This window comes from Thioalkalivibrio sp. ALE30, assembly GCF_000377465.1.
GTDB lineage: Bacteria > Pseudomonadota > Gammaproteobacteria > Ectothiorhodospirales > Ectothiorhodospiraceae > Thioalkalivibrio.
This window is the reverse complement of the sequence record NZ_KB898168.1, coordinates 513,951-569,532: the sequence shown is the minus strand read 5'-3', so window position 1 is coordinate 569,532 and position 55,582 is coordinate 513,951. Positions and strand designations below refer to the sequence as shown.

Annotated in this window: 52 protein-coding genes and 2 pseudogenes (2 of these 54 only partly in view); 34 read left to right on the top strand and 20 right to left on the bottom strand. The window is 67.1% G+C overall.

What is annotated here, in order from left to right:
- The 3 genes in view from D107_RS0102565 to rpoS are tightly spaced (at most 23 nt apart) and all read left to right on the top strand, a layout consistent with a single transcriptional unit that may run on beyond the window.
- A protein-coding gene (locus tag D107_RS0102565; RefSeq protein ID WP_018867402.1) for a YqaA family protein crosses the window boundary here: on the top strand, positions 1-239 show its 3' portion. The gene continues 346 nt to the left of window position 1, outside the view; the window shows 239 of its 585 coding nt (coding positions 347-585); its start codon lies beyond the left edge, outside the window; the stop codon is at positions 237-239.
- Positions 240-242: 3 nt separating this feature from the next.
- On the top strand, positions 243-1,028 hold the full coding sequence (locus D107_RS0102560; protein WP_026279289.1) for a peptidoglycan DD-metalloendopeptidase family protein: 786 nt from the start codon (positions 243-245) through the stop codon (positions 1,026-1,028).
- 23 nt (positions 1,029-1,051) lie between these two features.
- A complete protein-coding gene (gene rpoS / locus D107_RS0102555; RefSeq protein ID WP_018867405.1) occupies positions 1,052-2,140 on the top strand; it encodes an RNA polymerase sigma factor RpoS in 1,089 nt (362 codons plus the stop codon).
- A 27-nt stretch (positions 2,141-2,167) separates the two neighbouring features.
- On the opposite strand, the gene D107_RS0102550 is transcribed toward rpoS, so the two are convergent.
- Positions 2,168-2,542, bottom strand: coding sequence for an Mth938-like domain-containing protein (locus D107_RS0102550; RefSeq protein WP_018875375.1), 375 nt, complete (start codon positions 2,540-2,542; stop codon positions 2,168-2,170).
- Positions 2,543-2,731: 189 nt separating this feature from the next.
- On the opposite strand from D107_RS0102550, the gene alaC reads away from it, so the two are divergent.
- The 3 genes from alaC to thrC all read left to right on the top strand — a co-directional run bounded on the left by alaC (position 2,732) and on the right by thrC (position 6,526).
- Positions 2,732-3,955, top strand: coding sequence for an alanine transaminase (gene alaC / locus D107_RS0102545; protein WP_018875376.1), 1,224 nt, complete (start codon positions 2,732-2,734; stop codon positions 3,953-3,955).
- A 74-nt stretch (positions 3,956-4,029) separates the two neighbouring features.
- Positions 4,030-5,343 (top strand): homoserine dehydrogenase, encoded by a 1,314-nt coding sequence (locus D107_RS0102540; RefSeq protein WP_018867408.1) that lies wholly within the window; start codon positions 4,030-4,032, stop codon positions 5,341-5,343.
- 40 nt (positions 5,344-5,383) lie between these two features.
- Positions 5,384-6,526 carry a threonine synthase gene (gene thrC / locus D107_RS0102535; protein WP_018877754.1) on the top strand — a complete coding sequence of 381 codons (1,143 nt, stop codon included), beginning with the start codon at positions 5,384-5,386 and terminating at the stop codon, positions 6,524-6,526.
- Positions 6,527-6,548: 22 nt separating this feature from the next.
- Here the strand turns inward: thrC and D107_RS0102530 are convergent, their stop codons facing one another.
- On the bottom strand, positions 6,549-7,334 hold the full coding sequence (locus tag D107_RS0102530) for a RibD family protein (protein ID WP_018880700.1): 786 nt from the start codon (positions 7,332-7,334) through the stop codon (positions 6,549-6,551).
- 194 nt (positions 7,335-7,528) lie between these two features.
- Here D107_RS0102530 and ribA point away from each other — a divergent pair, with 194 nt between their 5' ends.
- Complete coding sequence (gene ribA / locus D107_RS0102525; RefSeq protein WP_026280724.1) at positions 7,529-8,674, top strand: GTP cyclohydrolase II RibA; 1,146 nt, start codon at positions 7,529-7,531, stop codon at positions 8,672-8,674.
- An 8-nt stretch (positions 8,675-8,682) separates the two neighbouring features.
- Here ribA and D107_RS0102520 read toward each other — a convergent pair whose 3' ends face one another.
- Together D107_RS0102520 and D107_RS0102515 are read right to left on the bottom strand one after the other, a co-directional pair.
- A complete protein-coding gene (locus D107_RS0102520) occupies positions 8,683-9,486 on the bottom strand; it encodes a creatininase family protein (RefSeq protein WP_018867412.1) in 804 nt (267 codons plus the stop codon).
- A gap of 31 nt (positions 9,487-9,517) precedes the next feature.
- Positions 9,518-10,297: an FkbM family methyltransferase gene (locus D107_RS0102515; protein WP_038032756.1), complete on the bottom strand. Its 780-nt coding sequence runs from the start codon at positions 10,295-10,297 to the stop codon at positions 9,518-9,520.
- A 126-nt stretch (positions 10,298-10,423) separates the two neighbouring features.
- Here D107_RS0102515 and D107_RS0102510 point away from each other — a divergent pair, with 126 nt between their 5' ends.
- The 3 genes from D107_RS0102510 to D107_RS0102500 are packed head-to-tail and all read left to right on the top strand — an operon-like array spanning position 10,424 to position 13,967.
- Positions 10,424-11,581 (top strand): ChaN family lipoprotein, encoded by a 1,158-nt coding sequence (locus tag D107_RS0102510; protein WP_026280723.1) that lies wholly within the window; start codon positions 10,424-10,426, stop codon positions 11,579-11,581.
- 3 nt (positions 11,582-11,584) lie between these two features.
- Positions 11,585-13,555: a M1 family metallopeptidase gene (locus D107_RS0102505; RefSeq protein WP_018880697.1), complete on the top strand. Its 1,971-nt coding sequence runs from the start codon at positions 11,585-11,587 to the stop codon at positions 13,553-13,555.
- Positions 13,545-13,967: an HIT domain-containing protein gene (locus tag D107_RS0102500; RefSeq protein ID WP_018875382.1), complete on the top strand. Its 423-nt coding sequence runs from the start codon at positions 13,545-13,547 to the stop codon at positions 13,965-13,967. The genes D107_RS0102505 and D107_RS0102500 overlap by 11 nt, the downstream gene beginning before the upstream one ends.
- A 26-nt stretch (positions 13,968-13,993) precedes the next feature.
- Here the strand turns inward: D107_RS0102500 and D107_RS0102495 are convergent, their stop codons facing one another.
- Positions 13,994-14,641: an OmpW family protein gene (locus D107_RS0102495; protein ID WP_018880696.1), complete on the bottom strand. Its 648-nt coding sequence runs from the start codon at positions 14,639-14,641 to the stop codon at positions 13,994-13,996.
- Between the two features lie 95 nt (positions 14,642-14,736).
- The gene (locus D107_RS0102490; protein WP_018880695.1) at positions 14,737-15,441 is read right to left on the bottom strand and encodes an SDR family NAD(P)-dependent oxidoreductase; all 705 of its coding nucleotides are present in this window, start codon (positions 15,439-15,441) and stop codon (positions 14,737-14,739) included.
- A gap of 60 nt (positions 15,442-15,501) precedes the next feature.
- Here D107_RS0102490 and D107_RS0102485 point away from each other — a divergent pair, with 60 nt between their 5' ends.
- The 4 genes from D107_RS0102485 (at position 15,502) to D107_RS0102470 (ending at position 19,123) form a co-directional block, all read left to right on the top strand.
- Positions 15,502-17,004 carry a DUF1538 domain-containing protein gene (locus tag D107_RS0102485; RefSeq protein WP_018880694.1) on the top strand — a complete coding sequence of 501 codons (1,503 nt, stop codon included), beginning with the start codon at positions 15,502-15,504 and terminating at the stop codon, positions 17,002-17,004.
- Between the two features lie 4 nt (positions 17,005-17,008).
- Positions 17,009-17,356, top strand: a complete 348-nt coding sequence (locus D107_RS0102480; RefSeq protein WP_018879034.1) for a hypothetical protein — start codon at positions 17,009-17,011, stop codon at positions 17,354-17,356.
- A gap of 11 nt (positions 17,357-17,367) precedes the next feature.
- Positions 17,368-17,760: a CBS domain-containing protein gene (locus D107_RS0102475; RefSeq protein ID WP_018145798.1), complete on the top strand. Its 393-nt coding sequence runs from the start codon at positions 17,368-17,370 to the stop codon at positions 17,758-17,760.
- Positions 17,761-17,848: 88 nt separating this feature from the next.
- The gene (locus tag D107_RS0102470) at positions 17,849-19,123 is read left to right on the top strand and encodes a diguanylate cyclase (protein ID WP_018880693.1); all 1,275 of its coding nucleotides are present in this window, start codon (positions 17,849-17,851) and stop codon (positions 19,121-19,123) included.
- A gap of 135 nt (positions 19,124-19,258) precedes the next feature.
- On the opposite strand, the gene D107_RS0102465 is transcribed toward D107_RS0102470, so the two are convergent.
- Positions 19,259-20,020 (bottom strand): class I SAM-dependent methyltransferase, encoded by a 762-nt coding sequence (locus tag D107_RS0102465; RefSeq protein WP_018877746.1) that lies wholly within the window; start codon positions 20,018-20,020, stop codon positions 19,259-19,261.
- 181 nt (positions 20,021-20,201) lie between these two features.
- Between D107_RS0102465 and D107_RS0102460 the strand changes: the two genes are divergently transcribed.
- The 5 genes from D107_RS0102460 (at position 20,202) to D107_RS0102440 (ending at position 26,160) form a co-directional block, all read left to right on the top strand.
- A complete protein-coding gene (locus D107_RS0102460) occupies positions 20,202-21,545 on the top strand; it encodes a phosphomannomutase/phosphoglucomutase (RefSeq protein WP_018880692.1) in 1,344 nt (447 codons plus the stop codon).
- 5 nt (positions 21,546-21,550) lie between these two features.
- Complete coding sequence (locus D107_RS0102455) at positions 21,551-22,981, top strand: mannose-1-phosphate guanylyltransferase/mannose-6-phosphate isomerase (protein ID WP_018879036.1); 1,431 nt, start codon at positions 21,551-21,553, stop codon at positions 22,979-22,981.
- A gap of 86 nt (positions 22,982-23,067) precedes the next feature.
- Positions 23,068-24,153, top strand: a complete 1,086-nt coding sequence (gene gmd / locus D107_RS0102450) for a GDP-mannose 4,6-dehydratase (RefSeq protein ID WP_018880691.1) — start codon at positions 23,068-23,070, stop codon at positions 24,151-24,153.
- The gene (locus D107_RS0102445; protein ID WP_018877742.1) at positions 24,146-25,111 is read left to right on the top strand and encodes a GDP-L-fucose synthase; all 966 of its coding nucleotides are present in this window, start codon (positions 24,146-24,148) and stop codon (positions 25,109-25,111) included. Before gmd ends, D107_RS0102445 begins: the two co-directional genes overlap by 8 nt.
- Positions 25,108-26,160, top strand: coding sequence for a glycosyltransferase family 10 domain-containing protein (locus D107_RS0102440; protein ID WP_018880690.1), 1,053 nt, complete (start codon positions 25,108-25,110; stop codon positions 26,158-26,160). The genes D107_RS0102445 and D107_RS0102440 overlap by 4 nt, the downstream gene beginning before the upstream one ends.
- Positions 26,161-26,359: 199 nt before the next feature.
- Here the strand turns inward: D107_RS0102440 and D107_RS0102435 are convergent, their stop codons facing one another.
- Positions 26,360-29,503 (bottom strand): error-prone DNA polymerase, encoded by a 3,144-nt coding sequence (locus tag D107_RS0102435; RefSeq protein ID WP_026280722.1) that lies wholly within the window; start codon positions 29,501-29,503, stop codon positions 26,360-26,362.
- 129 nt (positions 29,504-29,632) lie between these two features.
- Between D107_RS0102435 and D107_RS0102430 the strand changes: the two genes are divergently transcribed.
- Complete coding sequence (locus D107_RS0102430) at positions 29,633-30,175, top strand: cyclin-dependent kinase inhibitor 3 family protein (protein WP_026280721.1); 543 nt, start codon at positions 29,633-29,635, stop codon at positions 30,173-30,175.
- A gap of 15 nt (positions 30,176-30,190) precedes the next feature.
- Here the strand turns inward: D107_RS0102430 and D107_RS0102425 are convergent, their stop codons facing one another.
- Genes D107_RS0102425 through D107_RS0102415 form a run of 3 tightly spaced genes read right to left on the bottom strand, consistent with a single transcriptional unit; the run spans position 30,191 to position 33,183 of the window.
- The gene (locus D107_RS0102425) at positions 30,191-31,447 is read right to left on the bottom strand and encodes an FAD-binding domain-containing protein (RefSeq protein WP_018880687.1); all 1,257 of its coding nucleotides are present in this window, start codon (positions 31,445-31,447) and stop codon (positions 30,191-30,193) included.
- A complete protein-coding gene (locus tag D107_RS0102420) occupies positions 31,444-32,403 on the bottom strand; it encodes an NAD(P)/FAD-dependent oxidoreductase (protein ID WP_018867431.1) in 960 nt (319 codons plus the stop codon). Before D107_RS0102420 ends, D107_RS0102425 begins: the two co-directional genes overlap by 4 nt.
- A gap of 6 nt (positions 32,404-32,409) precedes the next feature.
- A complete protein-coding gene (locus D107_RS0102415) occupies positions 32,410-33,183 on the bottom strand; it encodes an SDR family NAD(P)-dependent oxidoreductase (protein ID WP_018880686.1) in 774 nt (257 codons plus the stop codon).
- Positions 33,184-33,399: 216 nt separating this feature from the next.
- Between D107_RS0102415 and D107_RS0102410 the strand changes: the two genes are divergently transcribed.
- Positions 33,400-34,971, top strand: a complete 1,572-nt coding sequence (locus tag D107_RS0102410; protein ID WP_018880685.1) for a deoxyribodipyrimidine photo-lyase — start codon at positions 33,400-33,402, stop codon at positions 34,969-34,971.
- Positions 34,972-35,112: 141 nt separating this feature from the next.
- Positions 35,113-35,760, top strand: a complete 648-nt coding sequence (locus D107_RS0102405; protein ID WP_018875399.1) for a bifunctional 2-polyprenyl-6-hydroxyphenol methylase/3-demethylubiquinol 3-O-methyltransferase UbiG — start codon at positions 35,113-35,115, stop codon at positions 35,758-35,760.
- A gap of 278 nt (positions 35,761-36,038) precedes the next feature.
- Here D107_RS0102405 and D107_RS0102400 read toward each other — a convergent pair whose 3' ends face one another.
- The 4 genes from D107_RS0102400 to D107_RS14265 all read right to left on the bottom strand — a co-directional run bounded on the left by D107_RS0102400 (position 36,039) and on the right by D107_RS14265 (position 40,159).
- On the bottom strand, positions 36,039-36,989 hold the full coding sequence (locus D107_RS0102400; protein WP_018880684.1) for a PDC sensor domain-containing protein: 951 nt from the start codon (positions 36,987-36,989) through the stop codon (positions 36,039-36,041).
- A gap of 691 nt (positions 36,990-37,680) precedes the next feature.
- The gene (locus D107_RS0102395; RefSeq protein ID WP_018879045.1) at positions 37,681-38,580 is read right to left on the bottom strand and encodes a histone deacetylase; all 900 of its coding nucleotides are present in this window, start codon (positions 38,578-38,580) and stop codon (positions 37,681-37,683) included.
- A 16-nt stretch (positions 38,581-38,596) separates the two neighbouring features.
- On the bottom strand, positions 38,597-39,355 hold the full coding sequence (ubiG, locus tag D107_RS0102390; protein WP_026280720.1) for a bifunctional 2-polyprenyl-6-hydroxyphenol methylase/3-demethylubiquinol 3-O-methyltransferase UbiG: 759 nt from the start codon (positions 39,353-39,355) through the stop codon (positions 38,597-38,599).
- A 429-nt stretch (positions 39,356-39,784) separates the two neighbouring features.
- Positions 39,785-40,159: a hypothetical protein gene (locus D107_RS14265; protein ID WP_018875403.1), complete on the bottom strand. Its 375-nt coding sequence runs from the start codon at positions 40,157-40,159 to the stop codon at positions 39,785-39,787.
- Between the two features lie 533 nt (positions 40,160-40,692).
- Between D107_RS14265 and D107_RS0102380 the strand changes: the two genes are divergently transcribed.
- Positions 40,693-41,457, top strand: a complete 765-nt coding sequence (locus D107_RS0102380; protein ID WP_018880682.1) for an SDR family NAD(P)-dependent oxidoreductase — start codon at positions 40,693-40,695, stop codon at positions 41,455-41,457.
- Between the two features lie 146 nt (positions 41,458-41,603).
- Here D107_RS0102380 and lexA read toward each other — a convergent pair whose 3' ends face one another.
- Entirely contained in the window at positions 41,604-42,254 is a 651-nt protein-coding gene (gene lexA, locus D107_RS0102375; RefSeq protein ID WP_018880681.1) for a transcriptional repressor LexA, read from the bottom strand.
- A 105-nt stretch (positions 42,255-42,359) separates the two neighbouring features.
- On the opposite strand from lexA, the gene D107_RS0102370 reads away from it, so the two are divergent.
- The 7 genes and pseudogenes from D107_RS0102370 to D107_RS14260 all read left to right on the top strand — a co-directional run.
- Entirely contained in the window at positions 42,360-44,795 is a 2,436-nt protein-coding gene (locus D107_RS0102370; protein ID WP_018880680.1) for a DEAD/DEAH box helicase, read from the top strand.
- Positions 44,782-46,032 (top strand): ribonuclease H-like domain-containing protein, encoded by a 1,251-nt coding sequence (locus D107_RS0102365; RefSeq protein ID WP_018880679.1) that lies wholly within the window; start codon positions 44,782-44,784, stop codon positions 46,030-46,032. The genes D107_RS0102370 and D107_RS0102365 overlap by 14 nt, the downstream gene beginning before the upstream one ends.
- 11 nt (positions 46,033-46,043) lie before the next feature.
- Positions 46,044-46,710: pseudogene (locus tag D107_RS13535) on the top strand (SOS response-associated peptidase).
- A gap of 128 nt (positions 46,711-46,838) precedes the next feature.
- Positions 46,839-47,183, top strand: a complete 345-nt coding sequence (locus D107_RS0102355; protein ID WP_026280719.1) for a PilZ domain-containing protein — start codon at positions 46,839-46,841, stop codon at positions 47,181-47,183.
- A 480-nt stretch (positions 47,184-47,663) separates the two neighbouring features.
- Positions 47,664-48,794 carry a DUF5610 domain-containing protein gene (locus tag D107_RS0102350; protein ID WP_018880677.1) on the top strand — a complete coding sequence of 377 codons (1,131 nt, stop codon included), beginning with the start codon at positions 47,664-47,666 and terminating at the stop codon, positions 48,792-48,794.
- A 387-nt stretch (positions 48,795-49,181) separates the two neighbouring features.
- Positions 49,182-50,321 (top strand): DNA polymerase IV, encoded by a 1,140-nt coding sequence (gene dinB, locus D107_RS0102345; protein ID WP_231373761.1) that lies wholly within the window; start codon positions 49,182-49,184, stop codon positions 50,319-50,321.
- Between the two features lie 52 nt (positions 50,322-50,373).
- Positions 50,374-50,574 (top strand): annotated as a pseudogene (locus tag D107_RS14260) (transposase); the annotation flags it as partial.
- A gap of 133 nt (positions 50,575-50,707) precedes the next feature.
- On the opposite strand, the gene D107_RS0102335 reads toward D107_RS14260, so the two are convergent.
- On the bottom strand, positions 50,708-51,517 hold the full coding sequence (locus D107_RS0102335; protein ID WP_018880675.1) for a Mut7-C RNAse domain-containing protein: 810 nt from the start codon (positions 51,515-51,517) through the stop codon (positions 50,708-50,710).
- Between the two features lie 143 nt (positions 51,518-51,660).
- On the opposite strand from D107_RS0102335, the gene D107_RS0102330 reads away from it, so the two are divergent.
- The gene (locus D107_RS0102330) at positions 51,661-52,023 is read left to right on the top strand and encodes a DUF1622 domain-containing protein (RefSeq protein WP_017942547.1); all 363 of its coding nucleotides are present in this window, start codon (positions 51,661-51,663) and stop codon (positions 52,021-52,023) included.
- A gap of 133 nt (positions 52,024-52,156) precedes the next feature.
- Positions 52,157-52,807, top strand: coding sequence for an SOS response-associated peptidase (locus D107_RS0102325; protein ID WP_018880674.1), 651 nt, complete (start codon positions 52,157-52,159; stop codon positions 52,805-52,807).
- Between the two features lie 459 nt (positions 52,808-53,266).
- On the opposite strand, the gene D107_RS0102320 is transcribed toward D107_RS0102325, so the two are convergent.
- Together D107_RS0102320 and D107_RS0102315 are read right to left on the bottom strand one after the other, a co-directional pair.
- On the bottom strand, positions 53,267-53,530 hold the full coding sequence (locus D107_RS0102320; RefSeq protein ID WP_018875414.1) for a Txe/YoeB family addiction module toxin: 264 nt from the start codon (positions 53,528-53,530) through the stop codon (positions 53,267-53,269).
- On the bottom strand, positions 53,527-53,769 hold the full coding sequence (locus tag D107_RS0102315; RefSeq protein ID WP_018139194.1) for a type II toxin-antitoxin system Phd/YefM family antitoxin: 243 nt from the start codon (positions 53,767-53,769) through the stop codon (positions 53,527-53,529). Before D107_RS0102315 ends, D107_RS0102320 begins: the two co-directional genes overlap by 4 nt.
- A gap of 352 nt (positions 53,770-54,121) precedes the next feature.
- On the opposite strand from D107_RS0102315, the gene D107_RS0102310 reads away from it, so the two are divergent.
- Positions 54,122-54,406: a type II toxin-antitoxin system Phd/YefM family antitoxin gene (locus D107_RS0102310; protein WP_018880673.1), complete on the top strand. Its 285-nt coding sequence runs from the start codon at positions 54,122-54,124 to the stop codon at positions 54,404-54,406.
- 4 nt (positions 54,407-54,410) lie between these two features.
- Positions 54,411-54,728: a type II toxin-antitoxin system RelE/ParE family toxin gene (locus D107_RS0102305; RefSeq protein ID WP_018880672.1), complete on the top strand. Its 318-nt coding sequence runs from the start codon at positions 54,411-54,413 to the stop codon at positions 54,726-54,728.
- 236 nt (positions 54,729-54,964) lie between these two features.
- On the opposite strand, the gene D107_RS0102300 is transcribed toward D107_RS0102305, so the two are convergent.
- On the bottom strand, positions 54,965-55,582 hold the 3' portion of the coding sequence (locus D107_RS0102300; protein ID WP_026280718.1) for a restriction endonuclease. The gene runs 372 nt beyond the window's last position; 618 of the gene's 990 nt are visible here — the last part of the coding sequence; its start codon lies off the right edge, out of view — the gene reads right to left on this strand; its stop codon occupies positions 54,965-54,967.

Sequence of the window (55,582 nt, the reverse complement as noted above, 5' to 3'; positions counted from 1 at the left end):
TCTCGCCGATCCCCTACAAGCTGTTCACCGTCACCGCCGGGGCCTTGTCGATGGCCTTGCTGCCGTTCTTCATCGCCTCGCTGGTCGGGCGCGGGCTGCGCTTCTTTCTGGTGGCGCTGTTCATGGCCTGGGCCGGTCCGCGCGCGGAGCAGCACCTGCGCCCGTACATGGAACGCCTGGGCTGGGCCGCAGTGATCCTGCTGGTCGCGGTCATGGCGGTTTACCTGGTCATGGACTGACCGATGCGCCTGCACGCGGTTCAGGGGGTGCTGACGATCGTACTGCTGGCCCTGATCGTGGGCACGCTGGCCGGTTGCGCGGCGCGGGCCCCCAGCGGGAGCGGGGCCTCGATGCCGGATACGCACGTCGTGCAGCGCAACGAGACGCTTTATCGAATTGCCCAGCGCTATGGGCTCGAATGGCGTGACCTCGCGCGGCGCAACGCGATCGATGCCCCCTATTTGATCCACCCGGGTCAGCGCCTGCGGCTGCGGGGCGCCGCCCGCTCGTCCCCGCCCAGCGCGCCTCAGGCATCGTCCGCGCCGAGTTCGCGATCGTCCTCGTCCGGCAGTTCCGGGAGTGGCAGCAGCTCCAGCAGTGGGGCGTCCAGCTCGACCTCCAGCAGTTCGAGTTCCAGTCCGAGTTCGGCGCCTGCCGATCCGGGGGGCTGGCAATGGCCCGCGGACGGCCAGGTATTGCGCGGCTTCTCCAGTAGCGGCACGCGGCGAGGCCTGGCGATCGGCGGCGAACGTGGAGATAACGTCCGCGCGACGCGGGCCGGCGAAGTGGTCTATGCAGGCGGCGGTCTCGTGGGGTATGGTCGATTGGTCATCCTCAAACACGATGCGCGGTTCCTCAGCGCCTACGGGCACAACGATGAACTGCTGGTTTCGGAGGGTGACCGGGTGCAGGCGGGTGACACGATCGCGCGTCTGGGCTCGTCGGGGGCCGAGCGCCCGATGCTGCATTTCGAGATCCGGGTGGATGGGACGCCGGTAGACCCGACGCGCTATCTCCCGGATCGCTGAAACGATCAAGAGCAGGACACTACATGGCCAAGACCCGGCAGCCGGTGGACCCGGAACTGGATGACGAACGCCTGACCGAAGGCCCGGCCGAGGACGAAGACGGGGAGGCGCTGCCCGAAGATCTGGCCCGGCCGGTCGAGTCCATGCAAGCCCCCGAAGATCCTGAAGATGCCGAGGACGACGCGGCGCAGGTGGCCCCCGAGGTCACGGTTGGCCTTGAGCCGGAAACCGAGGCCCCCGTGCGGCCGAAGACCCTGCGTGATGCCCGGCCGGCCGAGCTGGATGCCATCCAGATCTACCTGCGCGATATCGAGTACCGCCCGCTGCTGACCCCCGATGAAGAACGCAAGTACGCCCGGCTGGCACGTCAGGGCGATGACGCCGGTCGGCGCCGCATGATCGAGTGTAACCTGCGGCTGGTGGTAAAGATTGCCAGGCGTTACCTCAACCGGGGGCTGCCACTGCTGGATCTGATCGAGGAAGGCAACCTCGGTCTGATGCACGCGGTCGAGAAGTTCGACCCGGAGCGGGGGTTCCGGTTTTCCACCTATGCGACCTGGTGGATCCGCCAGACCATCGAGCGGGCCCTGATGAATCAGGGGCGGACGATCCGCATTCCCGTGCATGTCAGCAAGGAACTGCGCATGCATGCGCGGATCGCGCGCAACCTGACCCAGGAACTCGGCCGCGACCCGAGCGAGGAGGAGCTGGCGCAGCGCCTCGGCAAGCCGGTGGCCGAGATCCAGAAGCTGCGCGCGATGTCGGAACCCTCGACCTCGATGGACCTGCCGTCGGGCCCGGACGGGGACCGCTCGCTGACCGATATCCTGGCCGATGCGAATGCCCCGGAGCCCTCCACACTGCTGGAGGATCAGGACCTCCACCATCTGGTGGAGGCCTGGCTGGCGGAACTCGATCACAAGCAGCGCGAGGTGCTGGTGCGTCGGTTCGGGCTGCACGGCTTCGAACGCTCGACGCTGGAGCAGGTGGGGTCGGAGATCGGCGTGACCCGCGAACGCGTGCGGCAAATCCAGATGGATGCCCTCAAGCGGCTGCGCAAGCTGCTCGAATCGCGCGGGATGAAGGGCGACGAGGTCCTGCCGAACTCCTGACCCGGGTTCCCCGGGCGGCGGTACGACTTACCCCTCGATGATCAGGGCCGCGGCGACGTCGCGGCCCTCCGCCATGATCAGGTTGTAGGTGCGGCAGGCCGCCGCGGTATCCATGATCTCCACGCCCAGCCCCTGCGCCCGCAGGTGTCGCCAGACCGCACGGTCCGGAAACCGCTGCAGCTCGCCGGTGCCGATCAGCAGCACCTCGGGCGGGGTGTCCAGTACGGCTTGCAGGTGATCCACCCGCAGCTCGTCCGCCGCCTGCACCGGCCAGTCGGTTTGCAGCTGGTGCGGGCGGACAATCAGGCTGCGGCTGTGGGCCACCTGATTGATCCCGACGCGACCGGTCTCGTAGCCGGTCACGATGTAGGACTCTTCGCTGGTGACTTCGGAGAACAGCATGCTGCGTACGCTACTCCGGCGCCGTGAATGACTCAAGAATGCGCGCCCTCACCAGAGGGCGGCGGCGCCCCGATTCGTTGACAGGTCCGGGCCCGGGTTATACTTTGGCGCGCTTTCCGGTGCGGCATCCGGAGGGGCCTACAGGGTCCCGGAAAACAACCGCCAAGGCCCCAACCAGGACCCAGACCCGTGACCGACGTCTTCCCCCGTATTGAGCGCCTCCCGCCCTACGTCTTCAACATCGTGAACCAGTTGAAGGCCGAGGCCCGCGCCCGTGGCGAGGACATCATCGACTTCGGGATGGGCAACCCCGACCAGCCGACGCCGCAGCACATCGTGGACAAGCTGTGCGAGGCGGCCCAGCGCGGCGATACCCATCGCTACTCCGTGTCCAAGGGCATCCCGCGCCTGCGTCGTGCGATCACACGCTGGTACAAGACCCAGTTCGACGTGGATCTGGACCCGGAGACCGAGGCCATCGTGACCATCGGTTCCAAGGAGGGCCTGGCGCACCTGGCACTGGCGACCCTGGGGCCGGGGGATGCCGTCCTGGTGCCGAACCCGGCGTATCCCATTCATCCGTATGGCTGCGTGATCGCCGGCGCCGACGTGCGCCATGTGCCGCTGACGCCGGATGTCGACTTCTTCGCCGAGCTGGAGCGGGCGATCCAGGACTCCTGGCCGAAGCCGAAGATGCTGATCCTGAACTTCCCGGCGAACCCGACCACGCAATGCGTGGATCTCGAGTTCTTCGAGCGGGTGGTGGCGATCTGCAAGGAACACGGCATCTGGATCGTGCACGACCTGGCCTACGCCGAGATCAGCTTCGACGGCTACAAGGCGCCGTCGATCTTCGAGGTGCCGGGTGCCAAGGACATTGCGGTGGAGTTCTACACCCTGTCCAAGACCTACAATATGCCCGGCTGGCGCGTGGGCTTCATGTGCGGCAATCCGACGCTGGTGGCCGCCCTCGCGCGCATCAAGTCCTACCTCGATTACGGGACCTTTACCCCGATCCAGGTGGCCGCGATCGCGGCGCTGGAAGGTCCGCAGGACTGTGTCGAGGAGATCCGCGAGTTGTACCGCGTGCGCCGGGATGTACTCTGCGACGGCCTCAACAAGCTCGGCTGGCAGGTGGAAAAGCCGAAGGCGACCATGTTCGTCTGGGCCCCGATCCCGGAACCGTACCGCGAGATGGGATCGCTGGAGTTCGCGAAGAAGATGCTGCGTGACGCCAAGGTGGCCGTCTCGCCGGGTATCGGGTTCGGCAACTATGGCGATGACCACGTGCGCTTCAGCCTGATCGAGAACGAACAGCGCACCCGCCAGGCGCTGCGCGGGATCAAGGCGATGTTCCGGGCCGACTCGATCCTCGCCGACGCGGCCGAGGAAAGCTCGGGTTCGAACGCCTGAGGCGCGCGGGCCGCGATCCGAATGCAATCAACACCGGGCGCCGGAAGGCGCCTGACGTCAAGGACAGCAAGGCTATGACGCCGGTAAAGATCGGAATTCTTGGACTGGGTACGGTGGGCTGCGGCACGGTGAACGTGCTGGCGCGCAATGGCACCGAGATCGCCCGCCGCGCGGGTCGCGATATCCAGGTCGTGGCGGCCGCCGCGCGCGATGTCAACCGCGAGCGGGAATGTGACTGTTCGCAGATTCGGCTGACCACCGATCCGGCGGCGGTCGTGAATGACCCCGAGGTTGAGGTCGTCGTCGAACTGATGGGCGGCACGGACCCGGCCCTGAACCTGGTGCTGGCCGCGATCGACGCCGGCAAGCACGTGGTCACCGCGAACAAGGCGCTGATCGCGCTGCACGGCAACACGATCTTCGAGCGCGCCCAGCAAAAGGGCGTGATGGTCGCCTTCGAGGCCGCGGTGGCCGGTGGCATCCCGATTATCAAGGCGATTCGCGAGGGCCTGGCCGGCAACCAGATCGAATGGCTGGCCGGCATCATCAACGGCACCGGCAACTTCATCCTGACCGAGATGCGCGACAAGGGTCGCGATTTCGAGGACGTGTTGGCTGAGGCCCAGGCACTGGGCTATGCCGAGGCCGACCCGACCTTTGACGTGGAAGGCATCGACGCGGCCCACAAGCTCGCGATCCTGGCCTCCATTGCCTTTGGCATTCCGCTGCAGTTCGACCGCGTGGCGGTGGAAGGCATCAGCAACATCACCCGCGAGGATGTCGGTTTCGCCGCCGAGCTGGGCTACCGCATCAAACACCTGGGTATCGCCCGGCGCACGCCCAAGGGCTACGAGCTGCGGGTGCACCCCACGCTGATCCCGGAACGCCGGTTGATCGCCAACGTGGACGGCGTGATGAACGCGGTGCTGGTCAACGCCGACGCCGTGGGCCCGACGTTGTACTACGGTGCGGGCGCGGGCGCGGAGGCCACCGCCTCGGCCGTGGTGGCCGATCTGGTCGACGTGGTGCGTGCCCTGACCACCGATCCCGAGAATCGCGTGCCGCATCTGGCCTTCCAGCCGGATGCCCTGTCGGACAAGCCGGTGCTGGATCTGGCGGACGTCGAGACGTCGTTCTACCTGCGTCTGCGCACGCAGGACCGTCCGGGCGTGCTGGCCGACATCACCCGCATCCTCGGCGAGCACGGCATCAGCATCGAGGCGATCCTGCAGCGTGAACCGGATCCGGAGCGCGGCGAGGCCACGATCATCATGCTCACGCACAAGGTGCGCGAGGGTGCGATGAACGAGGCGATCGCGGCGCTGGAAGCGCTGGATCACCTGCTGACCCCGATTACCCGTATCCGCATGGAAGGGCTGGCGCGCTGATCCCGGCGCCCGGACTGCAACCGCAACGACAGAGAACATCATGGCCTTTGGACACCGCTATACCGGACTGATCGAACGCTACCGCGACCGCCTGCCGGTGCATGACGACACCCGCATCATCTCGCTGGGCGAGGGCAACACGCCGCTGATCCGGCTGAACAACATCCCGCGTGATCTGGCGCGGGAGGTCGAGATCTACGTGAAGTTCGAGGGGCTCAACCCCACCGGTTCGTTCAAGGACCGCGGCATGACCATGGCCGTGACCAAGGCGGTCGAAGAGGGCTCGCGGGCGATCGTCTGCGCCTCCACCGGCAACACCTCCGCGGCGGCGGCTGCCTATGCCGCCCGCGCCGGGATTACCGCGTTCGTGGTGATCCCGGATGGCAAGATCGCGATGGGCAAGCTGGCCCAGGCGATGATGCATGGCGCGACGGTGATTCAGATCGAGGGCAACTTCGACGACGGCATGCGCCTGGTGAAGGAAGTGGCCTCCAACACCCCGGTCACCCTGGTGAACTCGGTCAATCCGTATCGCCTGCAGGGCCAGAAGACCGCCGCTTTCGAGATCGTCGAGGAGCTGGGTCGGGCCCCGGACTATCACTGCCTGCCGGTGGGCAACGCGGGTAACATCACCGCGCACTGGATCGGCTACAGCGAGATGGCGGCCAAGAGCAGCGACGACGTGACCGATGCCTGCGCCTATTGCAAGGGCCACTGCAAGTATGCCGGAGGCGGCATGGTGGGCAACCGCCCGCATATGGTGGGCTACCAGGCCTCCGGCTCCGCGCCGTTCATGCGGGGAGCGATGGTGGACAACCCCGATACCGTGGCGACCGCGATTCGCATTGGCCATCCGCAGTCCTGGGACATGGCGTGGAAGGTGCGCGAAGAGTCGGGTGGCTGGTTCGACGAGTGTCAGGACGACGAGATCCTGGCCGCGCAGAAGCTGCTGGCCGAGAAGGAGGGCGTGTTCTGCGAGCCGGCCTCGGCCGCATCCCTGGCCGGCGCCCTGCGCGACATCCGCGACGGCAAGATCCCGGAAGGCTCGACGGTCGTGTGCACGCTCACGGGCAACGGACTGAAGGACCCGGACACCGCGATCGCGCAGAGCGTGGTGCAGCCGACCAAGGTGCCGGCCGAGCTGGACGCGGTCTCCCGCGCGATTCGCGACAACCTGAGCTGAGGCCACGCCGTGCCGGCCGGCCTCAGGGCTTGCTGCGCAGGTCCAGGTCGAACAGGGTGTCACCCCCCAGTCGGAAGATCCGGCAGGGCGGGCGCAGGGCCTGATCCAGCGAGTCGATCTCCGGCAGGGTGACGCCGGGGCGCCCGGACCCGATCAGCATCGGTGCGATGGTGAGGTGCAGACGGTCCAGGGTGTCGGCCTGCAGGAAGCGCGAAACCGTTTGCCCGCCACCCTCGACCAGCAGGCGGTGCAGGCCCATCTCCGCCAGCCGCCCGCGGATCTGTGCCGGGTCGAAGCGCCCGTCGTCCCCGGTGGGCATCTCCAGGCATTCCACGTGTTCGGGAAGCCCGCAGGGCCCGTAGCCGGCCGCGTGGAGGACGAGCGTGCGGACCTCGGCATGGCGGAAGACATGGGCATCGGCGGGGATGCGGCCGTCGGGGTCCAGGATCACGCGCACCGGATTCGGGCCCTCGGTCTTGCGCACGGTCAGACGGGGGTCGTCCGCGACCACGGTTCCGGCGCCGACGATGACGGCATCCACCAGGGCCCGCAGGCGGTGCAGGCGCTCGATATCCTCGGGGCCGGTGACGTAGTGCGAATGGCCGCTGGCAGTGGCGATGCGTCCGTCCAGGCTTTGCCCGAGCTGGGCCACGGTGATGCTGGGCGCCTCGACGACGGGGCCGTAGAGATCCAGCAATTCGTGGGCGCCCGGCGCCAGGGGCCCGGGCAGGGGGCAGCAGCCGGGCTCGGCCCGCTGGGCCAGCAGCCAGCGCCAGGCTTGCTCCTCGGTGACCGGATATGCCGTCATGCCGCAAATTCCGGGGTTACGGGACCGCGACCGGCCAGTTGGGGTAGGCTAGGGGCCGATCTCCCGCACGCGTATCCGATCAGTCCCGAATCCGGCAGGTTCCTGATGACACGTCTGGAGTATCCGGGGCTCGCCTTCGGGGAATTCGCGGGTTGCGGGCGGGTCATAAACAAAACTCCCTATGGACGTACCCGATGCACAACGCCGATCGCGGGATCTTTGATCTGCGCCGGGGCCATCCGGTCCTGGTAAGTGGTTCGCAGTCGAGTGTACTCGTTGCGGCCGTCGAGGGTCTGACCCCCGTTCTGCTGGATCGTTTGACCCACATGACCGGGGCGTCGCCTCGACTGATTCTAACTGCGCACCGGGCCTCTGCAATGGGCTGGGCCCAGCCGCTGCAGGAAGGCTGGGAGGGCGTGGCCCTCGAGTTCGCCCCGGACACCGATCCCGAGGCGCTGTTTACTCTGGCCAGTGCCCCCGAGGCCTCGAACGAGGCCGGACACCCCGATGCCGCCCTCGGCCAGCCGACGGTGACGCGGGCATTGCCGGCGGAAGTCGCCGCCCTGGAACTGGTGCGGGCGGGTCGCCTGTTGCCGGCAGTGGTGGCCGCCCCGGTGCCCGAACCGGTGCCCGAGGCGATTCACTCGGCGCTTGCCGATGGCATGTTCCTCGATGTAGACGAGCAGGAGGCCCGGGCCGTGGCCCAGCATCCGCGGCTGGAGCTGGCCTATGTCAGCGAGGCCCCCGTGCCGCTCGCGGATGCTCCGGTCACGCGCTTCATGCTGTTCCGCGAGGGGAACGGGATTCTGGAGCATGTGGCCGTTTTGATCGGCGAGCCCCGGGACTGGCCCGAGGCGGTCCCGGTGCGACTGCATTCGGCCTGCCTGACCGGCGATCTGTTCGGTAGCCTGCGCTGCGACTGCGGCGACCAGTTGCGGCTGGGCGTGAAGACCATCAACGAGTCGGGTGGGGGCGTACTGCTGTACCTGGCGCAGGAAGGCCGCGGCATCGGGCTGGCCAACAAGCTGCGCGCCTACACCATGCAGACGGCCGGTCTGGACACCATCGACTCCGACTGCCAGCTGGGCTTCGAGGCGGACGGGCGGCGCTACGATGCGGCCGTGGAGATGCTGGAATTCCTGGGTATCGATACCGTCCGTCTGCTGACCAACAACCCCGGCAAGATCGAGGCGCTGCGGGCCGGCGGCATCGACGTGGTGGCGCGCGAGCCGGTGCACGGCAAGCTGAATCCGCACAACCTGCGCTACCTCAGCACCAAGGCCGACCGCGGCGGTCACTGGCTGCAGGAACTGCTGGCCTCGGAGGCCGAGCGCGGCTGAGGGACCGGTCAGGCGCGCAGTTGCGCCAGATCGAAGCGGGCCGTGTCCCGGATGGCGGCGGCCAGGATTCCGGCATAGTGCGCCACCAGGCGTTCGCCGAGGTCCGCGGTCGCCGCGCGGGCATCGCCCACCACCCCCGAAGGGTTGAGGTCCTGCGCCATCCAGGCGAAGGACGCGCGGCCCTCGGGTTCCAGCACCTCCATTGTCTCGGCCAGCGTGGCCCCCAGCGACGGCGCGTCCGCGGCCGCGTCCATGTGGACGGTCTCCGGCGCGAGGAAGCGCATCATCGCAGTCTCGATCAGCCCTCCGTGCAGGCCGTGGCGGAGTTCCTCGGCCGGGATGCCGAATTCGGACGGCGGGGGCTGGGTGAAGTAGTGATGCTTGACCACCAGCATACTGTGGTCCCGGCGCAGCTCCAGCGCGGCCAGGTCGCAGATCGCGGTGTTGCCGCCGTGGCTGTTCACGATCAGCAGTCGGCGAAGACCGCTGCGTGCCACGCTCTCGCCAAGATCACGCAGCAGGGCCAGCGCGGTCTCGGGGCGCAGGGTCAGCGTGCCAGAGAAGTCAGTGTGTTCATGACTGGTAGCGACGGCCACGGGCGGAAGGACGACCCGCGGCAGATCTGCCGGAAGGGTCTTGCAGGCCGCCTGCAGGAGACCGAGGCCGATGCGGTAGTCGGTGTCCAGCGGGAGGTGCGGGCCGTGTTGCTCGATCGCCGACAGGGGCAGGAGCGCAACGGCGTCGCGCGCGGCGAGTTCGGCGATCCCGGCGCTTGTACGGTCCTGCCACCAGAGGAGGTCTCGGGCACTCATGCGTCCAGCCTTGCCGCCTGGGGGCGTGGCGTCAAGCGACAGGGCGGCGGGCATAGAGATCGCCCGAACCCAGGCGGTCGCCGTGTGCCTCCAGCCAGGTCAGGATTTCCGCGCCGGACTGCCATTGGGCAAAGCGGTACCGGCGTTGTTCGCCGGGGATCAGGTTGTACTCGTAGGTATCGAGCGCGTCCAGTTGCCGGAGGCAGTCGCGGGTGACGTCCAGCGCACCGGCGACGAATTCGAACGAGAGGGCCGGGACCGCGTGGGTGAGTCCGCGCAGGACCTCGGCCTCCAGGCCTTCGACATCGATCTTGCAGAAGGCGGGGGTGCCGTATTCCTCGATCAACTGGTCGAGGGTGACCATGGGGACCGTGATCTCGTCGTCCCAGTGCACGTGCTGGAAGCTCCGGTTGTGGTTGCGCAGCGATCGGACCCAGGGGCGCGAAGCCGAGGAGACCGTGGGGTGGCGCCGGCTGATCTGCAACTGCGCGGAGCCGGGGCGCGGCCCGGCGACCTCGCGGCGGATCGCGATACCCGGCCGGCCGCGCACGGCGCGCCGCAACCAGGGCAGGAGCTGGGGCTGGGGTTCCAGTGCCACGACCCGGGCGCCCAGGGCGGCAAAGGCCAGGGTGCGGTCGCCGACGTGGGCCCCGATGTCGAACACCAGGTCCCCGGGCTGGACCAACGGGGCATACATGCGCTGCAGGCCTCGCTGCCGGCCAGGGCGGCGGTAGATGATCAGCGAGCGCAGGACACCTATCGCCTGGTCCAGCCAGGCCATGCGGGAAGGGCTTTGCGGGGATGTATTCATCCCGGCAGGCTAACCGAGCCGGGGCCACGGGGGAACGCCGGCGGTCTAGCAGAGTCTTCAGGAGGGTTGGCCGTTACGTGCCTGGCACGAGCGGCCGGGTAGAACGGGCGGGACGAGGAGCGATGCATGAATGCAGGTTTTCGGATGCTGAAACGGCTGGTTTCTTCGGGTCTGCTGGCCGTTTCGCTGGTGAGCGTTGCCCAGGCCGGTGATGACTGTGCCGCCGCTGGCGTCTGGTCGGCGCCGGGCGGCGAGCGGCTGGATACGGCCGAGTTGTATGCCGACCTGGCAAGGCGTGATGCGGTCCTGCTGGGCGAGCGCCATGACCGAATGGATCATCATCGCTGGCAATTGGCGACCCTGGCGGCACTGCATGGGTATCGCCCGGACCTGGTGATCGGCCTCGAGATGCTGCCGCGTTCCAAACAGCCGGTCCTGGATGCCTGGGTCGCGGGCGAACTGGACCCGGAGGCCTTCCTGGAAGCGAGTGGCTGGTATACCCACTGGGGCTTCGATCCCGACCTGTACTGGCCCATCCTGCACTTCGCCCGTTTGCATGACGTGCCCCTGCTGGCGCTGAACCTGGAGCGGGAGTCGATCCGGCGGCTGGGCCATGAAGGCTGGGACGCGTTGGACGAGGAGGCACGCGACGGCGTGTCCGCCCCGGCCGCGCCCAGCGCCGGGTACCGCGCGTATCTGGAATCCGTACTGGAACGCCACCCGGCCGGGATGGGGCCGGATGCGGAGCGCTTTGTCGCGACCCAGGTGGCCTGGGACCGCATGATGGCGGGTGCCATCTCCGCGCATCTCGAGGCGGGCGGCGAGCGTCCTCCGCTGGTGGCGGCGATCATCGGTTCGGGGCATCTGGAATACGGCTATGGGGTACCCCACCAGCTCGCCGATCTGGGCGTGACCGACACGGCGGTGCTTTTGCCGCGCGAGCCCGGGGAATGCGCGGAAACCGACCCGGACCTGGCGGATGCCGTATTCGGGGTCCCGCGCGACGATCGATTCGAACTTTCGGGGGCCCTGCTTGGGGTACACCTGGAGGCCGATGACCAGCCGGGTATTCGCATCCTGCGGGTCCAGCCGGACTCGGTGGGCGAGGCCGCCGGCTTGCAAGCGGGGGACCGCGTCCTGCGGGCCGGGGACCGATCCATCCGCGCGGCGAGCGACCTGCAGCGCGTGGTGCGGGCCGTCGCGCCCGGTACCTGGCTGCCCCTGGAGATCGAGCGCGAGGGCGAGCAGCTGGAGCGGGTAGCGCGTTTCCCGCGCGGGGACTGAACCATGCGAACCGGCTTGCTTGCGGGCGTCATCATCGCCGTAGGATTGCTTCTGGCACCGCTCCCCGGCGGGGCCTCGGTTGCCGGGGTGGTGGTGGTGCAGGTGGAACTGGATGCCGGCCAGTCGCGGCTGGAGGGCCGCTACGAGGCGGACCCGGCGCAGGTGGATCCGGCCACTCTGCGGCGCTTCCGGCTCGATCCGGGGATTGCCGTGGACGCCGTGTCGCTGGGCGGGCACCCCGTCGAGTTCGAGCGTAGCGGAGATGGCTGGCTGGAGCTGGCGCGCGCGCCGGAGGCCGATGCCGGCGCCCTGGTGATTCGCTACGGCGCACGTCTGCCCGCACTGGACGATGCGCGACCCGGAAGCGGATTCCTGGCCCCGGAGGGCGGATATCTGCCGGCGGGGGCGGACTGGTATCCGCGCCGACCGGAGCAGGAGCCGCATGCCGTGCGTATTGAAGTGACCAGTCTCGGCGGCCATCGGGCGGTCGCATCCGGCTCGCAGGTGGCGGAGGAGCGCGAAGGCGACCGGTACCGCACGACCTTCGAACACCCGGCGGGACGCGCGCTGGCCGTGGCCACCGGACCCTGGGACGCGGTCGAGCAGGAGGTTGGAACGGTCACGGTGCGCACGCTGTTTCCGGCTCACCTGGAGGCCGAATTCGGCGCGACCTATCGCGAGCAGGCGGCAGGCTATATCGAGCGCTTCAGCGAGGCGATCGGGCCATATCCCTACGACACTTTCACCATCGCCGCGAGTCCGCGGCCGGTGGGGCTGGCCTTCCCGGGTTTTACGCTGATGGGCGAGCGCGTGATTCCGTTGCCGTTTATCCCCCATACCTCCCTCGGACACGAAGTGCTCCACGCCTGGTGGGGGACGGGGGTGTACGTGGACGCCTCGGGCGGCAACTGGTCGGAAGGGCTGACCACCTTCATGGCCGATTACCAGTTCAAGCGTGATCGTGGTGAGGGGCGTGAGGAGCGCGGGCAGTGGCTGCGTGACTACGCGGCCCTGCCCAGTGGGCAGGACCGGCCACATGGTAGCTTCCGGGGCGGGAATTCCGGCGCCGCGCGGATTGCCGGGTATCACCGTGGAGCGATGCTGTGGCGGACGCTGGAGGACCGGATCGGGGAGGAGGCCCTGCGCGCCGGCGTGCGCGAGCTGTATGCCGAGTGGCTTTTTCGCGAGGCCGACTGGGCGGCCGTGATCGAGGCTTTCGACCGGGAGACGGAGGAGGACCTGCGCCCCTTCTTCGAGCAATGGATCGAACGTACGGGGGCGCCGACGCTGGAACTGGCCGCGCTGCGGCTGGAGCCGCGGGGGGACGGGTGGCAGGTGACGGGGCAACTGCGCCAGGCCGATGAAGACGACCCGTGGCACCTGCGTGTGCCGCTGGTGCTGAAGACCGAGGAGGGGCGCGAAACGCACTGGATCGAGCTGGAGGGCGTGTCCCGGCCAGTTTCGATCAAGACCGACAGGCGGCCGCGGGCGATCGCCGTCGATCCGGACTGGCGGCTGTTCCGGCATCTGGCCGATGGCGAGTCGCCGGAGATTCTGCGTCAGGGCGCCCTGGACCCGGAGGCGAGGGTGTTTGCGCTCGGGGATGCCGGGGCCGCCGAGGTCGCGCCATGGCTGGGGCGTGTGCCCGAGGTCGCGGAGGGCATGGGGGGCACGCGAATCCTGCTGGGCACGCATGCCGCCGTGGCGGAATGGCTGGACGTGCGCGGGCTCGCACCGGAGCCTGCGGCCGTGGAACCGGGCCTGGAAACGGGAACCAGGGCCCGGGCCTGGACGGTCCCTGGCACGCAACTGGTGGTAATCAGCGGCCCGGATGCGGAGGCCCGGCGTGGTGCCGCGGCCGCCTTGCGGCATCGGTCGCACTACAGCTATCTGCTTGCGACCGCGGACGGAGACTGGGAGACGGGCCTCTGGTCGCAACCCGGGATCTGGCAGGAGCTGGCCAATGACGACTGAGTTTCGACTCGATCCGCGGCTCGTCGCGGACACCTGGGCCGTGGCGGAGTGGCCGCTGTCCAGCGTCCGATTGATGGATCACTGGGACTACCCCTGGTTCATCCTGGTCCCGCGGCGCCCCGACCTGCGGGAACTGCATGCACTCGCGGTGGAGGATGCCACCCAGCTGGCCCGCGAATCGCGCGCCCTGGCCCGGGCGATGGAGCAGGCCTTCGTCCCGCGAGCGCTGAACGTGGCCAAGCTGGGCAACATCGTGGAGCAGTTGCATCTGCACCACGTGGCGCGCTTCGAGGGGGACCCGGCCTGGCCCGGCCCCGTCTGGGGTGCGCCGAAATCGCGGGGTCTGGAAACACAAGAGGCCGAGGACCGCATCGCGCGGGTCCTCGGCCTCGTAGAAGACGTCGGCGGTTAGGCCGGCGTCTTGCTTCAGGGTATGCGTCAGAAGCGGTAGCCGACGTTCATCCCGAAGGTCCAGGGGTCGATGTTGACGGTACCGAGATGGGCGCCACCCAGCGACACGTCGGTATCGATGTCGATCCAGCGCACTTCGGCATTCACGAACCAGTTGTCGTCCACCGCGAAGTCGATCCCGGCCTGCACCGCGGCGCCCCAGGAATCGTCGAGGTCGATGTCGGCGCCAAGCGCGTCGCTGGTGTCTTCATCGAAGAAGTAGGTGTAGTTGATGCCGGCACCCACGTAGGGGCGCACCGCGGTACCGGTGTTGAAGTGGTACTGCAGGCTCAGGGTCGGCGGCAGGTGGCGGGTGCTGCCGATGTCGGCACCGCCCACGTTCAGGTCATGCTTGAACGGGATCGCGACCAGGAGTTCCAGACCCAGGTTGTCCGTCATCATGTAGGTGATGTTGCCGGAGGGACGGGTGTTCGAACCCACGTCAACCGGGGCATTGCCGAGGTTTGCGAGTGAGCCGTTGTCGGATTTGGGGGCCACGTGGGTCAGGCCGCCGCGGATCAGCCAGTCGCCGGCGGAGACGTCGGCGTTGGCGGCGGTGGCGTGGGCCGGGATCAGGGCGGCAGGGGCCAGGAGGCCGGCCAGCGCCAGGGAGCGGAAGGTCAGGGTGTGTCGCATGTTCGGTTCCTCCGAAGGCGTGATGGTCGTTCGGAGGTACTATCGCGCCGCGCGTATCAGTATTCGTTGATGCAGATCATCTCCGCTGATGGTTTTCAGAACGGCAATCGCTGGCCCTCGAAGTCGTGGAAACTCCCGGACTGCTCGGCGTCCAGCCGGTCCAGAACATCCAGCAGGCGGCCGGTTGCGTACTCGGGGCTCAGCACCTCTGGCGCGCGCGCCCGATATGGCTCCGACAGGCGGGTGGCGCAGGTGCCGGGCTGCAGGGCGACCACGACGGCCTGACGGTGGCTGAACCGCAGCTCCAGGGCGGTGGTCCGCACGATCTGGTTGAGTGCCGCCTTGGAGGCGCGATAGCTGACCCAGCCGCCGAGGTGATTGTCCTCGATGGAGCCGACCCGGGCCGACAGGGTGGCCAGAACCCCCTTGCGATTGCGCGGGAGCAGCGGTGCCAGGTGCTTGAACAACAGCGCCGGGCCGATGGCGTTGATGGCGAAGGCTCGGGCCATGACGGCCGGATCGAGGTCGCGCAGGCGCTTCTCCGGGCCCTGGCCGTCGATGGTCAGGATGCCGGTGGCATCGAGGATCAGGTCCCACTCGGCGGCCTGCTCGCGCAGCCAGGCGGCGGCACGTTCGATACTGGATTCGTCGAGGAGATCCACGGGCGGGTCGCTGTGGCGCCCCAGTCCGATGACCTGCTCACAGTTCGGGTCCTGTTCCAGGTGTTGCATGAACGCGGCACCGAGGCCGCCCGTGGCGCCGACCACCACGGCGCGATAGGGTATCTGCAGGGATTCCATATACCCTGCGACCGCCAGGCGGGGAATTGATTCCGGGGTCATATCCCGGGAAGGGAGCGCATGAACTTTCTCCACACCCTGGGTCATGCGGCGCGCAATCTCGCGCCCATCGTGATCGTGGTGGCGGTGTTCCAGGCGCTGGTGCTGCGTACGGTGCCGGATGGCCTGCTGTCCATGGTGGTCGGGCTGGCCATCGTGGTCTTTGGCGTGGCGCTGTTCCTGCAGGGTCTGGAGATGGGCATCTTTCCCATCGGCAAGAACCTATCGAATGCGCTGGCCCGGCGGGGTTCGCTGCTGCTGCTGATGGCGTTCGGCTTTACCCTTGGCTTTGCCACGGTGATCGCGGAACCGGCCCTGATCGCGGTCGCGGAGCAGGCGGAGCTGATCAGCGAGGGGCGGATCGAGGGGTTCGTCCTGCGCCTGATCGTCGCGTTGTCGGTCGGGACCGTAGTTGCGCTGGGGATCCTGCGCACGGTGCTGGGCCACCCGCTGCACTGGTACATCCTGACCGGGTATGTACTCGTGGTGCTGGTCACCTTCTTTGCCCCGGAAGAGATCGTCGGTCTGGCCTACGACTCTGGCGGGGTGACCACGAACATCGTGACCGTGCCGCTGGTGGCGGCCCTGGGCCTGGGGCTGGCCGCCTCGATCAGCGGACGGAATCCGCTGCGTGACGGTTTCGGGCTGGTGGCGCTGGCGGTGATGGTGCCGATGATTACCGTGCAGCTCTACGGCATCATCGTGTTCACCGGCGCCGATATCGGGGCGCCGACCAACGCCGAGACCGCCGCGATGGATCCGGACACGGATCTGCCGGGGGCCGAGGGTCACTGGCTGGCCACGATGGGCATGGACCTGCTGCTGATGCTGCGCGACGTGGCGCCGATCATCGCGGTCATCGTGGTGTTCCAGTATTTCGTGCTGCGCAAGCGCATCCCGTATCTGCCGCGGGTGATCTTCGGTTTCGTGCTGGTGGTGCTGGGGCTGTACGCCTTTGTGGTCGGGCTCAAGCTGGGCCTGTTCCCGATCGGCGAGAGCATGGCCGAGCAGCTGATCACCAACGAGCTGTTCCTGTGGGTCTATCTGTTCGCGTTTTCCATCGGTTTTGCCACCACGATGGCGGAACCGGCCCTGATTGCAATCGGCCAGAAGGCGGAGGAGGCGGCGCGTGGCTCCCTGCGCGGCGATGTGATCCGCATCCTGGTGGCGCTGGGGGTAGCCATTGGCATCACCATCGGGGTGCACCGGATCCTGGCGGGCGATTCCATCCACCACTACATCATGGGCGGCTACCTGCTGGTGATCGTGCTGACCATCCTCGCGCCGAAGCAGATCGTGGCGCTGGCCTTCGACCTGGGCGGCGTGACCACCTCGGAGGTGACCGTACCCCTGGTGACGGCACTGGGGATTGGTCTCGCGACGCACCTGGAGGACCGCAACGTCCTGATCGACGGCTTCGGCCTGATCGCGTTTGCGTCCATCTTTCCCATCGTCACGGTGATGCTCTACGCGATCGCCGTGGATCTGTACGAACGCTGGTTCACGCGTAACCAGGAGGAGTAGCGCAATGAGATTTTCCGCACTGGTGGCCGTCCTCTCGGATGACCTGGAGGAACAGGCAATCGCCACGGCCAAGGAGGCCGGCGCGGGTGGAGTAACCATCATGGACGCGCGCGGCATCGGGGCCGAGGCGCGCAAGACCTTCCTCGGCATGACCTACGAGGGGAGTCAGTCGGTCCTGTTGTGGGTACTGGAGAAGAAAGTGGCCCTGGGCGTGCTCAAGTCCATTTCCAGAGAGCTCGATCTGGCCAATGATCCGCGCGGGATTGCCTTTACGGTGGATCTCGCCCACCTGGCCGGTATCGGGCGCAACCAGATCGAGCAGTTCCAGGAACAGGTCAAGGAAGAACTTTGACGGAGACGATTATGCTGGTAAGCGAGATTCTCAGACCCAACGTGGTGACCGTGTCCCCCCTGGCGCCGTTGCGCGAGGCCATGCAGTTGATGCGCAAGCATGGCGTGAAGTCCCTGGTGGTGGAGAAGCAGCACGCCCACGATGCCTACGGCATCATCACCTACACCACGATCCTGAAGACGATCGTGGCGGAGGAGGGCGATATTGACCTCTCGAACGTCTATGATGTCTGCACCAAGCCGGTGATCACGGTGCCCGCCGAGATGGACGTGAAATATGTGGCGCGGTTGATGGTGAGCCAGGGGATCCGGCGGCTGGTCGTGCTCAAGGGCAACGAGCTCGAGGGCATTGTGACCACCAGCGACATTGTCGGCTCGATCCTCGAGATGGCCGATATGGACTGAACCCCGCCTTCGCGGACGAGTCCGATTCCTCGGCCGTATACTTCGCGGGGCCCGTCCCCGCGCCCATTCGTTTCCGGAAGGCCGTGCCATGCCGCCCATGTCGTTCATCGAGGGGTTCGAGAAACTCCGCCTTCTGGATGCGGCCATCGAGCAGTCGCACAACTCGGTGGTCATCACCGATGCCGATCTGGATGCGGGCCCGCGGATCGTCTACGTGAATGCCGGCTTCGAGCGCATGACCGGCTACGATCGCGACGAGGCCCTGGGCCAGACCCCGCGCATGCTGCAGGGACCGGCCACCTCGCGCGCGGTGCTGGACCGGATGCGGGGTGCCCTGGCCAGCGGGGAGTGTTTCGATGGCGAGGCCATCAACTACCGCAAGGACGGTTCCTGGTACCGGGTTCGCTGGCACATCTCGCCGGTGTATGCGGAGGATGACGACCGCCGGGTGACCCACTTCGTGTCGGTGCAGCAGGACATCACGGACGAACGGCGCCGCGATGACGAGATCCGGCTGCTGTCCACCGCGCTGGAGGTATCCGCGGACCCGGTCCTGATTACCGACCCCGAGGGCACCATCACCTACGTGAATGCGGCCTTCGAGGAACAGACCGGTTATAGCCGCAACGAGGCCCTGGGGCAGACTCCGCGCATCCTGAAATCCGGCCAGCAGGATGCCGATTTCTATCGCGAGATGTGGGACACGCTGAAGCGGGGGGATGCCTTTCGCGGCGAGTTCGTGAATCGGCGCCGGGATGGCTCCCTGATGCACATGGAGCAGAGCATCAGCCCGGTCACCAATGCCGGGGGCGAGGTGACTCACTACGTGTCGATCGGCAAGGACGTGACCGATCGGGTGCGCATGGAAGACGAGATCCGGCGGCTGGCGCACACCGACTGGCTGACGGGTCTGGCCAATCGTCTGAGTCTCGGCGATACCCTCGAGGCGGAGATGGAGCGCAGCCGACGCTACGGGCGTCCGTTGTCCCTGATCATGTTCGATATCGACCGCTTCAAGGACTTCAACGACGACTACGGCCACGAGACCGGGGACGAGGTGCTCAAGCGCCTCGCGGAAACCGTCCGCGGCGCCCTGCGCGAGGCGGATTCCCTAGGCCGCTGGGGCGGGGAGGAGTTCATGGTGGTGGTGCCCGAGACGCCCGGCGCCGGGGCCGCGGCGATGGCGGAGAAACTGCGCAAGGCGGTGGCCGCAATGGAAACACCCTGCCCGATCTCGGTGACGGCCAGTTTCGGTGTCAGCGAGATGCGCCCGGGCGATACGCCGAAGACGCTGGCCCGTCGGGTGGACGAGGCGATGTACCAGGCCAAGGAGTCGGGTCGGAACCGCGTCGTGCTGCTCTGAGCCGAGCACTCAAACCCGACACACCCCCGGCCAGCAAAAAGGGCCGACCCGAATGGGCCGGCCCTTTCGCTTTCAGCGGGCAATTTCAGGGACGATATGCGGGGCGCGGCGTCGCGCCCCAGCCGCGCCCGCGGCCTACGCGCGGCGGCGCAGGACCCAGATCTCCAGCAGTGCCCAGTCTTCGCCCGGGTAGTTCTCCTGTTCCAGCGGCGACAGCCGGCGGTGCCGGCTGGCGGTGCTGCCCACGAACTCCAGGTGTTCCAGCAGCAGGCGCTTGGTGGCGTCGGCCTTTTCCAGCGCGAAGGGGTTCAGGAAGTTGACGAGCATATAGCCCTCGCGCGGGGTCTCGGCGAAGGAGCGCACCAGCTTCTCGATGGCCGGCGGGTCGAGGTAGACCAGCGACGCGGTGGAGATCACGATATCGGCGTCGGCCATGGCCTTTTCGATCGCGGCCTGGGTCTCCGGCGCCGGCTGGTTCAGATCGGCCTCGAAGGTCTCGTCGAACAGCCCGGCGCTCTTGCCGTAGGCCAGGGCATTGCCGGAGATATCGATCCCGGTGGTCTTCATCGGCAGGCGGCGCGGCGCGGCGACGGTCTTGCAGGCCTGTTCGTCGGCCCAGTTGGCGCGGATCGCCTCGACATCCATGTTGTGGATGGCGGCCATGGTGGTGTTGCCGAAGCAGCAGCACAGGTCCACGTAGTTCAGGGGCTTGCCGGCGGCCGCCTGCTTCTCGGCCCAGGGCAGGATCAGCCGGTCGAAGGTTTGCCGGTTGAAGTCGTCGGAGATGTAATCGAGCGCGTCGATGATGCGCTCCTTGAACGGTACCGGCGTCTCGGCGACGTAGATGTCGTCGAAATGCTGTTTCTTCTCCTCGGTCTTCACTTGCGGCTCACTCATCGGCTTTTCCTCGTTTGATAAACCCACCATGTTCGGGGGCATGCGCGCGGAACGTCAAGTAACGCTACTGGCGCCGGTGATGCTGGCAGGGCCTCGCGCGGCGTTCCGGCTATGTATCATGAAGGAATACGCGGGAAGGCTTGCGCGCCGTTGTCGCGAAGAATGCGGAAAAGGGACGTGAATGAAGATCGACTGTTTCAAGGCCTATGACGTACGCGGGCGGGTGCCGGATCAGCTCAACCCGGAGGTGGTAAGGGCCATCGGGCGTGCGTTTGCCGAGGAGATTCGGCCGGGTCGAACCGTGGTGGGCCACGATATTCGCCTGTCCAGCCCGGAACTGGCGCGGGCGCTGATCGAGGGCCTGACCGCGGGCGGTAGCGACGTGGCGGACATCGGTATGTGCGGCACGGAGGAGGTCTACTTCGCAACGGCGCACTACGGCGCCGGTGGTGGGATCATGGTCACGGCGAGCCACAACCCGCTGGACTACAACGGCCTGAAACTGGTGCGCAGCGAGGCGCGCCCGATCAGTGGCGACTCGGGCCTGCAGGCGATTCGTCTCCGGGCCGAGCGGGGGGATTTCCGACCCATGCCCAATGGGCAGATCCGGCATCTGGACCACCGGGGCGACTACGTGGCGCGGCTGCTGGCCTCGATCCAGCGCGAGGCCCTGCCGCCCCTGAAGATCGTGGTCAATCCGGGCAACGGCGGCGCGGGCCCGGTGCTGGAGGCGCTGGAGCCGCATCTGCCGTTCGAGCTGATCCGGGTCAATTTCGAGCCGGACGGTCGTTTTCCCAATGGCATCCCCAACCCGCTACTGCCGGAGAACCGCGCCGCCACCGCCAATGCGGTGCGGACTCATGGCGCGGATCTGGGCGTGGCCTGGGACGGGGACTTCGACCGCTGTTTCCTGTTCGACGCCCAGGGGAACTTCATCGAGGGGTACTACATCGTCGGCCTGCTCGCGGAGGCCTGCCTGGACGGCCATGCCGGCGAGCGTATCGTCCATGATCCGCGCCTGACCTGGAACACCATCGAGATGGTGCGCGCCGCGGGCGGCGAGCCGATCCAGTCGAAGACCGGGCATGCCTTCATGAAAGAGCGGCTGCGCCTCGAGGACGCCATCTACGGTGGCGAGATGAGCGCGCACCACTATTTCCGCGATTTCTACTACTGCGATACCGGCATGCTGCCGTGGCTGCGAGTGGCCGAACTGATGGGGCGGCGCGAACAGTCCCTGGGCGAGATGGTCGCCGAGCGCATGGCCCGCTACCCCTGCAGCGGCGAGTTGAACTTCGAGGTGGAGGACGCCGCAGCGGCCAGCGAGCGCGTGCTGCAGGCCTACGCCGGGCAGGGCGGGGAGGAGGATCACACGGATGGCGTCAGCCTGGAATTCGCCGACTGGCGGTTCAACGTGCGCAGCTCGAATACCGAACCGCTGCTGCGCCTGAACGTGGAGACCCGCGCGGACCCGGCCCTGCTGGAGCGCCGCGTGGACGAGATTTCCCGCCTGATACGGGGTTAAGGACGATGGAACAGACGCAAAGCCGGATCGAACTGCAACCGGTGATCCTGGCCGGCGGCTCGGGCACCCGCCTGTGGCCGGTATCCCGCAGCCATTATCCGAAACAGTTCCTGCCCCTGACCGGGGAACAGACCCTGCTGCAGCAGACCGCCCAGCGACTGGACGGTCTGGGCGCGGCCCCGCCGCTGGTGCTGGCCAATGTCGAGCACCGTTTCCTGGCGGCCGAACAACTGCGCGCGGCGGGCGTACAGCAGGCACGCATCCTGCTGGAGCCCGAGGGCCGCAATACCGCCCCGGCGATCGCGCTGGCGGCATTGCAGGCGCGGTCCGAGGGGCGCGATCCGCTGCTCCTGGTGTTGGCGGCGGATCACCACATCGGCGATCCCGAGGCCTTCCGGGACGCGGTGGTGCGGGCGATGGCGCTGGCCGAGGCGGGGCATCTCGTGACCTTCGGGATCGTGCCCACGGCGCCGGAGACCGGCTATGGCTATATCCAGCAGGGCGATGCACTGGGCGCGGATGGCGCGCGCGTCGCCCGCTTCGTGGAAAAGCCGGACGCGGCCACCGCCCGCGAGTACATCGAGCGCGGCGATTACCTCTGGAACAGCGGGATGTTCGTGTTTCGGGCGTCGCAGTATCTGGAAGAACTGGAACGTTTCGAACCCGTCATCGTGTCTGCTTGCCGGAGCGCCCTGGAGAACGCGCGGGAAGACCTCGACTTCCTCCGGGTGGACCCCGACGCGTTTGCGGCGGCCCCCCATATCTCGGTCGATTACGCCGTGATGGAGCGGACCGAGCACGCGGCCGTCACGCCGCTGGCGGCTGGCTGGAGTGATATCGGCTCGTGGTCGGCTCTCGCGGGGGTGCGGGGCGTGGACGAGCAGGGCAACACCCTGCGCGGGGACTGCCTGCTGGAAGACAGCGAGGGCTGCGTGGTCGATGCCGATGGTCTGCTGGTCGCGGGCATCGGGCTGCGCAATCTGGCGGTAGTGGCCACCCGCGACGCCGTGCTGGTGGCCGACCGCGACCGGGTGCAGGACGTCAAGCGCATCGTCGAACGCCTGCAGGCGGCCGATCGTAGCGAGCACGTGGACCACACCGTGGTGTACCGGCCCTGGGGCTGCTATGAATCCATCGATACCGGGTCGCGCTACCAGGTCAAGCGCATCACCGTGAATCCCGGCGCGCGCCTGTCGCTGCAGATGCATCACCACCGGGCGGAACACTGGGTGGTCGTCAGCGGGACCGCGCGCGTCACCAACGGCGAACAGAACTACCTGGTCACCGAGAACGAGTCGACCTTCATCCCGATCGGGCAGGTGCACTGCCTGGAGAACCCCGGTGCGCTGCCGCTGGAACTGATCGAGGTGCAGTCCGGCAGCTATCTGGGCGAGGACGACATCGTGCGCCTGGAGGACGTCTACGGGCGCGCCTGAAGCACGTGCCGCCGGGGGCGGGAATGGTATGATCCCGCGTTTTGGGCGGGGCGTGGGGCGCACGCCGCCCGGCAGCGGGAGTCGATATGGCCAAAGTGGCATTGATCACCGGGATCACCGGACAGGACGGGGCCTACCTGGCCGAGTTCCTGCTGGACAAGGGCTACGAGGTACACGGCATCAAGCGTCGTTCCTCGCTGTTCAATACCGATCGCATCGACCACCTGTATCAGGACCCGCACGAGAGCGATCGCCGCTTCATCCTCCACCACGGCGATCTGACCGACTCCACCTGCCTGATCCGCATCATCCAGCAGGTGCAGCCGGACGAGATCTACAACCTGGCCGCGCAGTCGCACGTGGCGGTCTCCTTCGAGGAGCCGGAATACACCGCCAACTCCGATGCCCTGGGCACGCTGCGCCTGCTGGAGGCAATCCGCATCCTCGGCATGGAGCAGACCACGCGCTTCTACCAGGCGAGCACCTCGGAGCTCTACGGCAAGGTGCAGGCCACGCCGCAGGACGAAACCACCCCGTTCTACCCGCGCAGCCCCTATGCGGTGGCCAAGCTGTATGCCTACTGGATTGTGGTCAACTACCGCGAGGCCTACGGCATGTACGCCTGCAACGGCATCCTGTTCAACCACGAATCCCCGGTGCGCGGCGAGACCTTCGTCACCCGCAAGATCACCCGCGCCCTCGCGCGCATCAAACTCGGGCTGCAGGAACGGCTGTACCTCGGCAACCTGGACGCGAAACGCGACTGGGGCCATGCCCGCGACTACGTCGAGATGCAGTGGCTGATGCTGCAGCAGGACACCCCGGACGACTACGTGATCGCCACTGGCGAACAGCACAGCGTACGCGACTTTGTCGACGCCGCGGCCCATGAGCTGGGCATGCGCATCGAATGGCGCGGCGAGGGCGTGGACGAGCAGGGCTTGGACGAGAAGGGCCGCTGCATCGTGTCGGTGGACCCGCGCTATTTCCGGCCCACCGAGGTCGAGACCCTGCTGGGGGATGCCAGCAAGGCCAGGCGCGAGCTGGGCTGGGAACCGCGCATCCGCTTCGAGGAACTGGTGGCCGAGATGGTGCGCGAAGACCTCAGAAGCGCCGAACGCGACGAGCTGGTGCGCGACCACGGCTACCGCACCCTGAGCCGCCATGAGTAAGCCGCAGCGCGTCTTCGTCGCCGGGCATCGGGGGATGGTGGGCAGCGCCATCTGCCGCCAGCTCGAGGACTGGCCGGGCGTGGAGCTGCTGACCCGCACCCACGCCGAGCTCGACCTGACCGATCAGGCCGCGGTGGAGGCCTTCATGCGCGTGGAACGCCCGGACCAGGTCTATCTGGCGGCGGCGAAGGTGGGCGGGATTCACGCCAACAACACCTATCCGGCCGAGTTCATCCGCGACAACCTGGCGATCCAGACCAACGTAATTCACGCCGCCCACGGCGCCGGCGTGCGGCGGCTGCTGTTTCTCGGCTCCAGCTGCATCTACCCGCGCGAGGCCCCGCAGCCGATCGCGGAGGCCGCCCTGCTGACCGGGCCGCTGGAGCCGACCAATGAGCCCTACGCCATTGCCAAGATCGCGGGCATCAAGCTGTGCGAGAGCTACAACCGGCAGTACGGCACGGACTATCGCTCGGTCATGCCGACCAACCTCTACGGCCCGGGCGACAACTACCACCCGGAGAACAGCCACGTGATCCCCGGGCTGATCCGGCGCTTTCACGAGGCGAAACAGGCCGGCGCCGATTACGTGACCGTCTGGGGCAGCGGGACCCCGCGCCGCGAGTTCCTGCATGTGGATGACATGGCGGGGGCCTGCGTGCACGTGATGAACCTCGACCAGACCACGTACGCGGAGCACACCGAGCCGATGCTGAGCCACATCAACGTGGGCACGGGCGAGGATCTGACCATTGCCGAACTGGCGCAGCGGGTGGCCGGCGTGGTCGGCTTCCGGGGCGAGCTGCGCTTTGACCGCTCGAAGCCGGACGGTACCCCGCGCAAGCAGCTGGACGTCTCGCGCCTCGCGGCGCTGGGCTGGAAGGCCCGCATCGGGCTCGACGAAGGGCTGGCCGGGGCCTATGCCGAGTTCCTGGAACACGGCGGAGCCAACCGGTGAGCGATTCGCCGACGGACCGGATCCGGGTCAAGTTCCTGTCGACGATGCGCGAGTCGATCTGGCGCCACCAGCTGCCGGACGGCGTGGCGCAATGGGGGCGCTGCGAGTTCACCTTCGACCCGCAGGCCACCGAGTACGACTGGCTGGTGGTGTACGACGAATTCCCGTCCAACACCGGTCGCAACCGCCATTACAGCGAACGCCTCGCCTGTGGCGCCGAGCGCACCCTGCTGGTGACCATGGAGCCGCCCTCGATCAAGTCCTACGGCCGGCGCTTTACGCGCCAGTTCGGCCGGGTACTGACCTCGCACCCGGAATGGGCGCTCAAGCACCGGCGGCGCATCCATTCCCAGCAGGGGATGATCTGGTACTACGGCTTCGGCAGTCAGGGTGAACGGCCGTACAACGACATGCGGGCGAACCCGCCGCTGGAAAAGACCCGCGACATCGCCACCATGTGCTCGGCCAAGCGCCAGCGGCACACCCTGCATCGGCGGCGCTACGACTTCACCTGGGCGCTGAAGGCCCAACTGCCGGAGCTGGAGATCTTCGGCAAGGGCGTACAGCCGCTGGACGACAAGGCCGAATGCCTGGATGCCTACCGCTATCACGTCGCGGTGGAGAACTACGTGGGGCCGCATCACTGGACCGAGAAGCTGGCGGACGCCTTCCTCGGCGCCACGCTGCCGTTCTACTACGGCGCGCCGAATGCCGCGGACTACTTCCCGCCGGAGAGCTTCATTGCCATCGACATCGACGATGTCGAAGGGACGGCCGAGCGCATTCGCCGCGCGATCCGCGACAACGAATACGAACAGCGGCTGCCGCATATCCTCGAGGCCCGGCGTCGCGTGCTGGAGGAGTACAACCAGTTCGCCGTCGTCGCGCGCATCATCGAGGCCGCGCACGACACCGAACCGGCCGGGCCGACCGGCCAGTGGATCCACTCGCGCCGGGCCCTGCGCCGCCGCGATCCGCTGGCCGCCCTGGAGGGCGCCTGGGAAAAACTCACCCAGCGCATCGGCCACCTCTCCGGCCGCGCTGGCTGAGGTATTTCGCGGGCCAGGGACAACAGGCCGAGAGATCACGCCTGTCCAACCAGGGCCGTTTCGCGTGATCGATTCAGCGATGCATGCCGGGAATTCTCGGTGAACTCCGTGTGCTCTGTGGTTTTCCTTCGTGCCTTCGTGAGCTTCGTGGTGAATAAGGCCCCGGTCTTTTAGTCGCTATGCGGATGACGAATGCCGATCAGCCGAAGTCGCGGGAGCGGGTGGTCAGCTCGCCCAGCCAGGCGCTGCGGTCGATCAGGCGCTGCACGATCAGGTGGCCGACCCCCTCGCTGTACTGCCATTCCCCGTGGGCCTCCAGCAGGCGGCCGTGCAGGACCTCGGCGCGAAAGCGCTCCACCCGGTCCGGCCAGACGATCAGGTTCAGCGTGCCGCTCTCGTCCTCCAGGGTCAGGAATACCGTGCCGTTGGCCGAGCCGGGCCGCTGGCGGGTGATCACAAGGCCGGCATAGCGGGCACCGGGATGCCCGGGGCGCTCCAGCAGCCGGGCGGCGGTGGGCAGCCGCCTGCGCTCAAGGAACGGGCGTATCAGCGCCAGCGGGTGCGGGCCCAGGCTCAGCCCGGTGGTGGCGTAATCCTGCACCAGGTCGTCCACCGCATCGGGGCGCGGCAGGATCGGGGTCACGTCGGCCTCGCGCACCGTCTCGGCCGGGGCGTCGGCGAACAGGGGCAGGGGTTCCTCCACCGCCTCGGTCGCCCAGCGCGCCTGGTGGCGGTTGCCGGCCAGGCCCTTCAGGGCGTCGGCGCGGGCCAGGCGGTTGGCCTGGGCGCGGGTCAGGGCGGCGCGGGCCACCAGGTCCGGCACGTCCGCGAAAGGCCGTTCGGCGCGCGCGGCGACGACGCGCTCGGCCACGGTCTGCGCGAGCCCGCCAACCCGGTTCAGGCCCAGGCGCAGCGCCAGCGCGTCGCTCCCGGCCACCGGCTCCACCGTGCAGTCCCAGTCACTGCAGCGCACATCCACCGGCCGCACCTCCACGCCGTGGCGGCGGGCGTCGGCGACGATCTGTGCCGGGGCGTAGAAGCCCATCGGCTGGCTGTTCAGCAGCGCGCAGGCAAAGATCGCCGGTTCGTGGCACTTGAGCCAGGACGAGACCCAGGTGATCAGCGCAAAGCTGGCCGAGTGCGACTCGGGAAAGCCGTACTCGCCAAAGCCGAGGATCTGCTTGTACAGCTGCTCGGCGAACTTCTCCGGATAGCCGCGTTGCCGCATCCCGTCCATCAGGCGCTCGCGGTAGCGTGCGAGCTGGCCGGTACGCCGCCAGGCCCCGATCGCGCGGCGCAGCCCGTCCGCCTCGCCGGCGGAGAAGCCGGCCGCGACCATCGCCAGCTCGATCACCTGCTCCTGGAAGATCGGCACGCCCAGGGTGCGCCCCAGCACGCGCTTCACCTCTGCGTTCGGGTAGCGCACCCGCTCCGGGTGGGCGCGGCGCTTCAGGTACGGGTGCACCATCTCGCCCTGAATCGGGCCGGGGCGCACGATGGCGATCTCGATCACCAGGTCGTAGAAGTTCGCGGGCTTCAGGCGCGGCAGCATGCTCATCTGCGCGCGCGACTCGATCTGGAACACGCCCAGGGTGTCGGCCTTCTGCAGCATGCGGTAGACCGCCGGGTCCTCGGCCGGGATGTCGGCCAGGCCCCAGTCGCGGCCCCGGTGGCGCGCCATCAGCTCCAGCGCGCGGCGCACGCAGGAGAGCATGCCCAGCGCCAGCACGTCGATCTTCAACAGCCCCACCGCGTCGAGGTCGTCCTTGTCCCACTGGATCACCGAGCGCTCCGGCATCGCCGCGTTCTCGATGGGCACCAGCTCGTCCAGCCGGCCCTCTGCGATCACGAAACCGCCGGTGTGCTGCGACAGGTGGCGGGGGAAGCCCAGCAGTTCGGCGGTCAGCGTCTGCCACTGCCGGGCCAGGGCGCCATCCGGGTCCAGCCCGACCTCGCGCAGGCGCTCGGCGGGGATGCCGTCGTCCCACCAGGCGAGGTTGGCGGTCAGCGCATCCAGCCGCGCGCGCGAGATGCCCAGGGCGCGGCCGACGTCGCGCAGGGCGCTGCGCCGGCGGTAGCGGATTACCGTACAGGCCAGCGCCGCGCGCTCGCGGCCGTAGCGCTGGTAGATGTACTGGATCACCTCCTCGCGGCGCTCGTGCTCGAAGTCGACGTCGATATCCGGCGGCTCGCCACGCTCGGCGGAGATGAAGCGCTCGAACAGCATGCTGGAGCGCGAGGGATCCACCGCCGTGATCCCGAGCGCATAACAAACGGCGGAATTCGCCGCCGAGCCGCGCCCCTGGCACAGGATCCCGCGCCCGCGCGCAAAGCGCACGATGTCGTAGACCGTCAGGAAGTAGGGCTCGTAGCCGAGCTGCGCGATGATCCCGAGCTCGCGCTCGATCTGTTCGGACACCTTCGGCGGGATGCCGTCGGGCCAGCGCCCGCGCGCGCCCTTCAGGGTCGCCTCGCGCAGGTAGGCGGCCGGGCTCGTGTCCCGGGGCAGGGGATCGGTCGGGTAGCGGTAGGTGACCGCGTCCAGCGAGAAGTCGCAGTCCTGTGCGATCCGCACACTGGCTGCGAGCCAGGCGGCGGGATACAGCGTGGCCAGGTCGTCGCGCGGGCGCAGGCAGCGCTCGCCGTTGGGGAAGCGCGCCGGGGCCGCCTCGGCAACCGTGGTGCGCAGGCGCAGCGCGGTCAGCACGTCCTGCAGGGCACGCCGGCCGCGAGCGTGCATGTGCACATCGCCGCAGGCGACGATCGGGAGCCCCGTCGTGTCGGCGAGCTGCCGTGCGCGGGTCGCGAGCGGGGCATCCTCCGGCGTGCGCAACTGGCTGACTGCCAGATGGGCCTGGTCCGGCACGGCCCACCCGGCCAGCCAGCGGGCCGTTTCGGCGAGCGTCGGCTCCGCGATCTCGGGCTCGATGCGCAGCAGGACGTGCCAGCCGGTACGGGCCTCGGCGGGCAGGGCGTCGAGGTCCGCTTGCGTCAGGTGGTAGTGCCCCTTGTCCGCCGCCCCGCGCGCCCGGGTGATCAGACGGCACAGCGCGGCATAGCCCGCCGCATTACGCACCAGCAGGGTCAGGGCGGGGCCGTGTGTCAGCCGGAAGGTCGCCCCCAGGATCAGGTGCAACCCGCAGTCCTTCGCCGCCGCGTGCGCGCGGACCACGCCGGCCAGCGAGGCGATATCGGTCAGCGCCAGCGCGCGATAGCCCAGCGCCTGGGCCCGCTCGACCAGCTCCTCCGGGTGCGAGGCCCCGCGCAGGAACGAGAAGTTGCTGACGCTCGTCAACTCGGCATACGCCGGGCTTGCGGGCTGAGGGGGCGGGGTGTCTTCCATATACTGTATATAAAAACAGTACAGCGGCGGACGCAAGAAACCGGGCCCGCGCGGAGGGTCCCGGAATGCACCTCACCGCCTGCAGTGGCGCTACACTGAGGGGACATTCCCAACGCGCTGGAGCGCCTTGTGAACCCGCCACGCACCGATTCGCCCGTTCTCGATATCGGCAGTATTCCGTTGCCCGAGGGCGGGGCCATTGGGATGACCCGCTGCCCCGGAAAACGCCCGAATGAAGCGGTCTGCGCGCCGCGGGATGTTCAGGCGGATCTTGTGGCCCTGCGGGACTGGGGCGCGGGGACCGTCGTGACCCTGAACCAGAACCGCGAGCTGACGGGGCTCGGGGTGCCGGACCTGGGCGCAAGCGTCCAGGCAGCCGGCATGCGCTGGGTGCACCTGCCGATCGGGGACATGGCCGCCCCGGACCGTCCCTGGGAAACAGGCTGGGGAGACGTCGGGCCCCGCATCCATCAGTGGCTGCGGGCGGGGGAGCGCGTGGCCTTTCATTGTGGTGGCGGGCAGGGTCGCGCGGGGACCATCGCGGCCCTTACGCTCATTGAACGCGGATACACGCCGGACGAGGCCATTCAGACGGTGCGCAAGGCCCGCCCCGGTGCGATCGAGAGCCCCGACCAGGAGCGCTACCTGCTGAATCGACCGCTCCCCACTTGATCGGACTGCCTGGCGTTACAGGCCGTTCCGGGCGAGCAGTTCCGGGATCTGGCGCTTGAACCGGAAGAATCCGTGGGTGGCATGGGGCCAAGCGAGGTCGTCCCACATCCGGCGCAGCGGAATGACCTCGATTCCGTCTTCCCCCAGCTCGTGAGCAATGACATCCAGGGCGTCGGCCAGGGGCCCGACAGGCGCCTCCGGTGTGGCGATGGTGGTCACGCCGGCGGCGGCACACTGCGACCGGAGGGTCTCCGCATGGAGTTGCGGGAGAACGGTTGCGGGTTGCTGTAGGCTCTCGCCCGCGCGCCGCGCCGCATCCTCGGCTAGCGTGTCTACCCAGTGGCCAGTCGCGGCCCCAAATGGCCAGGGCATGTCAGGGTGGCCGCGCCGGGCGACGGCGATTGCCGCCACGTCGGTCTCCTTCGGCAATACTTCCTGACCGCTGAAGTCGTCGCCATGCAACAGGAGGAGCACGCGCCGGCCGCGCGGCAGGGTTCGCGGGCCCGGGAGGGCCCCAGCAACAGGCGGACTCTCGTCGCGGATAGCGGGCGCTTCGGACGCCAGACCGTGCGGACCGAACCGATTGTCGGTAAACCGGGCAATATTGTCGGTCGTTGCGAGGTAGATCTTGCCCGGCGTCTGGATACCCGCGACCCAGCGCCAGCCCAGGGTGTTGGAGGCAGGGTCGGCATCGAGCAGATGGCGCAGGAAGAAGTCCGCCCCCAACGTCCACGGCAGCCTCAGAGTGAAGATCCAGATCGACGCAAACCACATGCGCGCATGGTTGTGCAGATACCCGGTTGCGACCAGTTCGCGGGCCCATTGGTCGAATCCGTCGACTCCGCTGCGCCCGGCCTCGGCCGCGGCGACGGCCTCGCGCAGGCCATCGTCTTCGGCGAGGCGTGCCCGATCGCTGTCGCGTTCTTCCAGGAAGGCCCGCCAGACGCGGGGGCGCATCTGCAGCCACCCCTTCCAGTAGGTACGCCAGAAGACTTCCTGGACAAACTTCTCGGCCGCCTCGGGTGAATGCCGGGCCAGGACCCGTGCGATCACCTCGTGTTCGCTAATGGCCCGATGGCGGATGTAAGGCGAAAGCAGCGATACGTTGTCGCGGCCACCGGGCCCGGGGTCGCGGTTGCGCTGGGCCGCATAGTGACGCCCCGCGCGGGGGACAAAATCCGACAGCCGCTCCAGGGCGGCCGCCCGTGACGGCGGGAAAAGGGCGGCGCGTTCGTCTGGTGTGTCGCCGTCGGTGTCGACGAGGCCGGTCATGGGGTGCCCCTGTGCGGGGCGGGAAGGTTCTCGAGGACCGCGTCCGCTAGGGCCTGGCCGCTGTCGAATGCCGACTCGACGCGCGGTCCCAGGGCCCAGTCCCCGCAGGCGCCCAGGCGCTGCCCGGCGTCCCAGAGGCAGGGGCGGCCGGCGGCCTGCTCGACTCGCGCGTACAGCCACCGGTGGACCTGATGCTGGAGCAGGCGGCCGGAGCCGAGCAGGGGCCGCAGGGCGCTCAGTAGCGGATGGGCCAGTTGATCCGGGTCTTCCTGGATGTGCTCGCGGGACCAGTCGGGGCCAGCGTGGGCCACGAGGGCCTCGGATTCCGCATCTCGGCCAGGTTTGGTGCCGTTCCGGGCAACCCATGCCAGTGGTTGCCCGGACAATTCGCGCGACGTTTCGTGCAGGTCGGTCCGGCCTTCGACGGCGGCCATCAATGCAATGCAGGGGGCATAGCGAACGCCCGCGAGCTCCGCAAACCCCGTCTCGGCGGTGGCCGCCAGCTCTGCGGCCTGCGGTGCGGGCAGGGCGAGCAGGACTGCGTCGAACGGGCCCTCAAGGCCGGCATGTTCAGGCACCGACTCGATCTGTAGATACCAGACCCCGTCTGAACGTCGAAGGCCGTCGACTCGGGAGTTGCGCCGCACCTCCAGGGGTGCAGCCAGGGCACCGGCCGGGGCCGTCATGTCGGTGTGGCCCACAAGCCTGTCGGCTCCCCATTCCGCCACCACACCCTGCGCTTGCCAGGCCTGTACCTGACGGCGAAAGCCTGCCCCACGAGCAGTGAAATACTGGGCCCCGTGATCGAAGCTCAGGCCATCCGTGCGCCGCGTCGCCATGCGTCCGCCGAGGCCCCGGCTCTTCTCCAGCACGAGACAGTCATGACCGGCATCGTGCAGCCGCCGGGCGGCTGCGAGCCCGGAGATCCCGGCACCAATGATCGCGATGCGTGCCACAACCCTTCAGCCGCCTGTCGGGACCATTGGGCGCACGCGGGAGAACCCTCCGTCCACCGACAGGACCTGGCCGGTGACCCATCCGGCCTCGTCGGACAACAACCATGTGACAGCCCGCGCGAGGTCTTCCGCCTGCCCGTAACGCTGCAGCGGATACTGCGCCACGATCTGTGCCTCGGCACGCGGGGAGGCAAACAACCGTTCGGTGGCGCCCGTCCGTGTCAGCCCGGGTGCAATCCCGTTAACCCGGATGCCGTGGCCGGCGTAGGTCGCGGCAGCGGCCGGGACCAGGCTGGCGATCGCACCCTTGGCCATCGCAATCGCCTCGTGATTGGACACGCCGATCTGAGCAACGACCGAGCTGAACAGAACGGCGCTGCCGCGGGGTTCGTCCGTCTGGAGTCGGGCCTTCACCCAGGCGCGCAAAGTGTAAAAGGCGCTGTCCTGGTTGGCCGCCATGCAGTCGCGATACTGCGCCTCTGTGGTTCGGTGCAACGGGGCCAGCAGCGCGCTGCCGGCACAGTGAGCGAGTCGCGTGGGGGGCTCGCCGAAATGTTCGGAGGCCCGGACCACGGCCGCATCCGCGCCTTCAGCGGTACTGACATCCGCGGCGATCGTACAGGCCTCGAGGTCATTCGGAAGCTGCCCGCGAAGGACTTCCAGCCCCTCGGCGTTGCGCGAGACAAGAGCGACCCGGTCATATGCGGGATCGAGGGATCGCAACAGCGCGCTTGCCACCCCGCCGGTTGCGCCGGTCACCAGGACTGTCCGTTTCGTCATCGCGCGTGGCTCCTTCGGGCTACTTACATGGGGCAAGACAAAGCGTTCGTCCTGTCTCCGGAGGGCAAGTTCAACAGGGACCTTCGAGCCGCCCCTGAGCGGGTTGTCGCTTTGCCCCGCACGAACCCCGAGCGCCGCCGGGTGTCTGCACTGGGAAGACCGGGCGGCGGCTTCCATGCAGGCCCGCCCAGCCCCACCTTGCGGAGTCCGTGACAGATGCCCAAGCCCGTCCACCTCGTATGGTTCAAGCGCGATCTGCGCGTCGATGATCACGGCCCGCTTCATCACGCCGCACAGGCGGGACCCATACTGCCGCTGTACATTGTGGAGCCCGGCTACTGGGAGCTGCCGGATACGAGCCGGCGCCATTGGGATTTCATCCGGGCCAGCCTCCTGGAACTGGACCAGGCCTTGTCCGATCTTGGTCGGTCCCTCGTCGTGCGCGAGGGCTCTGCGGTGGAGGTGCTCCAGCAGCTACTCGACGAGATCCCGGTTGCAGCCGTGTACAGCCATCAGGAAACCGGGAATCGCTGGACCTATGACCGTGATCGTGCGGTCGCACGCCTGCTGCGCGATCGCGGTGTCCCGTGGCGCGAGTATCGTCAGCATGGGGTCGTGCGCGGGCTGCGCAACCGCGATGGCTGGGCGTCCCAGTGGGAGGATTTGATGCGTGAACGCCCCTTTGGCGCACCTGGGGCTTTGGCCGCTGGACCCGCGGTGGCCGGCGGGGTCGACCGCCTGCCGCAGGCTCCGGCGGGTGTTGCGGCCGACGCCGCGATCGATCTGCAGTCCCCGGGATTGCAAGCCGGGCGCCGCGTTGTGCGCGATTTCCTGCGCGAGCGCGCAGAGCACTATGCCGGTGGTATCAGCAGCCCCGCGCGGGCCTGGACCGCCAGTTCGCGGCTGAGCCCGCATCTGGCTTACGGCACGGTTTCGTTGCGCCGCGTGCTGCAGGCCTCGCGCGAACGTCAGAGGGAGGTGGGCGCGCCGCGCGGCCTGGATCGCCGGCAGGCAGCATGGAAGAGGTCGCTGCGCCAGTTCGAGGAGCGGTTGCACTGGCACTGCCACTTCATGCAGAAGCTGGAAGATGCCCCGGACATCGAGTTCCAGAACCTGCATCGTGCTTGCGATGGACTGCGTGAAGACGCCTTTGATGAGCACCGTTTTCGTGCCTGGCAAGACGGCCTCACGGGATACCCCCTGGTCGATGCGTGCATGCGCGCCTTGCGCGATCACGGCTGGATCAACTTCCGTATGCGCGCGATGGTCGTCGCGTTCGCCTCATATCACCTCTGGCTCCACTGGCGCCGGCCCGCGCAGCATCTGGCACGCATGTTCACGGACTACGAGCCCGGCATCCACTATAGCCAGATGCAGATGCAGTCGGGAACGACGGGTATCAACGCCCTGCGCATCTACAACCCGGTGAAGCAATCGCTGGATCAGGATCCGGACGGCGTGTTTATTCGGCAATGGGTACCGGAACTGGCGCGAGTACCGGGCGACTGGATTCACCAGCCCTGGAAGATGACAGAGGGCCTGCAGCGTGAATCCGGTTGCCGCATTGGCCACGACTATCCGCTGCCGGTGGTGGATCACGAGCACGCGGCGCGGCTGGCACGTGAACGCTTCAAGTCGGTGCGCGGGACCGGGGCTTCCCGTCAGGAGACGGCCGGCATCCACCAGCGCCATGGCAGCCGGCGCCGCCCTTCTGCGCGTACCCCGGGCCGGACGAGGCAGGCGCGTACGCGGGATCAGATGGACCTGTTCCCGGACCCGGATCCGTGAGCGGCTTCCGGGGTACGGCTTCGGGGCTCGTCGAACAGCGCGGCTGTCCTGCATGTGTACGCGATAGAGTAGGGCGTTACGGCCGGCTCGGTAGGGCGGGCTCGCTCCGTCAATCGTCACCGGTACCGGTCGAGGCATGCCATGCGAAGCGCGATCTATGATTTCCTGATCCTGCGGCTGACGGCTCACTGGTACGCGGCGGCGCTGGAACGGATTCCCGACGGGGCACGGGTTCTGGACGTGGGGATCGGCACGGCCGGGGCATTACTGGCCAACGCACCGGGTGTCAGACGCAAGGAATTGCGTGTCACGGGGATCGACATCGACGGCGACTACGTCCGTCGGGCCCAGCGGCGGTTGGCGGAGTCACCGTTGGCCGACTGCGTCGAGGCGCGTCAGGAATCCGTGTACGACCACGCGGGCGGCCCCTACGACGTGGTGTATTTCTCGGCGAGCTTCATGCTGCTGCCCGATCCAGAACAGGCCCTGCGCCATGCCACTGGCCAGCTACGACCGGACGGTCGCTTCCTGTTCACGCAGACCATCCAGCGTCGGCCCTCTCGCTGGATGGAGTGGTTCAAGCCGCTGCTGCGACGGCTCACTACCATCGATTTCGGGCAGGTGACCTACGAGGCGGATCTCCGTGCCCAGCTGGCGGCGGCCGGGCTGGTGGTCGAGGAATGGACCGTACTCGCCACCCACGGGGCTCGCGCCTCCTGTCTGGTGGTGGCGAGACCTGCCAGTACGACCGCCGGTCAGGATGCCAGCCAGCGCGCCAGCAGCATATAGCGGCCACTCATCGATCCAGACCACCAACCCCCGTAGGAGCCTGCTTGCAGGCGAAGTTCCGAACAGGCGGTCATTCCGGAAACGCACAGCGGTTATTCGGGAACTCGGGCTCCGGGGCCGGGGCGGACGCCAGAGATCCCGGCTCTGCGCTTTGCTCCGGCCGGGATGACGGTGTGGCGCGTGGAAGGAGAAGGGCGCCCACTTCCTCACGCTTCGCCGTCTCTCCGCTCGGGGCGATGTGGGGTCAATCCGAAGGCAGACATCCAGGCACCGAGGGGTTACGGGCGTTCGTGCTCTTCTCCGGAGCCCAGCCAGAAGTCCAGGCGTTTGGCGAGAAACTCCTGCCCGCTCATGTAGTGGGACCCATCACAGGAGAAGTTGAGGCCAACCATGCCGTTGAAGATATTGAGGGAGCCGGAGCGCAGGTAGATCGTGTCGTCCATGAAGCGCAGCTCGCGGAAGGTACGGAACACCGCTGCGACCTGATCCGTGGAGAGTAAGGCCTCCTCGGGGTAGGACCGCTGGGGATAGGCGAGACAGATCCCGGGATCCGTGAGGTCCTCGTAGTCCAGCAAGCGGTAGCGGAACGGGTCGTCGCGCAGCCACAAGGTGGCCCGGGAACTGGAGAAATGCAGCTTGCCGTGGAATACGCCGTGGGCGGCCACCAGCTCGGTCAGGAGATCCAGTACCTCGTCGATCCGGGTGTCGAGCGGGCTGTCCACCCGATGCTGGTTGAACAGGCCCCCGCGGATCGCTGGATCCCCCTTCAGCTGCATCCATTGGTCCGGCTGCTGATAGAGGTCGCGGGTCAGGGGCAGCTCCCGCAGGTCGAAGTCCGCCCCCAGGAATCCCAGCAGTGTGCCGTCGCTTTCGGTCAGACGTTGCACAGCCGTCAGGGTAGGGCGGCGCCGATTGCGGCTGATGTAGGCCGACGACATGGAGAATTCGGCACCCGCCAGGGCATCGGCCAGGTAGGGCCGGGTACTGCGATCCCGCCCGGCCTGGTCCGGCAAGGGGCCTTCCGGGGACACGTTGGCGGTCACCTGGTGAGCGCGCGGATCGAGCACATAGAGGTACTTGCAGGACGGCAGTGCGCCCAGCGCCACGGCGAGTCTCTGCTCGAGGGCCTCACGCTCGCCCCACCTCTCGGCGCAGGCGTCCACCAGCCGCGCCAGGGCGGTCGACAGTTGCCCCTGAAGGAGCAGTCGCTGCCGGGCCACCGCCGTCATTGTCGCTTCACTCATGGCCTTCGCTCGGAGGATACCGATGGGAACGCGCCCGCCAAGGGCGACCGTCTGGCGAGGGTGCCGCAGGACCGGCGGTGGCGCAACAACCGACTCGACGCATCCTGACGTCGGATAGGCCACGGCGTTGGGCGTGTCACCATTACGGGCTATAAGTGGCCCCTTGATGGGACTATTCGTAGAGACAGCTACCACAGCGCGGCGCGCGCTCAACAGCTCAGGTCGGCCCTCTGGCCGAGGCAGCGGCAAAAGACAAGCGCCGGCCCGCGAAATCCAAAGGTAAGCACCTGATCACCGCAGGTTCCGTCAGCGAGCTGCGCGAGAAGCCAGCCATCACCGAAACGACGATACCGCCCCAAAGCGCTTGCGCCTGTTCGTCACCGAGGCTGAAGCCTCCCTACTGTAGGAGGCGAGCCCTCTCGCCGATCGGGCATGTCCGGCGCCCCATCGCCCAGAGGGCTGGGCTCCTACCGGAGAAGGGGGCTGTGGCGGCATGTGAACAAGATGGGTGTCCTCTTCCGTGGTCATCCCGGAAACCGCGCAGCGGTTATCCAGGATCTCGGCCGCCGAGGCAGGAGCGGACGTCAGAGATCCCCCTCTCCGCTTCGCTCCGGCCGGGATGACCGTGGGCACCGGGAGGAAGATGGGTGTCCTCTTGCTCGGTCCTCTTTCTCGGTCACAGGGACGCGGCGGTCCGATGGAGAATCGCATGGCGATCGGCAAGCGCCGTGATGTCGCGGTCGTAACCCCCGCCGATCACCGCTGCCACGGGCGCGGCCCTCTCGCGGCAGACCTGCAGCACGTGCCGGTCACGCGCCTCGAGGCCCGCATCGGTCAGCTCCAGATGCCCCAGCCGATCCGCTTGATGTACATCGACGCCGGCGTCGTACACCACCAGGTCCGGGCGCACGTCGTCGATCAGGGTCGCAAGGGCATCTCGCAGGGTGGCCAGATACGCATCATCGCCGGTGCCGCGGGCGAGTTCGATGTCGTGGTCGCCGGGCGTCTTGCGCGCCGGGAAATTGCTGCCCGCGTGCATGGAGAAGGTCACCACCTCGGGGGTATCCGCGAAGATGGCGGCCGTCCCATCGCCCTGGTGGACGTCGAGGTCGATGATCAGGACACGCTGGACCCATCCCATAGCGCGCGCATGGGCCGCTGCGACGGCAATATCGTTGATCAGGCAGTACCCGCTCGCGAACCCCGCGTGGGCATGGTGGGTGCCGCCGGCGGTATTCAGAGCCAGGCCGTCGCTCAGTGCGGCCTCCACGGTCAGCAGGGTGCCGCCCGTCTCCAGTCGCACGCGCTCCACCAGCGCTTCCGACCACTGGAACCCGCTGCGCCTCTGGGCGGCTTTGCTGGTCTGGCCGGACAGGAAGGCATCCAGGTAGGCCGGTGTATGCACGCGGGCCAGAGCCCCCCGAGGGGCGATCTCCGGTTGCAGCCAGTCGATTGTCGTGTCGCCCAGCTCGGTTTCCAGCCGGTCCCGCAGGACCCGGAACTTTGCCATGGGGAATGGATGCCCATCCGGCAGTTCGATCGTGTAGCGCGGATGATGGATCAGCGGAAGCGGCATACGGCGGACTTGTCCTTCAGGCTTCGGACTTCTGTGCCAGGATCATGTAATTGACACTCATCGATCTCGACAGCCACATCCGGCGGGAAAGCGGATTCACCTTGACTCCCGTCTGCGCCACAGGCTCCAGGCCGTCGCGCGCCAGCAGGTCCCGCGTTTCCCGCGGCGTCACAAAGCGCTTCCACTGATGAGTGCCCCGGGGCAGGATGCGGAACAGATACTCCGCCCCGACAATCGCCACCACGAACGAGACCGGATTGCGATTGATGGTGGCCACGAAGGTGTGCCCGCCGGGACGCAGCATGCGGTTGACGCTCCCCATGAACGCGGGCAGGTCCGCCACATGTTCGACCACCTCCATGTTCAGGATCACATCGAAGGTCTCGCCACGCGCGGCGAGGGCCTCCGCGGTGTTCACTTCGTACCCGATATCCAGGCCCTGCTCCGCGGCATGAAGCCGCGCAGCGGCGATGTTGCGGTCAACGACGTCCACGCCCAGTACATCCGCGCCCAGGCGGGCCATGGCCTCGCTCAGCAACCCGCCGCCACACCCGATATCGAGCATGCGCAGGCCGGCCAGGGGGCGCTCGGCCTCCGCGTTCCGCTCGAGCGAGCGACAGAGTTGGTCCCGGATGTAGTCGCTGCGCAGGCCGTTCAGCACGTGCAGGGGCCAGAGTCTTCCATCCGGTTCCCACCACATCTGGGCAAGGGCGCGGTAGCGTTCCACCTCGGCGGGATCGACGGTTCGGTCGTGTTCCACATTCGGAGAAGTCATGGGCTGGGTCGCTCGCCATCGGCACAAAGGTCTCTTTCCGACCACACGTCGCCGGTTTTGATCGCAGCTGCGGGCACACCGCACGACCGTGTACCCCTGATCACGCCCCATAGCCCTGAGAGATTCTGGGCCCAGTAGGCGCCTGCCTGCAGACGAAGACCCGTCAAAAGTCGGGCGCGGGCAGGGGATTCGCCTGCAAGCAGGCCCCTGCAGGAGGCTTTTGGTGTCCCGGGCCGATCGGAATCCGCGCTGCGGTTAACGGCCCTTGGGGACAGGCGGGGTGACGTCAGAGAGTCCGGCTCTTCGCGGCCGTATCGGCCGGTTACCGGCATCCAACCCTGTCATTGATCAGCACAACGTACGGAACTTGCTGTGCCGTCTTATCAACCAACGAGTTGAGGAAATCGCCACGGACACCTAAAACATGGATCAGTGTTTCCCTAAAGGGTGCAATTGCCTAGTCCAGCAGGAGGGAGCGTCATGAGTTGCCAGGAACATCCGAATCACGAGCATGAACACGGACCCGGCTGCGGACACACCGCGGTGGAGCACAACGGACACGTCGATTACCTGCATGATGGCCATCTCCACCATCCGCATGGCGACCATGTTGACGAGCATGTCATCGAGGTGAGCGAAACGAACCCGGATCACTGCACCCCGGACCACCAGTGCCAAGGTCATGACCCGAATCACGTGCACGGTCCCGGCTGCGGCCACGAGCCCGTTCCGCACGGGGACCACGTCGATTACCTGGTAGATGGCCACCTGCATCACCCCCATGGTGACCACTGCGACGACCACGGGCCCCTCAAGGTCGTGGCATCGGGGACCTGACCCACGCTATCTCGGCCACGAGATTGGTTTGCCCGGCTCACCGATCCTGTGTTGCGCCCCGAACGCATCAAAGACGCGCGGGTAGAACCACTACCCGCTGCGCGTCGCGCCTGGTCTCGGAAAACCTGTGGCACCCACGCGAGTGGGTACATCGATCAGCGTTTCCCTAACCGGACCTCACGACGCCGGTTTTGATCGCGGCGGCGGGCGCACCGCAGGATCGTGTGCCCCAGATGCCTCTCCCATAGCCCTGAGGGATTCTGGGCGCGGTGGGCGCCTGCCTGCAGGCCAAGCCCCGGCCAAAGCCGAGCGGGCCGGGTATTCGCCTGCAAGCAGGCGTCTGCAGGAGGCTTGTGGTGTTCCGGACTGGCTGGAGAGCTTGCCGGGCGCGGTTGCGATGCTGGATCTGACCAGGGGTGGGTGGCCTCTTGGTTGGTGTTGGAGCGGCCCGAGCGAATAATGGGATTGTACTCGGAGCGTTTGTGATCAGGAGAGGCAGCATGAGGGGTCTGGAAGGAAAGGTGATCGCAATTACCGGTGGCGCCGGAGGTATCGGCGAGTGCACTGCGCGCATAGCGTACGAGCAGGGTGCCAGCCTGGTGATTACCGACCGCGAGACCGGACCGGTCGAAGCCATCGCCCGGTCCCTGGGTGAGCGGGCGATCGGGATGGCGGTGGACGTCACTCAGCGGAAGGATAACGAGCGCATGGTGGCGGCCGCGCTGGAACGCTTCGGCCGTCTCGACGGGGTGTTCCTCAACGCCGGGATCGAGGGCGAGGTCGGCCCATTCGAAAGCCGCTCCGATGCAGCCTGGGAGAAGGTCTTCGCCGTCAACGTGCAGGGCGTGCGCCTGGGCGCGGAGGCCGCTTTGCCGGCGCTGCGACGTGGCAGCGGCGGGAGTATCGTGATCACCTCCAGCGTGGCCGGGCTGCGCGGCGCCGTGGGCTTGTCGCCGTACGTGTCCAGCAAGCATGCGGTGGTCGGCATGATGAAGTGCCTGGCCGCTGAGCTGGGGCCGGAGAACATCCGTGTGAATACACTCAACCCGGGGCCGGTCGCGAATCGCATGATGCAGTCCATAGAGGAGCAAGCGAAGCCCGGTCACGCCGACGAGGTGCACCAGGCCTTCGAGGCACGCATTCCGCTGGGCCGCTACGTCAGCAACGAGGAGTGTGCCGGTATGGCGGTTTTCCTGCTGTCTGACGCTGCTTCGGGCTGCACTGGCAACACGTATGTTGTTGACGGCGGCCTCTGCTCGCAGTGACGCCGAAGGAACCGGCGGTCCTCGGTCTTCGTTGGCGCGAACGTAAAGTGTCGTCGTCCAGCGGGTAGTGGTTCTACCCGCAAGCGGCGCAACGCAGGATTGGGGAATCTGGGGTGCCACCCCTACAACCTATCGATAGATCCCACCTAGACCGGGCGGTAACGGCGCATCTGGCCGACGAGCACCCCCTGGATGCGCAGCTGGTCCGGGGTGACGAAAAGGGGTGTGTAGGCCGGGTTCTCCGCATGCAGCAGGACGCCACCCGGCTTCTGTTCGATCCGCTTCAGCGTGGCGACTCCGTTATCGATCAGGGCGACCACGATCTCGCCGTTGCGGGCTTCGCTGCGCGACTCGATGACCACCCAGTCTCCGTCCAGGATGCCGACATCCTGCATCGAGTCGCCCTTCACCTTGAGCACGTAGCACTCGCCGCGCCCGCGCAGGTGGGCGGGTACCTCCACGGGCTCGGGATGCGCCAGGGCATCGATGGGCTGGCCCGCCGCGATCCGGCCCAGCAGGGGCAGGGTGTTCGGGGTCCACGTGTCCCCATCCGTTGCGGGGTATTGGGTATCCGTGAGCGCCGGCAGTTCATTGGCCAGCCGGATGCCGCGATGACGGCCCCGGGCAGGCTGGACGTAGCCCGCGGCTTCCAGCGCCCGGATGTGCTTGTGCAGCGAGCCGCGCGAGCGCAGCCCCAGCGCCTGTGCCAGCTCTTCCAGGCTCGGGGCGTGCCCCTCCGCCGCGAATCGCTGCAGGGCCTCGAGCACGCTACGTTGGTGCGGGGTCAGTGCCTCCATGGCATCCGCCCTCCTGGTGTTGGATCGTGCTGGACCGGGAACATTGTTCTCCGTTTGTTCTCCGGGCTATGATCGCCACTGTACGGCTCCCGCGAGAAGATTGCCATGACCGAACCGGCGCGCGTCCTCCCCGAAGATTCTCTCCCCGAGCTGAGCGCCGAACCCCAGGGTGGCGAGGCGGGTGCACGACGCCTGGTCGAGCGCATCAAGGAGCGCTACGCCAAGCGCATTACCGGTGAACTGGTCCTGCCGGCGCGGCCCGCGCAGTATGCGGATCTCCCAGTGGATCTGGACCCGGCCATTGCCGGCGCCCTCCGGTCCCGGGGCGTGGAGCAGCTGTACAGCCACCAGCGCGAGGCCTGGGATCAGATCCGCGCCGGCCGCCACACCGTGGTGGTCACGCCGACCGCCTCGGGCAAGACGCTTTGCTACAACCTGCCGGTCCTGCAGGCAGCCCGCGAGAACAAGGCCAAGGCGTTGTACCTGTTCCCGACCAAGGCGCTATCGCAGGACCAGGTCGCGGAGCTCATGGAGCTCAATGAGGCCGGGGACCTCGGCGTGCGCGCCTATACCTTCGACGGCGATACCCCGGGGGATGCCCGCAAGGCGGTGCGCACCCGGGGCGACATCGTCGTGACCAACCCGGACATGCTTCACCAGGGCGTCCTGCCGCACCACACCAAGTGGGCCCAGTTCTTCGAGAGCCTGCAGTACGTGGTGATCGACGAGACGCACACCTATCGCGGCGTGTTCGGTTCCCACGTGGCGAACGTGATGCGGCGGCTACGCCGTATCTGCCGGTTCTATGGGGCGGACCCGGTTTTCATCATGAGCTCGGCGACCATCGCCAACCCGGAAGAACTGGCCTCGGGTCTGGTCGGCGAGCCGGTGACGGCGATCACCGAGAGCGGGGCACCGGCCGGGGAACGCCATCTGCTGCTGTGGAACCCGCCGGTGGTCAACGCGGATCTCGGCATCCGCGCCTCGGCCCGTTCCCAGGTCACGCGAATCGCACGCATGGCCCTGCGCGGCAAGCTCACCACCATCATCTTTGCGCGCACCCGACTGATGGTCGAAGTGATCACCCGCTACATGAAAGACGTGTTCGACAACGACCCGCGCAAGGCCTCGCGCGTCGCGGCGTACCGGGGTGGTTACCTCCCGAACGAGCGCCGCCAGACCGAGAAGGCGCTGCGCAGCGGCAACGTCGATTGCGTGATCGCCACCTCCGCGCTGGAGCTGGGGGTGGATATCGGCAGCCTCGATGTCTGTCTGCTGACTGGATACCCCGGGACCATTGCCAGCACCTGGCAGCGCCTGGGCCGGGCCGGCCGGCGCAACCGCCCGTCGCTGGGCGTGCTGATCGCCAGTTCCGATCCGCTGGACCAGTACATCATCCGGAACCCGGAGTTCTTCCTCGGCCAGTCCCCGGAGCAGGCGCGTATTGCGCCGGATCAGCTTCTGATCGTGCTGGATCACGTGCGCTGCGCGGCCTTCGAGCTGCCCTTCCGCAAGGGCGAGACCTTCGGCGGCGAGGATCTGGAGTCTCTGCTGGCCTACCTGGAGGAGCAGGGCGTCCTGCACCGCGAGTCGGATACCTGGCACTGGACCGAGGACAGCTACCCCGCCCAGAGCGTCAGCCTGCGCTCCGTCGCCGAGGGCAACTTCGTGGTCGTGGACACGACCGACGGCCAGCAACAGATCATCGCCGAGGTGGATTTCTCCAGTGCGGCCGAGACGCTGTACGAAGGGGCGATCTATCTGGTCCAGGCCGTGCCCTACCAGGTCGAGCGGCTCGACTGGACCGGGCGCAAGGCCTTTGTCACGCGCACCCGCGCCGACTACTACACCGACGCGATCGACTACACGCGTCTGAAGATCCTGGATGACTTCGAGCGTTCACCCGCAGGGGAGGGTGAGGCCGCACGCGGCGAGGTCCACATCGTCCGGCGCATTCCCGGCTACAAGAAGATCCGCTACTACACCCACGAGAACATCGGGTACGGCAACATCCACCTGCCGGACCAGGAGATGCACACGACGGCCGTCTGGTGGCAGATGGCCCCGGAGGCGTTGGAACAGCGCTTTGCCTCTCGCCACGAGGCCCTGGATGGCTTTCTCGGTGCCGCCTACGCCATGCACCACGTGGCCGCACTGGTGGTGATGTCCGAGCCGCAGGATCTGGGCCGGGCGGTCGGCGATGGCGATGCGCGCTGGTTTGCCACCGTGGGCGCGAACGGCCGCGGCCAGTTGCGCACGCTGGATGGCGGCGAGTGCGATCCGGAACAGGAAGGCCGGTTCCGGCCCGCCGTGTTCCTGTACGACCACTATCCGGGCGGCGTCGGCCTGTCCGCGCCCCTGTTCGATGCGCGCCAACGGGTCATCGGCGACGCATTGACCCTCATCCGGCAGTGCGACTGTGCCCACGGCTGTCCGGGCTGCATCGGACCCATCCTGGCCAGTGACGAGGTGCGCGGGTTCTCGCCGAAACAGGCTGCGATCACGGTCCTGGAGGGCCTGGAATCCCATGGGTCTGCATGACCGCCTGAACACCCTGCGCCGCCAGTCCGGTAGCGAACCGCCGGCCCCTGGCCGGACCTCGCCGGATCCTCACAGTGTCGGGGCCGCATCGGGCAAGGGCAACGTGCTGGACGAGATCCGGGCCCGGCTCGACCGTATGGGTGTGGCGGGCACCGGTCGAACACGGCCGAACCGTACAGCCGCCGAATCCGCCACCCCGCCCGAAGAGCTGGCCAGGCGCTTGGATGGCGAACTCCTGACGCCACAGGTGATCCAGCTCGACCGCGCGATGCCAGATTGCCACGCCCATGGCCGACATACCCTGGCACGGGCGCGCGAACCGGCAATGCCGTTCTGGAACACCGATCAGCGCCTGGGTTTTATCGATACCGAGACCACGGGCCTCGCCGGGGGTGCCGGGACGGTGGCGTTTCTGGTCGGGCTGGCGACCCTTCGGGATGGCCGGGTCCGCCTGCGTCAGTGGTTGATGACGGCGTTCGCGGGCGAGGGGGCCCTGCTGGAAGCGGTCGACGCCGCGCTGAGCGAGTGCGACCACCTCGTCAGCTACAACGGCAAGACCTTCGATCTGCCGCTGCTCCGAGATCGTCGTCGTATGCAGCGACGCCCGGATGCGCCGGAGGCCGCGCACACCGATTTCCTGCACCCGGTGCGCAGCCTGTTTGGCCACGCCTGGCCGGACTGTCGCCTGCGAACGGTCGAGGAGCGCCTGCTGGGACTCGATCGTCAGGACGACCTGCCCGGGGCCGAGGCCCCGTGGGCCTGGAAGGCCTATCTTGCCTCCGGGCGCAGCGAGGAACTGGAACGCGTCGTCCGGCACAACACCGACGACATCCTGTCCCTGACCCTGCTGGGTCCGGCGCTGGCGTCCGTGCTGTTACAGCCCGCGGCCCATGGGGCATCGGTGGAGGGCGCCGCGCGCCTACAGGAACGCCGGCAGGGCGCGGACACTGCCCGGCGGCTGCTCGAATCCCACCAGCACCAGCTATCGCCAGCCGGCCGGTTGTGGCTTGCGCGCGAATGGCGTCGCGAGGGGCGATATGACCAGGCCGTGCCCGTCTGGGAGGCGCTGGCGGAGCAGGGCGTCCAGGAGGCACTGGAGGCGCTGGCCAAATACCACGAGCACCAGCGCCGGGACTGGAAACGCGCGCTGCAGTATGCCGGGCAACTGGGATCCGGGCCCCGGGCCAAAGCACGGATCGCAAGACTGCAGGGGCGGATCGAGGCAACGGCCCGGTAAGGCGAGGCGACATGTGTGGACGATTTGCGCGCTACTCGGCCACCAGCGAACTGGCCTGGCGCTATTTCGAGACACCGATTGACCAGGACCTTGATGCCCCGCGGTACAACGTGGCACCAGGCATGGACATCGAGGCGTTCCGGGCGTACGAGCAAGCCAGGGCCACGTTTCACACCATGCACTGAGGCTTGCCCGGCGGAAAGGCGTCACCGAAGGGCCGCAGCCTGTCCATGCGCGTGCCGAAAAGATGGCCAGCAGCCCGTACTTTCGGAGCGCCTTCGCGCATCGGCGCTGCATCATCCCGGCGGACGGCTGGTTCGAATGGCAACTGACCGGACGGGGCAGGCAGCCGCATTCCATCACCCTGACCGACCACGCGCTGCAGGACGTGCTGTTCCTCGCCGGCATCTGGGGGGGCCGACCGCGGAGGGTGGGGCCTGCTGCGCGATCATTACCGAGCCCTCGTCCGAGCAGCTGGCGTTCATTCACGCCCGACAGCCCCTCGCGCTGGACGCCACATGCCGCTGGGATTGGCTGGACCCCGCCATCACGGGCCGCGAGCAGGTTCGTCACATGACCCGGCGCCTGCCGCCCAGCGCCTTGCAGGCATACCCCGTTTCGACCCGAGTGAACCGGCCGCAAAACGACGCCCCGTCCGTCCTGGGCCATACCAGCTAGCTGTCCCGAGACGCAACGATCGGGACCCGGCCCGTCTGACCGCGGGTGCGCATTTCGGTACCCTGACAGTTAGGGACGAGGCACATGGAAATGTCGGAGATTGCGGCTTCGCGGCAGGGGGGTGGTCGATGGAACTTCGGGAAGGGCGACGCAGTGGCGTTCGCATGACCGCGGAAGTACAGCCGTTGCAGGGTGCCCCCGCATTCCGGGCAAATGGGTGGGTCCGCGATGTCAGCCTTAGCGGCCTTTACGTAGAGATGCCCGTTTCAGGTATCTCCGAGCATTCAAGACTGAAAGTGACGGTGAGCCCGGAAGAGGGCGCCGACGGCCGGACCTATGTTTGGCAGTGCATCGTGATGCGGGTGGATGAGCATGGCGCGGGCGTCATGTTCGATACCGAGGATCCGTCGAGTGTCGAGGGCCTGCTCGATCTGATGCGCGAGTCCATCGGACTCCCACCCGATTCGCGATAATCCGAACCCCAAGAGCGAATCCTGCTGCTCGGCCCAGCGATTGGCCAAGAGAAAAAGGCCAGGCCTGGCCCTTTGACCCGCGCACAATACCGATTTCGCTCGCACCCGCGCCCCCTGACCAACCCCGATGGCCCTGAGAGACCCGGCGCCCCGTAGGAGGCTGCTTGCAGGCGAAGCCCCTGCCAAAGCCAGACGCGGGCAGGGGCTTCGCCTGCAAGCAGCCTCCTACAGGCCGTTCTGTTTCCGACTAGGCGGTCATTCCAGTAACGCCCAGTGGTATCCGGGATCTGGTGCACCGGGGCAGGGGCCAACTGCAGAGCTCCCGGCTCCTCGATTCGCCCAGCCGGGATAACGCAGTGGCGCCCGGAGCAGAGGGGGCACCGTCTTACGCTGGGTGCTCCCTTGCCCCGAAGGTAGGCTAAAGAATCTCCACCGGCGGCCGTTAACGCCGTACCCGTCCCCGTGTGTGAGTGCGCCGCCATGCCTGTCGATACCAGTTTCCACCCAATCTCCCTAAAGGGCCCCGCAGGGCGGTCTGGCTTTGCGCGCCAGGGCCTTGCGCAGGCCGACGGCGGCTCCGGCCGCAGCCTGAACGCCCTGCAGAATCAGATCCTGCAGAACCTGGCGCGGGCCATCCCCGGCGAAAGCCTTGGCAGCCTCAAGCGTCTGGATGCCAGCGACTTCACCCCGGAAAAGGTGGCCGACCGGATCGCGACCTTCGTGGAGATGGGTCTGGCGAATGCCCGGGCCCGCGGCGCGTCGGGCGCCGAGCTGGAGGCGCTGAGGGAGCAGGCGACCCAGGGCGTGGAACAGGGCTTTCGGGAGGCGCGGGAGATCCTGTCGGGTCTCAACCTGTTGGAAGGCCGCATCGCCGATGACGTGGACGAGACCGAACGCCTGACCTTCGCGGCCCTGGAAGACTTTCGGCTGCCTCCCTCCGAGCGCACCCTGGCTGGCACCGCGCGCCTGTCCATGAGCGAGCGCTTCTCGCGCGCCGAGAGCCTGGAACTGAACATCACCACCCAGTCGGGTGCGGAGGTTCAGATCCGGTTTCAGAGCGTCCAGGACGCGCGGCTGCAGACCCAGGTCCAGGTGCAGGACGGGGCAGCCGATGGCTGGCTGGATGTCAGCCGGTACGCGGCGAGCGGCTACCAGTTCTCCGTGCAGGGTGACCTGGACCCGGACGAACTGCGTGCCGTCGAGGAGCTGGTGCGCGATATCGGCTCGCTCGCGGACGAATTCTTCCATGGCGATGTCCAGCGGGCGTTCGAGATGCTGCCGGACCTGCGTTTCGATACCGACCGGCTCCAGTCGATGGAGCTGAACATGACGCGCACCGAGACCTACCGCATGACCCAGGCCTACGAACAGACGCAGCAACTGGACGCGCCGGAACACTCCCGCGCGGCCCAGCGCCTCGAGCAACTGGTGGAGGCCCTCCAGGAACGCTTCAGCCAGCCAGCGCTCCAGTTCCTGGACAATCCCGTCGACACGGGCGGGCAGATCCTGAACACCCTGGTCGAGCAGGATGCGCGGTTCCGCGAGGCCGAGGCCGAGCGCCAGCAGCAGTTCCGGGACAACCTGACACGGCTGCTCGACGCGCTGGGTTAGTCGTCCGGCCCGCGCGAGCGTGGCGAGCCGCGCAACCGCCCCTGCGTCGCTGGAATGCGATCCCGAGCGGTTGCCGAAGGGCTCGTCTAGGCTGGGACCCGTGCGCGTCCCCGCGCGCTGAGCCAGAGCGCGTCATCGCCCCATTTCGGGTGCGAAATGCCTCGTCCAGGAAGAAGATGGGTGTCCTCTTTCTCTGTTGTGGGAGGCCAGCCCTCTGGTCGATCCAGCGCCAGCCATGCCCCTCGGCCAGAGGCTGGCCTCCCACAGTAGGGTGGGATGGGGCGGTAATTCATCGGTGTGGTCGGGATGCTGGCTGTTAGACTGCCCCTTCAGGGCGCGCAGCGTGCTGCGTGCCTTAAAGCCGAGTCCGGGTCTGATTGGCATTCCGTGAGAACCATCGCTCATCTCGATATGGATGCGTTTTATGCATCCGTGGATCTGCTGCGCTATCCGGAGCTACGGGGGCGGCCCGCGGTGATCGGCGGGCGACGTCTCTCCGTGCCGGAGCGAGGGGCAGATGGGCGGTATCGGTTCGAACGGCTCGGCGATTATCGAGGGCGCGGCGTGGTGACGACGGCGACCTACGAGGCGCGGGCGTTCGGGGTGCATTCCGGGATGGGGCTGATGAAGGCGGGGCAGCTGGCGCCGGATGCGGTTTTGTTGCCGGCGGATTTCGATGCCTATCGGGCCTATTCGCACCAGTTCAAGCAGGCGGTCCGGGCGCGGGCCGATAAGGTCGAGGATCGCGGCATCGACGAGCTGTTCATCGATCTGACCGACGTGAAGGGCGATCCGGTGGTGACGGCGCGAGGGATTCGCGATGCGGTGCAGGCCGAGACGGGGCTGTCTTGTTCCATCGGCCTGGCCGCGAACAAGCTGCTGGCCAAGATCGCCTCGGATCTGGAGAAGCCGGCGGGGATGACGGTGCTGGGCGAAGGCGACCTCGAGGCGCGCATCTGGGCGCTGGGGGTGGGGAAGGTGAACGGTATAGGGCCAAAGGCGACCGAGCGCCTTAAAGCGCTGGGGATCGTTTCGATTGGCGATTTGGCGAAGGCCGATCTGTATCGGTTGCGCCAGCATTTTGGCGAGACCTATGCCTGGTGGCTGCATGAGGCGGCCCATGGCCGGGACGACAGCCCCGTAGTCACCGAGCGGGAGCCTAAATCCATCAGCCGAGAGTCCACCTTCGAGCGGGACCTGCATCCACGGGCGGATCGGGACGAGCTGACTCGCATCCTGGTGGCCCTGTGCGAACGGGTTGCCAGGGATCTCCGTAGCAAGGGCTACTTGGGCCGGACGATCGGGATCAAGTTGCGCTATAGCGATTTCCGCACGGTTACTCGCGACCTTACGTTGGACACGTGGACGGACGACCCTCAGGCGATTCTGGCCGCGTCCCGTGGCTGCTTGCGCCGGATCGACCTGGGTCAACCGCTGCGACTGCTGGGCGTGCGCGTCACCAAGCTGGCCTCGGCGTCACGGAACACCCAGCTGGAAGCCAGCCGACAAACGACGCTGCCCCTGTAGATGCTCGCGGAGCGCATTGCTGCTGCCACGCGGCGCGCGAGCACGTTGAGGGGATGATGACGATGAACGACGTGTCCGGTATGCGCGGTTCGTGGAGCAGGGCGTCCCGGAACAGAAGCTGTCGCTGATGCGCGAGGCGCTGCAGCGCGGCCAACTCACCGTCAACCGGCGTTTTGTGGATGGGGTGGAGCAGGTCATGGGCTGTCGCATTGAGTGGCGGCGTCCAGGCCGTCCGCCGTCACGTCAGGCATGAGAGAATCAATCTGTCCCCGTTTCCCGGGTGTAACGCGCCCCATCCGGGGCCTGCGCATTGGCTTCTGAACATCCTGCAGATCACCGTTTTCAGGGGCTTGATGACCTCGGAGATCATGCCGGGCCGAACAGGGTCAGATGTCGATGCCGACCGACCGAAAGCGCTGACGCAGTCGATCGTAGTGGCTGCCGCGCCAGTAGACCCGGCCGCAGCCGCTGCAGCGCACGAATGCGACGAAGCGCTCGAGCACCCCGGGCGGCACCTCGCTCGGCTCGACCGAGTCGGCGAGTGCAGCGCCATCGATCGACCGGAGCTCGCCGTTACACCGCATGCAACGCGAGAACGGCTCGAACAGCCCGGCGAGCTGAAAGCGGTCGACCACCTCGCGAAGCTGTTGCAATGGGTCCGTAGCGTGCACGTACCGCCCGTGAGTCACCCGGCCGTCCTTCAGCAGGCCAGTGTCACGCGTGAGGATAATGCGGTGCTCGTCCTGCGCGGTGCGGATGATGAACTCATCGGAGAAGTCGTTGGCATACAGGCAGTCGAAGCCCAGTGCACGCAGGTAACCGGCCAGCCGGCCCAGATGCACATCGAGGATGAAGCGTGGTTCGCGCAGCGGCTGGGGTCGCAGGCGGGAGACGTCGCCTACGTCGAAGGCCTCGAACACCGGGTAGACCGCCACCCGCTCACCGCCGCGCAGCCGGTGGCCGAAATCCACTGCCCGCCCGTCGACCAGTACCAGGTCAACCTCCGTGTGCGGCACGCCCAGCGACTCGATGCGGTCCTTGACCGAAGGGGTTCCGTCGAACGCGTGTTCAAAGCTCTGGTATCGCCGTTCGGGCGCGAGGAAGTCGTTCAGCTCGGCATACAACCGGAAGGTCGCGGTCGCGCGGCCGAGGGGTGCGGATTCGCGATCCTTGGGCGGGCACATGCCTTCGAGCATACCGAAACCACCCCACGGAAGAGGCGCGCTTCAGCCCCGTTCTTCCCCCGGGCCCGACAGACTCCTGGCGGTTCAACACTGGGCGGCGACCAACCGCCGGCAGTAGACTTGCCGCAAGTCGCTGACCCGAAAAGGATGCAGACATGAACGATGTCTTTCTTCAGATCGCCAACGCACTGGTACTAGGGCTCGAAGCAGTCGGCATCGCCGTGATCATCGGTGGATTCGTGCTGGCAACAGTGGTTTGGCTGGTGAACATGCGCCGCATGAGCACACACGAGGCCTACGTCGATTATCGCCGTCGCAGCGTGCGCGGGCTGATTCTCGGACTGGAGTTCCTGGTCGCGGCCGACATCATCATGACCGTAGCGATCGAGTACTCCATGGAAAACGTACTCATGCTGGCCCTGATTATTCTCATACGCACACTGCTGGTCTTTGCCCTGCACCTGGAGATCGAGGGCCGTCTCCCGTGGAACCAGTCGGAGGACGATAGCAAGACCTGACCCACTCGCAGCGGTGGGCCATTTTCCGGTGTGATGATGCTGGAGCAGCACTGGAAGGCGATCGGGAGGTCGGCCACACGAGAATGCTGCTACCCCCACGACCCCAGGAGGGAGAGACGCCATGTGCGGACGGATGACGCGCTATAGCGCGACCAGCGAACTCGCCATGCGGTACTTCCAGGTCCCCGTCGACGAGGGGTTCGACGTACCCAGGTACAACGTTGCCCCCGGCACCCATCTGGAAGCGTTCCGGGCCGGCGAGGATGCGCCAGCGGCCTTCCAGCCGATGTTCTGGGGCTTTCGACCGAGGCGCGTCGAGGACGGGCCGCGACCGATCAACGCTCGGGCCGAGACGGTCGCCACCAGTCGGTATTTTCGATCAGCGTTTGCGCACCGGCGCTGCATCGTGCTGGCCGATGGTTGGTACGAATGGCGCAAGACCGAACAGGGCAAGCAGCCGCACTACATCACCCTGACCGAGGGCGCACCGCAGGACATCCTGATGATGGCGGGCATCTGGGAGCCAACAAGCGACGGCGGCGCCTGCTGCGCGATCATCACTGAACCCGCCAACGATCAACTCGCACATATCCATGACCGCCAACCGCTGATACTTGACGCACAGTGTCGGTGGGACTGGCTCGATCCAGGACTGTCCGAGCGTGACGACATCCGGGCAAAGACTCGCCGCATTCAGCCGGAGATGTTGCGCTATTACGCCGTCTCGAGCCGAGTGAACCGACCGGTCGAGGACGACCCGGGCCTGGTCGAGCCGAAGCGCTGATCGGAAGGTGGTAGAGAGGTGGTAGAGGGTCAGACCTTGCTTCTTGCCTCCTTAGCTGACCAAGGGAAAAAAGCAAGGTCTGACCCCGGAGACCACGCGGTCTGCCGCCAGGGAGAAGATGGGTGTCCTCTTTCTCGAGGCTGGGGCCCTATAACTGTAGGAGGCGAGCCCTCTCGCCGATCGGGCGTATCCAGCACCTCGTCGCCCGAAGGCCTGGGCTCCTGCGGGAGGAGGGGCTGCTGCGGCATGTAAACAAGATGGATGTCCTCTTCCGGTAACGATTGTCGCTGATGCGCGAGGCGCAGCAGCGCGGCCAACTCACCGGCAACCAGCGTTTTGTGGATGAGGTGGAGTGGGTCATCGGCTGTCGCATTGAGGGGCGGCGTCCAGGCCGTCCGCCGTCACGTCTCGCATGAGAACATCAATCTGTCCCCGTTTCCGGGGAATCGTGTAGCCGGGTTACTCGTAGTGGCTCCATAAACGAATCACTTTGACCACTCTTTCGTCTTCAAGCACCTGGTACACAAGCCGGTGCTGAATATTGATGCGCCGCGAGTACGCGCCGGAGAGATCACCCACCAGCTTCTCGCAAGGTGGGGGCGTTCGATACGGATCTTCCGCGATCAGCGACAGCAGTTCCTGTGCCTTTGGCTTAAGGCCGCTGGCAGCCAGCTTCTTCGCATCCTTTTGAGCCTGTCGGGTGTAGACCAACTTCCATGTCACCAATCCAGCTCCTCGTGGCATTCATCCGCCGGAGTATCCATGCCCTCGCGGATCGACTCGCGCATACCCGGCACCGATAGCAGGTACAGGGTCTCCTGAATGGCCGACCAGTCCGACTCGGATAGCAGGACTGCGTTGTTCCGCTTGCCGGTGATCACAATCGGCTCGTGGGATTCCGCCGTTTCGTCGATCAGCCGGTAGAGGTTGCTGCGCGCCTCTGTAGCCGTAATTCCCGTCATGGCGCACCTCGCAAGTGTGTGGGCTTCGACCAAGAGTACGCCTTCGCGTACGTCCCGTAAACCGTACGGGTATTCCGCCACTGCCAGACACCGCACAAACTGCGGCAACCGGCCGGATCGTTCCAGGAATTGTCCTTTCGTCCAGCCTGCAACGTCATCCCGAAAACCGCAAAGCGGTTATCCAGGATCTCGGGCGCCAAGGCAGGAGCGGACGTCAGAGATCCCGGCTCTGCGCTTCGCTCCGGCCGGGATGACAGTGTGGTATTTCGAAGAAGGTGGGTGTTCTCTTGCTCCGCAGGGTGATCTCCATAGCCCTTTTAACAGGTGCTATAGTCCGCCCTAACGGCGGCTTATGATGGAGCGGATTGCGATGATCAAATTTTCCGAAGACCTGGTCCCCCTGACCGACCTGAAGACGAATCCAGGACGGGTTATGAAACACGTGGCCGAGGTTCACCGGCCCGTACTGCTGACGAGTCGGGGCAGGGGTGTTGCCGTGGTTCAGTCGGTGGCGGATTACGAAAAGGCCGAGGAAGAGCGGGAGTTCATGCGGGCCGTCGTCGCGGGTCTGGCGGACCTGGAGGCCGGTCGGGAAGTCTCGCTGGACGAGGCCAGGGCGCAGCTCGGTCTCAACTAGCAGTATGCCCGGCATTACGATCACGTTTGCCGAATCCGCCCTGCGCGATCTCAAGCAGATGCAGGAGTGGTACTCGGAGCAAGGTGTGCCGGAGGTCGGACAGAGGCTGGTGCAAGAGGCTTTCCAACGCGTCCAGGCCCTGAACGACCACCCCGACATCGGCAGGGTAGTGCCCGAATTTGACCAGCCGTTCCTGCGAGAGCTCGTCCATCCACCGTTCCGCATCGTGTACCGGCGTGATCCCGATCGGGTGCGGGTTGTCCGCGTCTGGCGAAGCGAACGCCTGCTGCACCTCCCTGGTGGTGCGTCGAACAAGAACTAGGCGCCACCAGACCTCCGCTCACGGTTCGTGGCGTTTGAACGCCATCCCGGAAACCGCAAAGCGGTTATCCGGGATCTCGGCCGGCGGGGTAGGCGTTAGCGTCAGCGATCTCGATTCTCCGCCTTGCTCCGGCCGGGATGACGTTCTGGCCGCGGAAAAATAAATCTGTCCCCGTTTTTCTCGCAGTTACCGTGGTCCGACCCCGCTGTTCGCTCTCCCGCTCGCGTTCCGGCCAGTCAGGCCGGCCAGAACAGGCGGGTCAGCGGGACCAGCGCGCGGGTTTCCGAATCGGCGTGGTCGTAGTGTTCCATCAGGGCGGTGACCAGGCCGTTGAGGTCCATCAACATCAGCGGGATCTTCGCCCGATCCGCCTCGTACCGGGCTTCTTTGGTGAAGCCGCCGGTACTCACGTAAAGGCCCTTGTCGTCGCCGTGGCGTCCGCCCAGGAAGCTGCGCACCTCCTGCGCGCCCATGGTCGTATGCGGCCGGTGTTTCACCTCGACCACGATGCGCGGCGATTCGAACCCGAACCCATCGGGGGAGGCGATCACGTCCACGCCCCGATCTGGCCCCGGTGAGGACTCCCGCGTCTTGTAGCCCATCGCTCGGAGCAGGCCGGCCACCAGGCTCTGCATTTCCCAGGCATCCAGACGGCTCACTCGATCCTTGATGATCTCCACCGCCTCTTCGCGGTAGCGTTTCAGCAGGGCTTCCTCGTCCTCGCCGTCATCCTGCCCCTCTGTCGGGACCGGCGCGGTCGCTTGCCCGCTCACCAGGGCTTCGATCTCCTGCCTGACCGCATCCGAGAGCCGGAACAGGGTGAGGGTTGACCCAAGCGAATTCCGCGCAGCGAG

What these genes read in the sequence shown, in the direction of transcription:
- D107_RS0102560 (WP_026279289.1), top strand. Translation starts at nt 243, where the DNA reads ATGCGCCTGCACGCGGTTCAGGGGGTGCTGACGATCGTACTGCTGGCC.
- rpoS (WP_018867405.1), top strand. Translation starts at nt 1,052, where the DNA reads ATGGCCAAGACCCGGCAGCCGGTGGACCCGGAACTGGATGACGAACGC.
- D107_RS0102550 (WP_018875375.1), bottom strand. Translation starts at nt 2,542, where the DNA reads ATGCTGTTCTCCGAAGTCACCAGCGAAGAGTCCTACATCGTGACCGGC.
- D107_RS0102540 (WP_018867408.1), top strand. Translation starts at nt 4,030, where the DNA reads ATGACGCCGGTAAAGATCGGAATTCTTGGACTGGGTACGGTGGGCTGC.
- thrC (WP_018877754.1), top strand. Translation starts at nt 5,384, where the DNA reads ATGGCCTTTGGACACCGCTATACCGGACTGATCGAACGCTACCGCGAC.
- D107_RS0102530 (WP_018880700.1), bottom strand. Translation starts at nt 7,334, where the DNA reads ATGACGGCATATCCGGTCACCGAGGAGCAAGCCTGGCGCTGGCTGCTG.
- ribA (WP_026280724.1), top strand. Translation starts at nt 7,529, where the DNA reads ATGCACAACGCCGATCGCGGGATCTTTGATCTGCGCCGGGGCCATCCG.
- D107_RS0102520 (WP_018867412.1), bottom strand. Translation starts at nt 9,486, where the DNA reads ATGAGTGCCCGAGACCTCCTCTGGTGGCAGGACCGTACAAGCGCCGGG.
- D107_RS0102515 (WP_038032756.1), bottom strand. Translation starts at nt 10,297, where the DNA reads ATGAATACATCCCCGCAAAGCCCTTCCCGCATGGCCTGGCTGGACCAG.
- D107_RS0102510 (WP_026280723.1), top strand. Translation starts at nt 10,424, where the DNA reads ATGAATGCAGGTTTTCGGATGCTGAAACGGCTGGTTTCTTCGGGTCTG.
- D107_RS0102505 (WP_018880697.1), top strand. Translation starts at nt 11,585, where the DNA reads ATGCGAACCGGCTTGCTTGCGGGCGTCATCATCGCCGTAGGATTGCTT.
- D107_RS0102500 (WP_018875382.1), top strand. Translation starts at nt 13,545, where the DNA reads ATGACGACTGAGTTTCGACTCGATCCGCGGCTCGTCGCGGACACCTGG.
- D107_RS0102495 (WP_018880696.1), bottom strand. Translation starts at nt 14,641, where the DNA reads ATGCGACACACCCTGACCTTCCGCTCCCTGGCGCTGGCCGGCCTCCTG.
- D107_RS0102490 (WP_018880695.1), bottom strand. Translation starts at nt 15,441, where the DNA reads ATGGAATCCCTGCAGATACCCTATCGCGCCGTGGTGGTCGGCGCCACG.
- D107_RS0102485 (WP_018880694.1), top strand. Translation starts at nt 15,502, where the DNA reads ATGAACTTTCTCCACACCCTGGGTCATGCGGCGCGCAATCTCGCGCCC.
- D107_RS0102480 (WP_018879034.1), top strand. Translation starts at nt 17,009, where the DNA reads ATGAGATTTTCCGCACTGGTGGCCGTCCTCTCGGATGACCTGGAGGAA.
- D107_RS0102475 (WP_018145798.1), top strand. Translation starts at nt 17,368, where the DNA reads ATGCTGGTAAGCGAGATTCTCAGACCCAACGTGGTGACCGTGTCCCCC.
- D107_RS0102470 (WP_018880693.1), top strand. Translation starts at nt 17,849, where the DNA reads ATGCCGCCCATGTCGTTCATCGAGGGGTTCGAGAAACTCCGCCTTCTG.
- D107_RS0102465 (WP_018877746.1), bottom strand. Translation starts at nt 20,020, where the DNA reads ATGAGTGAGCCGCAAGTGAAGACCGAGGAGAAGAAACAGCATTTCGAC.
- D107_RS0102460 (WP_018880692.1), top strand. Translation starts at nt 20,202, where the DNA reads ATGAAGATCGACTGTTTCAAGGCCTATGACGTACGCGGGCGGGTGCCG.
- D107_RS0102455 (WP_018879036.1), top strand. Translation starts at nt 21,551, where the DNA reads ATGGAACAGACGCAAAGCCGGATCGAACTGCAACCGGTGATCCTGGCC.
- gmd (WP_018880691.1), top strand. Translation starts at nt 23,068, where the DNA reads ATGGCCAAAGTGGCATTGATCACCGGGATCACCGGACAGGACGGGGCC.
- D107_RS0102445 (WP_018877742.1), top strand. Translation starts at nt 24,146, where the DNA reads ATGAGTAAGCCGCAGCGCGTCTTCGTCGCCGGGCATCGGGGGATGGTG.
- D107_RS0102435 (WP_026280722.1), bottom strand. Translation starts at nt 29,503, where the DNA reads ATGGAAGACACCCCGCCCCCTCAGCCCGCAAGCCCGGCGTATGCCGAG.
- D107_RS0102425 (WP_018880687.1), bottom strand. Translation starts at nt 31,447, where the DNA reads ATGACCGGCCTCGTCGACACCGACGGCGACACACCAGACGAACGCGCC.
- D107_RS0102415 (WP_018880686.1), bottom strand. Translation starts at nt 33,183, where the DNA reads ATGACGAAACGGACAGTCCTGGTGACCGGCGCAACCGGCGGGGTGGCA.
- D107_RS0102410 (WP_018880685.1), top strand. Translation starts at nt 33,400, where the DNA reads ATGCCCAAGCCCGTCCACCTCGTATGGTTCAAGCGCGATCTGCGCGTC.
- D107_RS0102405 (WP_018875399.1), top strand. Translation starts at nt 35,113, where the DNA reads ATGCGAAGCGCGATCTATGATTTCCTGATCCTGCGGCTGACGGCTCAC.
- D107_RS0102400 (WP_018880684.1), bottom strand. Translation starts at nt 36,989, where the DNA reads ATGACGGCGGTGGCCCGGCAGCGACTGCTCCTTCAGGGGCAACTGTCG.
- D107_RS0102395 (WP_018879045.1), bottom strand. Translation starts at nt 38,580, where the DNA reads ATGCCGCTTCCGCTGATCCATCATCCGCGCTACACGATCGAACTGCCG.
- ubiG (WP_026280720.1), bottom strand. Translation starts at nt 39,355, where the DNA reads ATGACTTCTCCGAATGTGGAACACGACCGAACCGTCGATCCCGCCGAG.
- D107_RS0102380 (WP_018880682.1), top strand. Translation starts at nt 40,693, where the DNA reads ATGAGGGGTCTGGAAGGAAAGGTGATCGCAATTACCGGTGGCGCCGGA.
- lexA (WP_018880681.1), bottom strand. Translation starts at nt 42,254, where the DNA reads ATGGAGGCACTGACCCCGCACCAACGTAGCGTGCTCGAGGCCCTGCAG.
- D107_RS0102370 (WP_018880680.1), top strand. Translation starts at nt 42,360, where the DNA reads ATGACCGAACCGGCGCGCGTCCTCCCCGAAGATTCTCTCCCCGAGCTG.
- D107_RS0102365 (WP_018880679.1), top strand. Translation starts at nt 44,782, where the DNA reads ATGGGTCTGCATGACCGCCTGAACACCCTGCGCCGCCAGTCCGGTAGC.
- D107_RS0102355 (WP_026280719.1), top strand. Translation starts at nt 46,839, where the DNA reads ATGGAACTTCGGGAAGGGCGACGCAGTGGCGTTCGCATGACCGCGGAA.
- D107_RS0102350 (WP_018880677.1), top strand. Translation starts at nt 47,664, where the DNA reads ATGCCTGTCGATACCAGTTTCCACCCAATCTCCCTAAAGGGCCCCGCA.
- D107_RS0102335 (WP_018880675.1), bottom strand. Translation starts at nt 51,517, where the DNA reads ATGCTCGAAGGCATGTGCCCGCCCAAGGATCGCGAATCCGCACCCCTC.
- D107_RS0102330 (WP_017942547.1), top strand. Translation starts at nt 51,661, where the DNA reads ATGAACGATGTCTTTCTTCAGATCGCCAACGCACTGGTACTAGGGCTC.
- D107_RS0102325 (WP_018880674.1), top strand. Translation starts at nt 52,157, where the DNA reads ATGACGCGCTATAGCGCGACCAGCGAACTCGCCATGCGGTACTTCCAG.
- D107_RS0102315 (WP_018139194.1), bottom strand. Translation starts at nt 53,769, where the DNA reads ATGACGGGAATTACGGCTACAGAGGCGCGCAGCAACCTCTACCGGCTG.
- D107_RS0102310 (WP_018880673.1), top strand. Translation starts at nt 54,122, where the DNA reads ATGATGGAGCGGATTGCGATGATCAAATTTTCCGAAGACCTGGTCCCC.
- D107_RS0102305 (WP_018880672.1), top strand. Translation starts at nt 54,411, where the DNA reads ATGCCCGGCATTACGATCACGTTTGCCGAATCCGCCCTGCGCGATCTC.